We start from the raw sequence: 57,671 nt of genomic DNA, 5'->3' as shown, positions 1-57,671 counted from the left end.
TCAAGATTGGGGATTAGAATAATTCTTTACCATTCCCCAGTCTCCAATCCCTAGCAATTACTGTTCAGACAACATAATAAAAAATACATTTTCCAACTCCTTCTCAAACCGTAGAGTTTTCACCAAATCGGCTTCTTGAGAGAAGATAGAATCGATGATGATCATGTCAGGTTTGGCTGACAAGGCTTTATAAATGCATTCTTGCGGATCGGAGGCTTCAATCACGCTGTATCCTTGAGTTTGCAGTACATCTGATAGGGTTTTTAAGGCTGATGCATTTTTATCTACAACCAATACCTTTTTATTAGAAGTGCCTTGGTAAAGCAGTGAGCCAATTTCGCTGAGGAGTTTTTCTGTGTCAATCGGCTTGGTGAGATAGCGATCGATGCCAATATGATAGCCTCGTTCCTTGTTTTCAATAATTGACAGAATGATGATCGGAATGTCTGCGGTCTGGGGATCGTTTTTGAGAACTGCTGCCACATCGAAGCCGTTGATTTGGGGCATCATCACATCCAAAAGAATTAAATCGGGACGGGATATTTTGATTTGATGAATTGCATCCATGCCGTCTTTTCCTTCTCGAACGTTGTAGCCTTCGTTTTCCAATTGTTGACGCAGGAGTTCTCGAATGTTAGCGTCATCATCTACAACCAAAATGGTTTTACGGTTTTGGTTCAACACAGCGCTTTTAGTGATGACGTGTTCTTTGAGTTGTTTGACAAGCATATCCAAATTCAGATTAGCAGTGGTTTGTCGATCGCAGGCGTAGGTGGGAATGATGAATGAGAATATGCTGCCTTTACCTGGTTCACTCTCAACCCAGATTCTACCGCCGTGATGATCGACAATTTGTTTACAGATGGGCAGTCCTAACCCAGTCCCTTTGGGTTTGTCGGTGAGGGTGTCACCAACTTGGCGGAATTTCTCGAACACTTTCGGCTGGTCTTCAGGTGCAATCCCAATGCCTGTGTCGATGACGCTAATGCAAACACCGTCGTCTCCTTGCTTAACGCGGCAGGTGACACAACCAGATTCGGTAAATTTAACGGCATTAGAAATCAGATTGATTAAAACTTGCAGTAGACGATTGCGATCGCCTACTATCTGAGGCAGCCCAGGTTCAATTTCGCTGACCAATTGTAAGCCGTTGGTTTCAAACAACCCGGCAGTAGAATTGGTTGCCCAATCCAGTAATTCGCTGGGATCGATCGGCTGCATTTGCCATTCCACCTTACCTGCTTCCATCTTGGCAATGTCTAGGACATCGTTAATCAAAGACGTGAGCCGTTCTGCTTCCGACACAATAATGTTGAGATTGTCAGCCACCCGCTTAATCGTTTTCTGAAGCTTGCGGTCTTCGGTAGAAATCATTGGGAACACATCGGTTTCCAGCTTTTCTTGAATGATGGAGGCAAAACCGAGGACAGAAGTCAGTGGCGTCCGCAGCTCGTGGGAAACCGTTGAGATGAAATCGGTCTTCATCTGGTCGATTTCCTTTTCTGCCGTCACATCCCGAATTAGCAGCGCCGAACCGAAGCAGGCAGCGGGTTCTGAATTTACCGTCTTTTTGAAAATGGCGGTTGCCACTGCCTGACCAATGCGTTCTTTGGTCAGTGCAACTTCGGCAGATAACACCTCACCGGGATGCGATTGAGTTCGTGCAACCAGTTCTGCTAAACCAGATATGGGTAATTCTCGGTAGTGACCGTTGACGGCGTTAGCTGTCAATTCATACATAGCTAGAAAGGCAGGATTGAAGTGGGTGATTTGTCCGGTGGTGTCTGCCACTAACAAACCATCTGCTAAATTATCTAAAATGGCATTTAACCCCTGCGCTTCTGCTAGGGTATTTTGCAGGGCAGCTGTCCGCTCAACAACTCTAGCTTCCAGTTCTTGATTCAGTTGCCGCAGAGCGATTTCTGCTTGTTTGCGAACAGAAATATCGGTATTGATTTCTAGCATGGCGCAGGGTTGACCGGATAAATCTCGTTGCAAAGTCCAACGGCTTTGAACGGCGATGGGTTTGCCATCGTATGTGATGTGTTCCAGTTCTCCTTCCCAAGTGCCCTGCCGGAGAAACTCCGATCGAATTTCTTCTAAAAGTTTTGGAAAGGTTGATTTCAGAAATGCGTGAATGTATTGGTCTTTCACTTCCTCACGCGTCCAACCGTAGAGCCTTTCGGCACCCTGATTCCAGTAAGAGATTTTGTCGCTCATGTCGCGGACAATGATGGCATCGCTGGAATGATTCAACATATCCAATAAACGTTGATTTTCAGCTTCTGCCAGCTTGCGATCGTGAATATCGCTGCAAGCGCCAATCCATTCCCGAATGCTGCCGTCTTCTTCTAGTACGGGAGCACCACAGACAGAGAAGTAGCGGTATGTGCCATCTTTGCCACGCAGCCGATATTCAGTTTGGTAGATACCTCGGTTTGCCACAGCAGCATTCCAAACTTTTGTAGAACTGGCACGGTCATCTGGGTGAATCGGATCGAGCCAGCCCCAACCTTCAACTTCAGCTTCACTCTGCCCCGTATACTCAATCCAGGTGAGCATTTCCTTGCTGATTCCCAGTCCTTCTGGGGTAGCTCCCCAGACAATCTGTGAAGTAGCAGTTACTAAAGAGCGATATCGTTCTTGAAGACGCTGATTTTCGGCTTCTGCCTGTTTGCGATCGTGGATATCGGTGCAGGTGCCAATCCATTCTCGGACGCTGCCATCAGCTTCTAGGATGGGGGTGCCACAGACAAAGAAGTAGCGGTGTGTGCCATCCTTACCACGCAGCCGATATTCGGTTTGAAAGAGACTCTGATTTGCCACAGCAGCACTCCAGGCTAGGGCGGTGCAGGTACGGTCATCGGGGTAAATCGGATCGAGCCAGCCCAAACCCTGGATTTCATCTGCACTCTGACCTGTGTACGCTAACCAAGTAGACATTTCACTGCTCACCGCCTTTCCTTCAGGGGTAGTCACCCAGACAATTTGCGAACTGGCAGTCACCAAAGAGCGAAACCGTTCTTCGCTCTGTTGCAGAGTTTGTTCTGCTAGCCTGCGATCGTGAATATCAGTACAAGTACCTACCCACTCCCGGATGCTACCGTCTTCCTCTAAGAGAGGAACACCACAGACCCAAAAGTAGCGATAAGTGCCATCTTTGGCACGAACCCGATATTCAACTTCATATAGGCTGCGATTGTTCACAGCGGCACTCCAAACTTCGGCAGTGTGGAGGCGGTCATCTGGATGAACGGCATCAATCCAGCCCCAACCATCGGCTTCGGCTACACTCTGACCTGTATAGGCTCTCCAGTTCGACATATCTGCCTTTTGCATTCCTTCAGGAGTGGTAATCCAAACCATTTGGGAAGTAGCTGTCACCAGAGAGCGATAACGTTTTTCCAGATACTGATTTTCGGTTTCTGCTAGTTTGCGATCGTGAATATCGGTGCAGGTGCCAATCCACTCCCGGACGCTGCCATCTTCTTCTATAACGGGCGCACCCCAGACCCAAAAGTAGCGATAGTTGCCATCCTTGCCACGAATTCGGTATTCAATTTGATACATACTCAGGTTTGCCACGGCAGCACTCCAGACTTCTCCGGTATAGGCGCGATCGTCGGGATGAACGGCATCAATCCAGCCCCCATTTTCCGCTTCAGCTAGACTTTGGCCTGTATAGGCTATCCAGCTTGCCAGTTCAAAGCAAATTCCCTCTGGTGTGCTTATCCAGACAATTTGTGTATTAGCTGTTACCAAAGAACGGTATCGGGCTTCACTCTGTTTCAGTATTTGTTCGGTATCTTGGCGTTCCTGCTGAATGCGTCGAAGGTCGCTAATATTCTCTACACTACACCAGATCAGTTGCTCTCCATCTTTCTCAATCATCTGCCCAGAAATCCTCACCGGAACCAGATGCCCGTTTTTGTGGATGTACTCCTTCTCATAAGGTCCATAGCGACCAGTTCGTTCCAAATCTTCTAGGCAAGATTGCTCTGTAGCAGCATATTTTTCTGGGGTAATCTGCCAGTAGGTCAGATTCAGAGTTTCTGGAACAGTACGCCCCAAAATAGCAGCATAGGCAAAATTGATGCTAATTAACGTCCCATCTGTTCGGCATAGTGCTAGCCCAACAGGACATTGTTCAAATAGCTGACTATTGTATTCATCAACTTGGTTAAACATGATTGAGGTTTCTTTAGTGGCGTATTTGGGTAGGGTTAGAACAACAGAACCAAGACAACAAAGTGGCGTAAAGCTTTAACGAAATTGGGTGGTGTTGAAACATCTGATAAAGTTGATCGGGTGATGCACTTTCCACATCTGGACTGTGTTGTGAAAGTCGCTGGATCAGTTGAGTATGGCGGATCAGCAGATCCGTCGGTTTGAGGATTGGAGCTGTTGATGGAATGAAGCCGTCGGTATCGGGAGTAGGGGATGATTCCGTTGTGGGAGTTGGCAAGGCAGAGGTGCTATTTTGTTCTTCAATAGCGTCTGCCAATGCACAATTTATTGGAATCTGAATCCAGAATTCTGTGCCTTCACTTGGTTGAGAACGACACTTAAGCATTCCCCCATGTTTGTCTACAATAATTTGGTAGCTGATTGCCATGCCTAACCCCGTTCCCTTACCAATATCTTTCGTGGTGAAGAAGGGATCGTAAATGCGGCGAATTACCTCCTCCTTCATTCCTGGGCCGTTGTCGGCAATGCGAATTACAACCCACTGGTGGTCAATGGCTATGGTACGAATAGTAATTTGGAGATTGGGAGCTGGAGATTGAGGATTATTTTTGAGTCTCCAATTTTCCATGCTTTCTTCCAAAGCATCAATGGCATTTGCCAAGATGTTCATAAATACCTGATTCAACTGTCCGGGATAGCATTCAATTAGAGGAAGTGTTGCATAGTCTTTAACAATTTCAATTGCCGGACGATGAACATCTGCTTTCAGACGATGATGAAGAATCATTAGCGTTCCATCGATGCCATCGTGGATGTTCACGGCTTTCATTTCAGCTTCATCATGGCGGGAGAAGTTTTTCAGGGATTGGACAATTTCGACGATGCGACCTGTGCCCAGTTTCATCGAATCTAGCAGTTTGGGAAAATCCTGGATGATAAATTCCAGGTCTATATTGTCTAACTCTGATTCCAGTTCTGGAGGAGCAACAGGTAGAAATTTCTGATACTTTTCCAACAGGTGTAACAAGTCTTTAGTGTATTCGGCAACATACTTTAAATTGCCGCAAATAAAATTAACTGGGTTGTTGATTTCGTGGGCAACTCCAGCAATAAGTTGTCCGAGACTGGACATTTTTTCGCTTTGGATTAACTGAGTTTGGGCTAATTGCAACTCATGGAGAGCTTGCTGAAGCTTCTGTGTTTGGGCTTTTGCCTGAAGAGCTACTTGAGTGCTTTGCTCGTAAAGCACAGCTTTGTCAATAGCGATCGCTGTTTGAGAGGCAAAGATACTCACCAGTTTCAGGTGTTCAGCCTTGTATGAGTCAGTTTTGACCGTTCCGATGGCGATCGCTCCCAGTACCCGCTCTTTGGCTCGTAACGGTACACAAATCATTGCACTAACGTTTTTTTGCCCCTCTAATCGCGGATCGGCTTGCACATCATTAACGAGTTCGGCCCGGTTGGATTGCACAATGCTGCCGATAATTCCCTTACCAGGTTCTGGCTGACTGTGGTCAAAAAACACTCCAAATTCGGCAATGATTTCAAACGCAGTTGCATCTCGATTCAAAAGCAAAATCATCCCCGCAGATGATTCAATTAATTGACTCAATTCTTGAAGCACAAGTTGGGCAATCTGTCGCGTATCTAAACTTGTTGTCAGTTGAGTCGAGATATCGTCAAACAAATCAATTTCCTGATATCGCTCTAACAATTCTTTGGCGAGTACTTTCTTCTCAGCTTCCTCCTTTGCCAGAAATGAGAGCAAATTTGCAAGTATAGTTGCCTGTTCTTCTCCAACAACCCAACCGATGATTTCTCCTGAAACCTCGATTGGATAACGGTTTTCTACAGTTTGCTCTCCAATACTAATTAGTTTCGTGCCGTCTACTAGTTCAACATCAACTGCGATGTTGAACTGATAGACTAAGTTATGAATAAGAGATGGCAACTCTTTTTTGTTGAGCATCTTTCTAAGGCTAAGTGCGGGCATGAAACACCTCATCTAGAGCAGGTTGCAAATTTCTCACAATCAGTGTTGGTTCGTTGGCGTAGTTTCTCATCGAGAAAAATACAGTGTATTGCAACCTCCTGCCACCTTCAACGTCGCTATTCATACTCCTTTGCATAAGCAAGCTAGAGCTACCATCTCCCAAAAAGAGAGGAATTTTCATACAAATCTAGGGATATAACAGTTTAGTAATTAAGGCTAGTTTTCCCAAAAACCTTAGCGATATAACAGCGAAGTCGAACGGTAGCAAATACCTTTAAACTCTTTACCAAAGGCATTTTTCTGTTCTTATAACTCGCTTAATATTTGATAGGTTCTAAAATAACTATAAGTAAAAACTTATTAATTAGATAAAACCATAGATTTAAATCTATGGTAAATTCTCCTTATAAATTGGGAATCAGCTTTTTTGAGTATAAAAGTTAGCGTATTTATGAGAGTAGAATAATCGCCTTTAGTGTACCAAAAGAAGCTGCGATCGCAGCTTTTTTTGGTGATTTTAAAAAGTATTTAGGTAGGTGCTAGTTTTAGTTAGATCCGAGAGTAGCGAAAACGAAGTCTGAGTAGCCGTAGCCAGCGTAACCACATTTGTGCAGGTTGTTCAAAGAAAGTAAAAATATCACCGAAACCCAAATTAGTTTTGTGATGATGTAACCAGTGTCTTTCAGGAGTAGTAATAAATAGAATTTGGCATAAAATATTTACAGGCTTTGAAGTTTGCCAACCCAGTACACTTATATGTCTCCACCATACATGTAACTGACCAAGCAGTAATCCAGAAATCACGCCAATAGGAGAAAAAGACCACAGGACTACTGCTATAAGTACATAAGGCAAAGCTCCCAAGATACCATCTAAAAGAACCTGGGGATTAAAAGTCAAAATAGCGTAGTGGCGGAAGTCTTTCTTCCAGGAGTGGTGCGTTTTTAAATGAAGGCTACCAAAAACGTGCTCGGGTACGTGGTAAAAGAATGTAGATAGAAAATCGCCAACAAACAGTAACAACCAAGCAACAGCGATAGCCTCAAGCATTTGTACTCCTCAAGAATAATTAAGAAAACTCCACAGAAAATATGCAAATGTCATGCTGTAGGCGTAGACACCTGTTTTGCGCTATGCAAGTAGCACCTGTGTGTCTTATGAGTCTACCCTCCAGTTAATTTGGCTCAGAGTATATGTAATTGGATCAGTTGCAGTTTCATGAATCTCCGATCCTTAATGCAGTCAACAGCAACTTGTAAGAACCTCGAATTTGACTTCTAGCTCTGGGTTAATGGTATTAATACCTCTAAAACCCGATGTAAATACAGTACTTTACTATAGTTACTACACAATCTTCTTACTAAGGCATACAGCATAAGCAAAGGTTGAGTTAAGCTTGGTAAAAATTTAGGTTAAGGATTTCTGCAATATTGTTAATTCTAAATTTATTGCAATTAAGCTTGAACGATGACTCAATTTAGAACGATCTAAATAGATATTATGCCAATATCAATTGAGTTGTTGAAGTGAATCAAGTAGGTTTATAGTTTAACTGAATATCTGTAAAATTTGCAGCATCTAGAATTAATTAGATACCATAGATATTTTCTATAAATTGAGTAATAATATCGCTTTGAATTTACACTTTCAATGATCAATAAACATTAAAAAGATAGGGAAAATTTGATAATTTATCTTTATTTGCCAAGTGCGTTTGAATTTCCTTACTCTAGACCATTCGTTCACTCAAGTTGTAGACACTGGCAACTTTATGTGTCACCCTTGTTTTGTGGTTACTGCTGCGTATAGCTTGCTACGCACAGCGAACAGGGTATGCATTAGACTACAGCCTAAGCTAAGAGATATAAAAAATTAAATGATAGAGTACCAAAGATTGATTCTTCCTTTATCATTTATAGACAAGTTAGTAAATCAGTAAAGCACACCTGCAATATTTATTTACAATGTGTCCGATTAAAAGGGTGCCTCAATATATCCAAAATTTAGGTTACTTTCCAGTTGGAAGGTAAAATCAGGATTTGAAGTTATGATTACACGATTTATCTATTTCAGTATGAACAAAAAATGGGCGGTCAAGCGAATCACTATAAACCTGGCATCAAATGAAGCCAAAAACCTTGAAAAATATTGTGAACAGACGGGCAGACCAGCAACGGATGTCATCAGAGAACTTATTCGAGCCTTGCCACTAACAAAATAAAAGTAGATTTGCGAACTATTTCACCCTGGTTGATTTTCAAGATATAACTATTAAAATTTTGGTTGAATTGGAGGTCTTAAAGTAAGAGGTAGTAATTTTTTGTGATGATTGAGAAGAACGTAAAAATTTAATTTCTGGCACGCTGCGCTCGCAGTAATGAGCGCAGCGTGCCAAAAAGAAGATAACATGAGCGCTATTATTGAGTTGCACAATGAGGAGTGAGAGAATATTTTTTTTGGTTCAGTGACTATATTGTGTCGTCATCTTCGTCAGAAAATAATCTCTAACCCATATTGTTTAAAATTTTCGCCACAAACAATAGCATTGAGGTAGCAAATATACAGTTGTGAGGATCTAATATATGATTACTGCTCCTGCAATTACTCACATCAGAGTAAAATTGGAAACCTTTGTCCAAATCTGCACTTCTACTTTAGCTATAACTCTTCTGGAATACCGCTTTTCAGACTTGGCGTCAACGTTGGGCAGCTCAAGGCAAAGCTTGAATGAGTTCTCGAATCACGTCTATTGCTAGTTTGCCTGTCTGTTCACAATACTTTTCAAGGTTTTGAGCTTCATCGGATGTCAAATTGATAGTGATTCGCTTAAGCGCTCTTTTTTGACTGGAGGTGGTCAAACGGGGAAATTTAAGTGCAGCAGTTTTATTCATTGATTGATAAGCTAGATATATAGAAACTTTCCTTATCAAGATTGCCAATTTTGAGCTGTATTTACCAGTGAAAATCGGGATTTTGAGATTGAACTTAAGCTTTACTCCCAAAAATATTACTGAGAATATTAGGTATTAAATTACTAATACCATACGTAATAAATCTACCCTCACCAAATGTAAGAAGCTTTCGGCTAAAAAGATGATGTTAGCAATGTCCTACAGTCCAGATAGTCTGTTGAGCAAGCAGCGTTGAATTACCGAGATGAGTGGATGATAAAGGTAGCTTTTATTACTATTTATTTTGGTAATATGCCTATTTTAAATCTTCTGCAACATAAGATTATTCGTTTGTTATGGCTATTACCCTATATCTATAACAACCTAGTAGATAATTCCTTTTAATAAAAAGTGATTAAACGAACAGTGAGTTAATACATGACTTTACAGAATTGGAGACGTAAGCGTGGCGTTGCACTTACTACCAAGGGTTTACAAAAAATTAAAGAAGCAAAGCATCAGTTAGAAGCAAAAGAAAATTTTGGAAATCGGTATACTCTTGAAGAAATGAGTGTACGTTCTGGTTTATATTCCGCTACTATCTCGAAAGTATTGAATCGGGAGGGAGGAGTTGACAAACAGACTATTGAGAAGCTTTTTTCCGTTTTTAACTTAAAAATAGATAAAAGTGACTATTCAAGCTCAAATACTCGTCTAGATTGGGGAGAGGCTATCTTTAACTCCGCTTTTTATGGGCGTGTAGAAGAACTTATTACATTAGAGCAATGGATTCTTAATGAGAACTGCCAATTGGTTGCACTCTTGGGAATAGGAGGTATTGGAAAAACAGCACTGTCTGTCAAGTTTGCTCAAAAAATTCAGGACAACTTTGAGTATGTGATTTGGCGATCGCTACGAGAAGCACCACCTGTTAAAATTATTCTAGGTAACTTAATTCAATTTTTATCTGACGAACAGGAAACAGAAAGTAACTTACCAGAAAGTTTTAGCGATCGCGTATCGCGACTACTCTATTATTTACAAAATTATCGCTGTTTAGTATTCCTTGATAATGCAGAATCAATTCTCCGCAGTGGTAGCCGCGCCGGACTTTATCGAGAAGGATATGAGGAATATGGTGAGCTTTTAAGACGGGTGGGAGAAGCAAATCACCAAAGCTGCTTAGTGCTGACTAGTCGTGAAAAACCCAGAGAAATAGCATTTTTGGAAGGACAAGCACTACCTGTTCGCTCATTGCCACTGAGTGGATTGAAGGTAGCCGAAGGGCAAGAAATTTTAAAGCTCAAGGGGCTATCGGCAGCAGAGGATGAATGGAAATTAATGATTGAACGTTACGCAGGCAATCCATTAGCTTTAAAGATAGTTGCCACAACCATTCAAGATATCTTTGATGGTAATATGAGTGACTTTTTGCAACAAGACACGGCTGTTTTTGGAGACATTCGCGATATCTTAGAGCAGCAGTTTGAGCGCTTGTCAGATTTAGAAAAGGAAATAATGTATTGGCTAGCGATTAATCGTGAGCCAATGGCACTTCCAGAATTGCGAAATGATATTATATCACCAGTAGCACCAGCAAAATTACTAGAGGCTGTAGAATCTTTAGGAAGGCGATCGCTAATTGAGAAGGCTTCTCTACGAGACCCTGCGCGTAGCTTGCTTTCCCGTAGGGGTACGCTAATGCCAACGCCTACGTTGATTGAAAAAAGTAAAGCACTATTTACACTTCAGCCTGTAGTCATGGAGTATATGACTAGTAGATTGATAGAAGAAGTCTGTGAAGAAATTGTTACTCAGAATATTGATTTGTTTAGGCGTCATGCTTTGATAAAGGCGACTGGTAAAGACTATGTTAAAGATATTCAGGTTCGCCTTATCCTTAAACCAGTCATAGATGGCTTGCTTTACGACTTAAGAAGCAAAAAAAATATTGAAAGTCAGTTAACTCAAATTCTTGCAACACTGCGAGAAGAATCTCCGCTAGAACCAGGGTATACGGCTGGCAATATTCTCAATCTGCTTTGTTATTTAGAGACGGATCTAAGTGGCTATGATTTTTCTTATCTGACTGTTTGGCAAGCAGACCTACGCAACGTAAATTTACACAATGTAAATTTTGCTCATGCCAATCTAAGTAAATGTGTTTTTGCTGAAACCATAGGGGGGATTCACTCAGTGGCATTCAGCCCTGATGGAAAATTTTTAGCGACAGGAGATACTAATAATGAGATTCGCCTGTATCAGGTTGTGGATGGAAAACAACTGCTTACCTGCAAGGGGCACAAGGGTTGGATTTGGCCAGTTACCTTTAGTCCCGATGGTTGTGTTCTCGCTAGTGGCAGTGACGATCAAACAGTGAAGCTGTGGGATACTAGCAGTGGGCAATGCCTCGCAACCTTAGAAGGTCATAGCGGTGGAATATGGTCTGTTTCCTTCAGTTCGGATGGTAAAATGCTGGCAAGTGGCAGTGAAGACACAACGGTGAGGTTGTGGGATGTCGGCAGCGGTCAATGCATTAAGATTCTACAGGTATCCAGTCGGGTGTGGGCAGTCGCATTTAGTCCTGATAGTACAATACTTGCAAGTGGAAATGACGATCACACGGTGAAACTATGGGATATCAGCGTTGGTCAATGTATCAAAACCTTGCTGGGACACACCCATAGGGTGCAGTCTGTTGCCTTTAGCTTGGATGGTTCGCTAGCTAGTGGTTGTCATGACCAAACATTAAGGGTGTGGAATATCAGCAGTGGTCAATGTCTTCAAATTCTGCAAGGTCATACTGACTTAATAAATTCAGTTGCCTTTAGTTTAGATGGTCGTAAGTTGGCAAGTGGGAGTGATGACCAAACAGTTAAGCTATGGGATGTGAGTACAGGTGGATGCATCAAGACTTTGAAAGGACATGGTAGCAAGGTGTGGTCAGTTGCCTTTAATCCTAATGGTACAACGCTAGCGAGTGGTAGTGATGACCAAACGGTTAAGCTGTGGGATTTGAGTACAGGTGGATGCCTCAAGACCTTCCAAGGTTACTGTAATGGGATATGGTCAGTTACCTTCAATCCCCAAGGCACCATGCTGGCTAGTGGTAGTAGTGACCAAACGGTGAGGTTATGGGATGCCAGCACTGGTCAATGCCTTAAAACATTGCGGGGGCATAGTAATCGGGTTACATCAGTTTCTCTTAACCCAAACGGTAGCATCCTTGCTAGTGGTAGTGAGGATCTAACGGTGAAACTATGGGATATTAACACCAGTAAATGTCTTAAAACTTTGCACGGACATAGTAATAGAATATTATCAGTCGCTTTTAGTCCTAATGGCACGATGCTGGCCAGTGGTAGTGAAGACCAAACAATAAGACTGTGGGATGTTAGCACTGGGCAATGTTTGCGGATTCTGGAGGGACAAACTCATCGGGTATGGTCAGTTGCTTTCAGCCCAGACAGTCATACATTAGTCTGCGGTTGTCACGATCAAACAGTAAGGCTGTGGGATGTTATTACTGGGCAATGTTTGCGGATTCTGCAAGGTCATACTGACTGGATCTGGTCAGTTGCTTTTAGTCCTGATGGTACAACATTGGTAAGTAGCAGCGGTGACCAAACAGTAAAACTATGGAATGTTAGCACCGGATTGTGTCTTAAAACTTTGTATGGGCATACTAATTGCGTATATTCCGCTGCTTTTAGTATGGATGGTTGTACATTAGCAAGTGGTAGCGGTGACCAAACTGTGAAGCTGTGGGATGTCAGCACAAGCAACTGCGAGAAAACTTTATCAGCACACACTAAGTTAACCTGGTCAGTTGCTTTTAATCCTAAAGGTAATACTTTAGCTAGTAGTAGTGAAGATGGAACAATTAAGCTTTGGGATATATTGACAGGTGAATGCCTGAAAATTCTTTTTAGCTCTAGACCTTATGAAGCCATGAACGTTACTGCTATTACAGGTGTAACTTTGGCGACTATTACCACTCTAAAAGCTTTAGGAGCGGTTGAGCATCAAGATAGATAGTATTTTAGTACTACTACAGTGATTGTTCATTTGTTCTTCATTCAATATCTTGATTCAATCTCTTGAGATGCACTCAAATTATACACTTTTTGTTGATAAGATAGATGTTTCTGAAGCAAGTAAAATTGCGAACTTGCTACCTTGACCTTCATCTACCCTGCCTTACTGTGCAGTATATCCTCCATCAATCATCATATTATGACCCGTGATGAAGGAAGTCGCATCTGAGCACAACCAAACCACCGTTTTTGCAATCTCTTCAGGCTTGCCAATACGCCCTATTGGATGCGCTGTTGGAAGTTGAGCAATTAAATCTACGGGAAGACTAGCTAGCATATCAGTTTCCGTAGCACCTGGACTCACGACATTGACTCGGATACCAGATTTAGCATATTCTATTGCTGCGGTTCTAGTTAGGGTAATGACTGCGCCCTTTGTGGCTGAGTAGATGGCATAACCAGGTACACCAACGACAGCACCGACAGAAGCCACATTTACGATCGCCCCGCTGTTCTGTTTGAGCATCGCCCTGATTTCGTACTTGAGGCAGAGCCACGTTCCTTTAAGATTTACGTTAACCAGACGATCCCAGTCTTCTTCTGAGATATCATCAGTGATTAAGCCGGGATTGCCTCCAATCCCAGCATTATTGCAAGCGCAGTCTAGACGACCATAAGTTTTTACAGTTTTATCGACCAGTGCCTCCACTTCAGCAGCATTTGAAACGTCGGTCTTAACAAAAATAGCTTCACCTCCGATCTCTTTTATCAGGCGCACAGTCTCCTCACTTTCGACGAGCCGACGACTAGCAACCACAACTTTTGCTCCAGCACTGGCAAATGCGATCGCACTCGCCCGACCAATACCTGATGAGGCCCCTGTAACCAGCGCGACTTTCCCATCTAATAGACCTGTCATAGGTGTGTTCCTTCCCTTTTGATTGCTTTGTTTTGCACTAACTGAACTATTTGCGTTTCTGTAGCGATACTGCACCTACACCAATTAAGACTCCTAACACAGCAGAAGGTTCAGGGACAGGCACTGGCTCAAGGGCCGAAAACGCTAATTTTCCGATTAGCTGATGAGTGGCAGTCGTAGGATGGACTTCATCCCAGAACAAAAACTTGTCTGGGATACACATAACTGGCTGTGTGGTAATTTCAATAGGCACCACTGGTGAATCTCCGATGCACGAGTCAGTTCCATTTGTAAGATTGAATTCCTCCGGCTTTGCAATAATCCGATTAAAAAGAGAATTAACATCAAGAGAAATAATGTTGACATTAGGGTTTAGTTCCTGACTCAAAAGTTTGAGGTTTGTAGTCAAGCTGGAATTATGTTTACTGGTAAAAGTGCTAAGTAAGCTAGAAATTTGACTATTGCCACTTGTAACTGGAAACTTTCCTAAATCTGGCAGATTCAACACCATAATATCTCTAGCTCCAACAGCAGCAAGCGATTTTACCGCCGTTGATAAATTTGTCACACTCTGGGTAGGGTTGGGAGTGCCTTGGAAAAAGTAATCTAAATAATCATTAACACCCGCCCACAAAATGTAAAGGGAGTTTGGATCGGCAGACAGATTTGCTGTTGTAAAGCTGTTGATTTGTTGTTGTAATCCTGGTAGAGTGCTGATTCCGATATTCTTCAATCCTGTAGTTGCGCCACCAAAGGCAAAGTTGGTCTTCGGATTGAAAGTTATCCCTAGATCGGAGGCGAGATATTCCACCCAAACCGAACCATTGGAAAAACGTTCATTAAAGTAAAGTGGATTTGGGGGAACGATTCCGTTAGTTGCATTAAATACATTACCCGTATCGGAAAAGCTATCTCCAAAAACATAAATCTCGTCATAATCTTTTGCCGAGACTTTGAGCGGAAATATCAAAAATAACAGGTAAAAGCCCGCCGCCAAAATTTGTTTTTGCACGATCGACTACTGGATATGCTTTAAATCTTGATAGATAACTTTAACAAAAAGTGAAGCTACGATCTAAAGAACTTTTCAGTGCTGATTCAGATTCGCCCTGATTTGGAACAAGACCTAGCGCCACGTTACCCCAACGCATTACACTTGCAGAGGCGACTCCTGCTGCACCAAAGCCATAAATGAGAACCAAATCATTTTCACGAATTTTACCCATCTGTGCAGCGTGATAAAGATTGGCTACAGTAAGTACCGGCCCAATATTAGCGTACAGAGGGTAGAGATTAAGGGTGCGCTCTGAGTCAATACCAAGTACACGTACACAGAAGCTTGAAAACCAAGCTGTGGCTGTATTGAAAAGGAAAAAGTCAATTCGATCGAGAGTTAAATCGGCTGCCGAGATAGCACCTTCGCAACAGGTACGTAAAAGCTGAGTCGATTCTTCACTGAGCGCATTTTTTGCGTCCTTGTTCAACTGCATCCGAATTTGTGGATTGCCTTGCTTGTTTTCTCTAATATTTAAGGTTAATAAGTCACAGAAACAACTTGTATTCACAGTTTTTGTACTGAGTATTCCTTGGTTAGGTTTGACTGAACCGACAACGAAGGCTCCAGCACCATCACCGAGAAACCAGGAAACAGTATCTTCCTCATCGACAAAGCGAGAGTAAGTGCAGGAAATTACTACCAGTACATTGCGGTACTCACCTGCTTGTACTAGAGCACAAGCAGTTTGCAATGCTACCGGGGTAACACCACACGCTCCATCAAGATTCCATGCAGCGCCTTGCAGTCCCAGTTTTTGGGCAAGGAAGGCGGCATTACCAAATCCGATTTGTTCGGGCCAAATCGAGGCTACGAGCATGAGATCGACTTCTTCAGGATTAAGCTTCGCTGCTTTGAGAGCATCACGAGCTGCACGCTCTTCTAGCATCAGCGATGATTCACCTGGAGCAAGTACCCGCTGTTCGACAGTACCACGAAAAGGATCTGACAGATATGGCAACATCTCCAAATCAAACTCGTTGCTGGGGGTAGAGCCAGCAAGCGAAAACAACCTTCCCAAGCTTTTTTCCTCGACTTGAGCAACTATATCTGGGTATTTCTCTCTGTAATAATCTTTTGTACGTCTGATACTGGGAAAACTAACTGCGATCGCGCGAATACCTACTGAATGATGCACTATGAAAATCTCCTCTTAGTAATTCGTAGCACCTTGTGCAATCAGATTGTCAACATGACTCCTAATTGGTGCAAGCCGGGTTGGGTCAATTACTACGTCAACAACGTACGGACAGGTCGAGGCGATCGCTTTCTCCAAAGCTGCCTGGATTTCAGGTTCTGTTTCAACGCGGATGCCGTCAGCTCCCATTCCACAAGCTATCTTGACAAAATCCGCCTGCGGAATCTCTACATCTACACCTTGGAAGCCTAGCAAAGTCATCCCCTGGTCGCACATACTATAGCGCCCATCGTTTAGTACAATCCAAACGGCAGCGATCTGGTATCTTACAGCCGTGCTTATCTCATTGTTCATTAGCATGGCACCGTCTCCAACTATGGCGACGGTCTTACCATTGCGTGCCAGTGAAGCACCCACGACGCCTGTGACGAAATGACCCATAGATGCAAACCTGGTACTGACTCGGAAACGACCTGGTTTGGCAAATCGCAGTAAGTTAATTGCCCAAGCTAGCGAGTTTCCTCCTTCAGCCATGACAACCGCATCGCTTCCTTCAACTATTTGCCGTTGAATTGCATCCATGAGTACTTCCGGTCGCACTGGGCCCTCTGCGCGTGGATTAAGTATTACAGGCTTAGAACAAGGCAGCAACATTTCTGTTAACTGATTTGGGTGTTGTGGAAAGTTCTTTAGCAGTGCCTTTACAAACATTCCCACATCGGACTGAATGGCAAAGGTTTCGGCAGATGGATATGCAGTTCCTGGAACCTCTGGGTCGATATCGATATGCACGAACCCTCGTTTTGGAATCATTGCAAAATTCCAGAACGAAGTCCATTCACTGAGGCGCGTTCCTAGCACCAACACTCGTAAAGGTCGTTGTTCTTGCATATACGTTAAAACTGACGTATCTCCGGCAAAACCTGTAACACCAACAAATTGAGGATGGTTTTCGGGAAAAATGCCTTTGCCCCGAGGCGAACACATTACCGCCGCTCCCGTTGCTTCTGCAAGCTGACGAATTTCTGCTGCTGCACCCCGCGCACCAAAGCCGACCCAAATGGCAAATGGTCCTTCTGAAAGCAACCGCGTACATTCTGCAATAGTTTCCTCATTTACGGCTGCGGGAGCAAAAGAGAAAGCCACTTGTGGCAATGATGTCTTAACTGAACTAGTTTGGATATTAGTCGAGATATTTAAGTGTGCGACAAAACCATCTGGTCGGGCTATACCAAGTGCCAACCGTCGATGAACTTTTGACAGTTCATCGCTGCATTCGAGAGTCGTCGCATAATGAAACAGTGGTTCTGATGTGAACAGTCCCTCACTAGGCATGGTGTAAGTGCTGGTTTCTTGGAATGCCCACCTTCCACGCTGCGATGCCGATGTGGAAGGCGACAGAAGAATAACTTTAGCACCTTCCCAACGTGCAGCAAACAAGCCAGTTAATGCATTGGTAATCCCTGGACCAGTTGTAGTGAATACCACAACTGGGCGATCGCTAGCAAAATACGCCTCAATAGCTGCAAAAGCGGCTCCAGCTTCATGGCGAAAGTGCAGCACCTGGATAGAACTTTGATGTAGTGCAGCCCACACTGGCGCGATCGCACCTCCCGAAACACCAAAGGCATACTGCACCCCCATATCTTCCAGGATTTTTACCACTGCCTCCGCTACCGAAAAAGTTTCAGATGGCTTGCTATTAGATGGCTGTTTACTTGAATTTAATTGTTTAGTGGTATTTGCTTGTGTATCCTGAAATTTCACATCCATACAAATTATACTTAGGAATAATTTCCTTTTTGGAATAACTATTATCCCACACCTAAACTTAGTAATCTTGTATTATCAATGTAATATAAATTTGTTTGGATAACGCCCATACAACTTCGGTGAGTACTGCTTTTAACGCAGGTATAACAGTAAAACTACCTTGGCGGTTCACTTCGCCAATCTTTGAGCAACCTATAAGTTCCGCATTGCTCTGATATAGAAAAAATGTTTAGAGACTTCGAGAACAGTGGATGTGGCGATGCCTGCGGTGGCCACTGAGCTTCTTGCCTTGAGCGTCTCGCTAAAGCGAAAGCTCCGCTAACGCGTAGCGTCTCGTAGAGAAGCCGAAAGGTGTCGAAGTGCGGACTGCGCCAACGCGGACGACTTCATCCGTCTTTTGGTTTGTGAAAACTGAACGCTATCAATCAAGCTTTGGAGTATAAAAAAGTGATTGAATTAAATCAGTATAAGGCTTTAACTTTCGATTGTTACGGAACCCTAATTAATTGGGAAAATGGCATCTTAGGGGTGCTAAAGCCATTTCTGCTGGCACATAACACTAATTTGGATGACGAGCAAATTCTTGATATTTTTGCTGAATTTGAAGCAGAACTCGAAATTGGAGAATATATCAAATATCGAGAAGTTTTGCAAAGAGTAGTTCAGAAATTTGGTGAACGATTTGGCTTTGAGCCAACTGCTGACGAACTAAATTCACTTGCCGATTCGATTCAGCATTGGCTGCCTTTCCCCGATACAGTTGAGGCACTTAGAACTTTAAAGCAAAAGTTTAAGCTGGTAATTATCTCAAATGTAGATGACGATCTCTTTGCTTTCTCGGCAAAGCACTTGGAGGTGGAATTTGACGAGGTAATCACAGCAGAACAGGCAAAAAGCTACAAACCTGCCTTCAACAACTTCAGACTGGCTATTGAGAGAATTGATTTGCCGCTAGAGCAGATATTACACGTTGCTGCTAGTGTATATCATGATATCGTCACAGCCAAATCTCTAGGATTATCAACAGTCTGGGTAAATCGTCGAGCAGAACAAGGGGTTAGTGCGAGTTTACCAGCAGTCACTCAACCTGATTTAGAAGTGCCTGATTTGAAAACTCTCGCGGCTTTAAGTTTACAGTAATTTGCTGATTTGAATTTAACCACGAGAGGAACAAAAAGTAGATCGCATTTAGATAGACAGATGCCAAAGAAAGAATTTGTTGTTATAGCACAAGCTTTGGTGGTTAGGACATCAACAGACGATAAAACTTAGACACAAAAAGGCTTTTCACCCAGTCCCCAGTCCCCATTACCCCTTATCCCCAGTCCCTTGCTATAAAAAACTAAACAGGGATTGCAACATAGATTGATTCTGTCTTACTCTAGAAAAAATACTACGTCAGTTTAATGTTCTTAAACTTTGGGAACCAAAGCATATAACTGGCTTTTTTTTCCTGTGCGCCCTGCCGATCGCCTTGTTCAATAAAACACTTTGATAGCCTAAAACGATGAAAGCATCTGCTAATTTTGACTTTGAAGACGAAAAATTCAATGCACCGCCTTCGCAAGTCCTTCCCTGGTGTCAGATGATTAATCCTCGGTATGGCACAGATGGTATACAATCTCACGGTTTGGCGATTAAGCTGGATAATGCCAATGCTGTCGGCTTTGTACCAGATGATAATTGGCAGCAAGTTGAGCATGAATTTAGCTCTGGAGTAGAAACAGTCTTTATTAGCGCTACTCCACGCTTGGTCATAGTGCGCCGGGGGCCATTGTCTGTTAAAGACCGAGAAAGTGGTCTAAAACTGGGTACGCTCAAAGATAATTATGATGCTTTTTTAGCCGACAAACTTAAATTTAAAACCTTTACTCGCTATCTAATTTTTCTAGTGGGTGAGAATAAAAAGTTTTTACATGAATCACCACTACAACTAACTCTCAATGGTGCAGCCGGAGCGAGTTTCAGCAAAACCTACTGCGAATATCAACAAGGCAGAGTAGTAGGTGGATTCGTGGCTGAACTAGAAAAAGCTTATGCTATCTACCGCAAGCAACCTTTGACACCAAAAGGGCCTTTGTTCCACGCTCACGGGATTTTTTGTCCGATCGTTGAGTGTGAAGAAAGAGGAATTGAACCAAATACAGTTTTGGTAGCTTCAACTGTGGACTATAAACATCCCACCGTAGGGACTTTAACGCAATATTTAATTGCTTCCGATGCTCTGGAGTCTGCAATGATTTGTAAGACTTTTGAAGAATACAAAGATTTTGGCAAGGAACCTGTAAAATCAGAAACCCCTAAATTGGCAATGGCAGGAGTTTCCAACTCTTACGTTTATGCTGATGAAGATGATTTTGCTTATCCGCCGTATTAAGGAAAGTGAAAAGTTAGGAGTGATGAGTGATGAGTTTTGAATTAATAACTCCTAACTTCTAACTCCTAACTTCTAACTTCTAACTTTATTCTTTGAGCAGCAAATAATATAATGAACCATTACCGCCTGTGACACCAGCGCGATCGCCCGCTAGTTTACCAGACCCCATGAAATAATCCACCCGGCCCGGCCCTTTGATGGCGCTTCCTGTATCCTGGTCAAGCACAAAGCGGCTGACAGTACGCCTCTGGAGTTTGCCACCACTGGCAGGATAGGGAAATGAGTTGTAAATCAGGGCTAACGCTCCCGGTGGCATGAGAGACTTATCTGTAGCAATGGAACGTTCTGCTGTTACTGGCACATGAATACTACCAGTAGCACCTCTACCGCTTGTTTCTTGGAAGAAAATAAATCGTTCCCAGCGCGGTAGATAATTGTTCAATTCTTGGGGCTTTTGTCGGAAATAAGCAATCAAACGTGGCATTGTTAATCCTTCCAGGGGAAGTTTGCCATCTTTGGCTAATTCTTTGCCGATACTAGTCCAAGGGTAATCAGTGCCGCCGGCATAGCCAATTGATGTTGTCTTGCCATTAGTTAATTTAATTTGGGCAGAACCTTGGATATGTACCATGTATGCATCTAGGCGATCGCGAAACCAAAGCAATTCTAAACCGCGTAATTTGCTCTTATTCCCTTTTAAACCATCTTTCCCTTCCAAATCAATTCGTTTTGGGTGGGGTTTGGGCCATTGGCTGAAATCAGGTGGTAGCCGATAAAGAGGATACTTATAGATTGCAGTTCTGACACGGCTAGCGGTGTAAACAGGTTCGTAGTAAGCAGTGAACTTAACAGTACCCTTGCCATCATTGCCCACGGACTGGTAGAAGACAAATTCACGACTGACAGCAGCTTGTAGTTGGGCTGCTGACTTAGAACTGACAACCAGTTGGCGGAAACGCAGCAAACTCCGGCGGACGCGATCGAGAGTGATTTCCTTGATCGGATAGTTTTGATATGCTGCGATCGCATCACCCTTTGTTAGATAAAGCAAACTGTTATCAATGGAAGCTAATAACGCTTTGCGATCGCCTATTTTACCTCTTTGACCCCAAATTTGCTCATCCCAACCCAAGCAAGTCGGCCGGAGTGTACAATCGCTTTCGATAGTGATTGGTTTTAGCGGCGGCGCGATCTCAGGAGCGATTGGTATTGGTATAGGTGGAAGATCGGGAGTCGTCGGTAGTGGCAAAGGCAGTAAGTTAGGAACCTGAGCAACAGCCGACCAGAGCGGGTTTACGAGGGCAATTCCTAGACTCAAGGAAAGCAAAGCAAGGGTTTTTCTCATCATTTAGTTGAATCTTTCAACACTAGAACTAAAAATAGGTTCTACCCGGATTGCCACAATCCGAGAAGGGCGTACTACCATATATTCCCCTTGAATATTTTTGATCGGTACGCTAATAAAGTCATTAGAAGCAGATTTTGGCACAAGTTCGCCGCTATACCATTTCTGAAACTCTTGAATAGTAGGAAAACGTACTTCTTCTCGGTGGCCGCTTTCCAGTAGGAGGTATACGGCATATTCATTTGCGGTTCTAGCCATAAAGTTGAATCATTTAAAAAACATTCAACCCATTGTTAACCACGTAACCCCCGAATGAAAAGGGTAAGCATACGGGAGGTTGGGAGCAGGGGAGCAGGGGGCAGGGGAGCAGGGGAGCAGGGGAGCAGGGGAGCAGGGGAGACAAGGGGACAAGGGGGAATTATTGAACAAGTCTTTTCCTTTTTTCTTGTCTACCTTGTCTCTTCCCCATGCCCCATGCCCCATGCCCAATGCCCAATGCCCAATGCCCAATGCCCAATGCCCAATGACTCTTCACTCTAGACGCCTAATCCTTTAAGCAGTTCCTTAAAAAAGTGTAAGTCTACCTTAGCTCTTGCATAACTCTCTAATCAACATCTGATAAGTCATTGACATTGTTGAAAAACAGTTATTCAGGAGGCGAAAATTATGAAACTTTACTATCGTGGTCTAAGCTACGAATATAACCAAAACAAAGTTGGCAGCAAAAAAACAGAACAGCCGTTTCAACCAGTTCCTCAAATTGGGCCAGTTTATAATTTGATGTACCGTGGTGTTAACTATTGTGTCGATCCAAATTCTAAATTGGCAGAAGTTTCTCTAGCACCAGTAGCCTATAAATTGAGCTTTCGGGGAATAACCTATTTTGTCAATAAAACTCAATTAGGAAAAGTTAGCGTAGTCTCTCAACCAACAACTACTTCAAAAGCTGAGGCACTGGCGATTTCTGAGGAATTATTAAAGCTTCAACAATAATATGCCTGCAAGCCGATCTGGAGTTTAGTTAGTCATAAACTTATAATGCAATCCTTAAAAAACAAAAAACCTTGCTCGAAATTTTGCCACTACCTACTTTCTGTCTGAACAAACCTTACCAAAGCTGGTAGTTGTGTCAAGATTAATTTGAGGAATTAAGGCTTGTAACACAATGTTAGGACAATTATTAGACGGACGTTACCAAGTCCTCCAGATATTAGGTGGAGGTGGATTCGGTCAAACCTACATAGCCCAAGATACCCATCGGCCAGGTTTCCCAAAATGCGTTGTCAAACACCTTAAGCCCGTCACTCGTAGTCCTGAATTTCTCAAAACTGCCAGACGGCTATTTACTAGTGAGGCAGAAACACTAGAACAACTGGGCTACCATGACCAAATTCCTCGGCTTTTAGCCTATTTTGAAGAAAACCAACAGTTCTTCTTGGTGCAAGAGTTCATTGAAGGACATACCCTGAAAGCGGAACTATTCCCCAATCAACGTTGGCCAGAAGATCGAGTCATTCAACTACTGCAACAAATTTTGGGTATTCTACAATTTATTCACAGCCACAACGTTATTCATCGAGATATCAAACCGGACAATATAATTAGGCGGCAACAAGACGGTAAGTTAGTGCTGATTGACTTTGGCGCTGTTAAACAAGTCCAAACTCAACTGCTCACAATTACAGGGCACACGGGAGCTACTATTATTATTGGTACTCCCGGATATATGTCTACAGAACAGGGACAAGGTAAGCCCCGCCTCAACAGTGATATTTATTCCTTGGGCATTATTGGTATACAATCGCTGACAGGATTACATCCGATAAACTTTGAAGAAGACCCAGATACAGGAGAAATTTCTTGGCAGCATCAAGCTAATGTCAGTTCTGAGTTGGCATCTGTGCTATCTAAAATGGTGCTACATCATTTTAAACAGCGCTATCAGTCTGCGGCTGAAGTTTTACACGTGCTTAAGGATCTCGATATTACAAAAGAAGCGCGATCGCTTCAACTACCATCTTCGACACCCAAACAGCAAGAATACAATCGTCAAGATTACCAGGTAGAAGCGCGATCGCTTCAAGTACCAGATTTTACACAACCACCTCAAACTTCGCTTTCTCAACAAAACTCAATTGGGTATCCGACTGCTTCTATTCTGTCTGGGGAAAGTTACAACCGCTTAGAAACAATTCTTTTAGAATTTGTCGGCCCCATCGCCTCAAGATTACTACGACAAGTTGCAGCATCAGCGTCCAATTTGGAAGAATTAATTAGTCAATTAGCCCTTCATCTTCGAGAAAATCAACAAATTGATTTTAAGAAGAAAACAACATTTCTACTAGAACAATCTACTCTCTTACAAGAACTTACTGTAAAAGCTGACCAATCTGGTATTAACTCAAATAATTTACCAAACCAAGAATCTCAAGTCATCAGTGAAAAATTTCTGGAAGAGTGCGAACGTGAGTTGGCTGATTTAATTGGCCCGATAGCTAAGTTTCTAGTGCAAAAAGCTATTAAATCTGCTGGACAAATCTCTCGTGCAGAATTTGTGAAAATTTTAGGATCGCAAATCCCTGAACCTCAAAAAGCTTTGCAATTTGAGCAACGCTTACTTTCTTGATGTTCTCGAAATTGCGTTTTTATCTCTCGTGAATTACGGATTATTAGCCTTAATTGTTCAGCATTTCCAGAGCTATTTTCAAGCTAGCTTTCATCCGATTAAATGCTTCTGCTAACCCGCCAATTTCATCATGAGAACTTTCTTCAAAATCAGCGCTCATATCACCAATACTAACTTTTTGAGCTATTTTCTCTATTCTTCTGATGCGCTGAATCACATATTTTGTAATTAAGAAGTTAATTAAGAAAACTACGAGCGCAAAGATCGCAATTAAAAGTCCCATTATCAATATCCAAGTCCGTGTGGCATTGGCAAAAATATCTTGAGAAGGAACAGAGATAATTTGAGCAGAAACAATCTGATTGAGTTGCCAGCCAAAACCATTTTCCGAGCCATAATTTAGCAACTGACTTTTAGGAGCTTGATCTGGTGTAGAATGGCATCGCAAACATTTCGCTTGTGTAATTTTTAGTGGTTGTGCAATGTAAAAGACTTCGCCTTCTGACAATTTACGAAAGCCTGTAATTTCTAAAGTATTAGGTTCGTTGCGAAAACGCTCCACAAGTTGAGTTTCAAAATTATCAGCTTTATCCGCTAAATTGGTTGGATTAAGTGTTGCGTCCTTATGAAAAAAGTTTTGAAATTCAGGCTTTTTACGAAAATTTTCAAAAACCTCTTTAGAGGAAAAAGTTGGTACTACTTCAGGTATGAATGTTGGGTTAGTATCTAATCTAGGTTCTAATAAGGGATCAATACGATTTTGTGTATAATCTCTAACTGCATTCACCATTTGGATGAGAATCTGCGCTTGAGAACTTACTTCATTTTGCGCTCTCCCTTGAAGTACACTGGATAAGGCAATGCCACTTCCCAAAATACTGATGATGAAAACTAATATTAAAAGCAAGTTAAATTTAGCACCTATTTTTAAGTTTTTTAACGTAATATTGTTTAACATAACCTAAGCAACGAAGGCGATCTGTGAGTTTGTCTAATATTTATTTATACCTGTTAGAAAGCATCTTAACAATATCTAAATAAATATTAATTTTTTACTGCAATAGAACCCCTTTAAGCAGCAGTAAAATTTATCTAAATTAGTCCTGAAAGCCAAATTATTTCCTTAACCATAATTAGTGATGTTTGTGCGATTTCCCCGTCGTTTATTTCTGTTTCATCTACTAGGTTTTACATTTGCTGCCTGCAAACCACAAAATGGAAATGGGGTTGAGGGCACGTTAACTATTGGTGTAATCAACTATGGTGGAGGCGAACAGATAATTAATCAATATGCTAAATTTAATAGTTACTTAGGTGAAAAAACAAACTCATATATTCAATTAGAGCCTGTTTTTAATGAAAATAGAGCGGTTGAGCGCCTTGATGCTCGTGCTTGGTCATTGGTATTTGCTCCACCAGGTTTAGCGGCTATTGCGATCGCACGTCACCAATATGTTCCTCTATTTCCTTTAATAGGTATTAGTAATTTACGTTCAATCTTCGTTGTTCGCAAAGATAATCCGATAACTGACTTGAAACAATTGCAAGGCAAAACAATAGCTTTAGGACAGTTGGGTTCAGCAACAGGATATTATTTTCCTCTTTACAATCTTTATGGTACAACACTAGCTGAGATATTGTTTGCGCCCACACCTCAAGCAGCACTGGAATTGGTCGCTCAAGGAAAAGCGATCGCCTGTGCCGTCTCTGAGGCGGAATTAAGTCTCTATAGTTCGCAGTTGGCGCCAACCGAATTCCGCATACTATTTAAAGACCCTCACTATGTACCATTAGGTGTGGTCTTGATTGGGCCGAATGTAGAACGTAACCGTCAAGAATTTATCCGCAAAGTCATGAGTGAATCGTCTTCAGATTTAGCTCAAGAAGTGGGGTATGTACCCAATGGACAAGTACCAGATTACAAATACATGATTTCTGTGGTCGATCGGGTAAGTTCAATTAGTTCTAAGCTGCAAAGTAAACCTGTTCGTTTATTTTAATTAAAGCAATAACAATACTTTCAGCCTTTGTTTTCTCAAAAATCTTCTTCTAATGCTCAAATACCTTAGTTTCACTCAGTCGGCGAGCGGGTGTTCCGGGTTTGCACCCAAGTTGATGAGCTCCGGCGGCTCGACGGACAGTACGCTGACGCACTGGTCGCAAACCACCAGGAACTCCCGCAGACCGGTGAAGCACAACGGGGAGTTGAAGTCCTGGCGGTGCGACTCCAACTCCTGCCAGCCGCCCTCGTGAACCTCGTACAACCACCCGTTGCCCGCGTGGTAGCTGTCCCAGAATTCGCACAGGTCACGCTCGTCCAGCACTCGGAACCCGGCCGGCCGCCGGAACACCACACGGGCGAGCACGAACCCCGGCCCCTGCACCTCGACGGTTAGTCCATCGGCGTCGTACCACAGCGACCGCACGACGACCCGCTTGTATCGGGCGGCAGGCGGATACGGGGTACACCTCGGAGGCTTCATCGGTCGAATGCTCTCTTTCGCCAAACTAACTAAGACTTGGTTAATATAAGTTTTAAATGCGTTTTTATCATTTCCACCTTTAAAACTCATTGCACCAACAATCTCACGGGTTGCGATCGCCCCAATAATAGTTATATTTTTACCACGTTTGTCTGGACGAGCACCGTGTGCTCTTTTTCCCTTTAACGCCCTAGCATAGAGCCTAGTCATGTTTTAGGAGTGCTATAGTTTTATTTTTAGTAAGTAAGTATTATCTTGTATATCTTACTCAAAAAAATAATTTGAATCGTGCTAGCTGGTTTTTAATCGTCTCTGTCAGGATTTTATTCAGTTCTGTAGTGTCTTGGAATTGCAAAATTTGCTGTGTCGGTAAGTCGAAGGGAAATTCACCTTCAAAATCTGGGCGTTGCATTTGCGCTAGTAGAATCTGTTCAGACCGCTTACTTTGGATAGCATAGCCAATCTCAATACAGACATTCGGACTGGGAATTAATTGGGGCGTTTCCTTACCATCAATACTAGCAATGGCGGTGGTGTCAGCTATAAATAACAAACTCTTACGGATTTTCCGCATGATTGTGCGGTTAATTCGGAAAGTAGCACCGCTAGGACGAGAGGATTCTATTAATGTTAGGGGAAGACGCGATCGCAAGTTTAAATTGTTTAAACTTTTTCGCAGTTCTTCTTTGAGAATATTCGTCGCTGCGCCATACTCAGTTTGATAGGATAAAAAAATTGTTGGTTCTAACTGAGCCAAGACCGCCTGTTTAGTGAAATAAATTTCATGACTAATTAAGTCAATGTTAGAGACGCAATAGCCGCCGCTACCTTCAATATAAAATTCAATATTTTCCCCTTCCAAATAGCGCCCAAACCAAGTTGATTTTTTCACTTCGTCGCTGTCTTCCAAAAAGTCTGCTCGCAATGCTGATTTCAGCAGGCTTTTTTTGCTTAAGCGAATGTCTGGCTGACGTTTTTCCAGTTCTGGAATCGGCTCATAATCCTGTAGATACCACGCTCTGAGCGCAATTATTGACATAAGGCGCTATTTTAACTGTTTCTCACTATTCAACATCGTATAATCTTACACCCAGAGGAGTCCCTATTTCAGACTTCTCTTTAAACACAACAACACCCAAGCCTCTACTCCCTGAACTATCTCCTCTCTTTGTCGATCGTAGTTAGGGATGTACTAACTTCCATTGCTTTTGTAAACAAGTAATGAAAATCAGTTACAGTGCCCCCTAATCTTCTAGATTTGAGGAAACAGCAGTTTTCGCGTTGGGTGTTGCTGTATTTTGACGAGACAGATGTAAGTTAAACAGCGTCTTATACCTCTTACTAACATTTCAAACGCAGCTGTTATATCTGCCACGGGAAGCTTGTTTCTTAGCTTTAACTATTAGATTATCACTTGTAGCTGGGAGGGATTTATTTTGCAACTAAACTTTACTTTTAAATGATTTTTAATCAAATTCAATATATTGCACGCTCTGGATCGCTGACAGCTATTTTTTAGCTTATATGTTAAGAAAATTATCATCTATCTTGTGGATGAATTTAAAAATTCTCGGTCAATTTTTAAGTTTTGAAACTAACAATTGAGCATTGGTCAATCACCAAAAGTAATTCTTCGCCTGCGTCCTCATTCCCCACTTCCTATTGCTAGTTAACGATTTTGGCTGGAGGCTTGATGGGAATCTCAATCCAGAACTCTGTACCTTTGCCAGGTTCTGAAATGCACTCCATTATTCCCCCATGTTTTTCGACAATAATCTGATAGCTGATTGCTAATCCCAATCCTGTACCTTTGCCCACAGGCTTGGTAGTGTAAAATGGGTCAAAAATTCGCTTTTTCACCTCTTCATTCATTCCGGGCCCGTTGTCAGTAATCCGAATTAACAGACGATAGTTGTCTGCTGAGACTTTAGTGGAAATCTGGATAGTTGGAATTGGGCATGAGTTATTCTCCTTGTCACCCTGCTTTTGCCACTCCCGACGCCCTACTTCCAGAGCATCTATGGCATTGCTGAAAATATTCATAAATACTTGATTCATTTGACCGGCATAGCATTCCACCCGTGGGATATTGCCATAATCTTTAATTATCTGAATGCGTGGAAATTCAGCATTTCCTTTCAGCCGATGTTGCAAAATTAATAAGGTGTTGTCAATGCCTTCATGCAGGTCAACGCGCTTGTTTTCAGACTCATCTAAGCGAGAAAAATTGCGTAACGACAACACTATTGAGCGAATGCGCTCGGTTCCTACTTGCATTGAGATCATGATTTTTGGCAGGTCTTCTACCAAAAATTCAAAATCGATCGCTTCGATCGCGGCTTGAATTTCACTATGGGGATGGGGATAGTATAGCTGGTAGAGACGTAAAATTTCTAGGAGTTGTTCGGTGTAATCACTGGCGTGGCACAGATTACCGTAAATAAAGTTAACGGGGTTGTTGATTTCGTGGGCGACACCCGCCACCAACTGTCCTAGACTGGACATTTTTTCGGTCTGAATCAATCTTGTCTGTGTTTCTTGGAGTTCATATAGGGTCTGCTCTAACTGAGTGGCTTGATTTCTGGCTTCAGTTTCGGCTAGTGAAGTTTGTTGGTAGAGTTGTGCTTGTTGAATTGCGATCGCAGCCTGATCTGCCACCTGCTGCAATAAATCAATTTCTGTATCCTGCCAATTTCTGGGAGCCTCACACTCATGGGCAATTAATAAGCCCCATAGTTCCATACCCATATTAATTGGAACTATTAAGTTTGCTTGCACTTGCAGACTCTCTAAAAACTCTCGATGACAATCACTTAAAGAAGCCGTTGAAAGGTTGTTAATTGCCCGTATCCTACCCTGACAGTATAAACGGGTATAATCATCAGGAAAGCATTCTGGTGGTGCATTCACTCCTAAAACTGACTGCCAATTACCATTAATCTCTTCCACAATCACTGATTGAGTCTTCAGGTGGAAAATCAGCATTCGGTCTGAATTTAGCAGGGGACGGACTTCTTGAACTATGGATTGCAGAGTTGCTTGCAAGTCCAATGTGCGGCGAATATGCTCTGTGACTTGCTTGATGACTTTGGTAAACATTAATGATTTTTCGAGTTCAGAGGTTTGCTCTTGCACCCGCAGTTCTAAGTTGGCATTCAGGGATTGTACCTGTTTATACATCTGCTGCTGCTGAATTGCCATTGAGAAATGATCGTATAAAGCTTGTGCCAAAAAGATGTCTTCCAACTTCCACTCAGGTGATTGCCCTTTTTTTTGCTCTCGCCAAACCTCAAAGGAAAGCTGGGGTAAAAGTTGTCGCCGATTATGTTCGCATCGTCCCGCCCACAAGATTTCCGTTTCCAATTCAGAGCGAAAAATACTTAAGACACCAATAAATTTTTCGCGGTAATGTAGCGGAATCACCATGAGTCCGCGAATTTCACTAGAACGGAATGCTAAAGCCAAAACTCGCAAACGTGGTTCTTTATAGAGGTCAGTAGTTGCCCAAATATTACCTTGTTGAAACTCAGCCATCCAGTTTTGCCAGATGGGATGCTGTTCGATAATAGTGTTATCTAACTCGTAGGGGAGTGTCGGTTGGTCGCCCCAAGTGTATAGTTCTCGGTTCTCTGCAATGTAAAGCCTGCCACCGACTCCACAGAGGGCAGTAATAACTTCTTCTAGTGCTCCTTGTAATTGGATTGTCGGCAGTTTATGCAATAATGTGGTGACTCGATTAATAGTAGCTTCTCGCTTTTGCTTGGCGTGGGCTTCAGTGAGTAGATTACTTTGAGCGATCGCGATCGCTACCTGGTCAGCAACTTGCTGCAATACTTTTAGTTCCCCCTTCAAAATCTTTTGCGGTTCACTGTGGTGAGCTACCAACAATCCCCACAATTTAGGCTTTGCCGATAGTTCTTGTGGGTCGCAATCTAAAATTGGTACTACCAACGAAGACTGCACGCCCATTGCTTTGAGGTATTGAATATGGCACTGATCTACTTGCCGATAGTAGATATTAGTTTCTAGACGTTTGCCAGTTTCTTTTGAGTGTAGAGGCGATAGCCCGATCTTCTCATTTGCCACATCGACAATCGAACGTTGCCCCACTAACAAAAACATCTCTCTAGCAGCTTCTGGAATATCATCAACTGGGAAGCGTTGACCCAATAAGGATGGCAGACGTTGTTTATGAATAGATTCTGCAATCACTTCACCACTACCATCAGCATCAAAGCGATAAATTTTCACCCGATCTGCACCCAAAAATAAGCGCACTTCGCTAACAGTTGTTGTTAATATCTCTTGAAGGTCGAGCGATCGCCTAATCTGTTTTGTCATCCGGTGCAGTAAACTTTCTCGATCGAAGTTTTGCTGTAACTCGTTTGGTTTATCCCTACGTGTCATTGTTTGTATACACCAAGACTGAAGTATAATTTTTTTTATATTTGTCCCCGATCGAAATTTTCAACTTACAATGCTTTGATTTTCATCCTATTTCAAGAAATTCTTGCTATTAATGCATCGCTAAGGGCATACATGTATTACAAATCTTTTTGAAAATAGATTAGAGGATGTTTGAAAAGTAACAGATATTTTGCTTGTTCCCTATAGCCCTTGTGAAGTGGATTTAGGGGAGATATAAAACCGTTGTATCATTAAATACTTTTCAGCTATCATCTCAAGTTTAAAGTTAAGAAATTTTTAATCATTGACATTTACTAATTTTATATTCTCAATCATTAAACTATTCCAGTAATTTTACTTAATTTAGAATTGGAATAATTTCTTTAAATTAAAAAAATATTTTTAATATTTTTGCCCATTAATCAATTAGTTAAAATTTATTCAAAGCCATAACTAAATTATTAGTAATTTTTTTTTAATGTTTTTGGCTGGGGAATTTGACTATTCCCCGTTTAATTGCTTGACTTGATGTTGGATGTAACTATTTTGATTAAATTATTCGTAAATTACCGTTAAAGATAGTAAATTACGAATTTCTTCACGCACACTCATGAGAGTTTTACCGAGATGGTTTTGACCGCTTTTATTAGCACCACAGCCCCAAAAAGAATCAGTTGGGGAGTTTTCAACCAACATCTCATTACCTGTCTTCAGGAGAACTTCTCTGATATCAGCATGAGTGAGAAACTTTTTGAGTACAGCTTCTCGCATAATTTGAGTTTTAACCAAATCCCAGTCTCGACGGAGTTGGCGAGTGCTACATCTTCCCAAAGTCGCAGCTTCTTCTGGGGTGGCGGCAGCATGGATGAGAGGTATAATTGCGGCATCTGTGCTGCCTACAAACTTTTGCGCTTGATAATAATGCTCAACCGTCGGCCAGTAAGCACCCTCGATGTGGATTCCGTGGAGAGAAAAGTTAGAAAAACAGCCATAAGGCTGCCAAACCTTATAAAAGTAAATGGTCATTTGAAAATTGCTCTTTTATATATATATCAATTTCAGGGTAACTGAAAGTTTAGGTTTCAAAACCCTTGATTTATATGAAGGGTTAGTAACATCACTCTGGGGGAGTAATTTTACACAACTTTTGGAACAGTAGGTTTACTACTTTACTCATCAGCTTTCCTTGTCCCCAAGTCCTCTCTCCCAATGCCCCATAATATAAGAAAGCGCTTCACACTTCTTAAATAATCAGCTTTATTAGAACAATGGCGAGAGACTTGCGGGGATTCATTAAAATTTTGGAAGAAAGAGGACAATTACGGCGAATTTCAGCTTTAGTTGACCCAGACTTGGAAATTGCTGAGATTTCCAACCGAATGCTACAAAAAGGTGGCCCAGGGTTGTTGTTTGAAAACGTCAAAGGCGCTTCCTTTCCGGTGGCGGTGAATTTGATGGGAACTGTGGAAAGGATTTGCTGGGCGATGAATATGCAGCATCCAGAGGAGTTGGAAACTTTGGGGAAAAAATTGAGTATGCTGCAACAGCCAAAACCACCAAAGAAGATTTCCCAGGCGATAGATTTTGGAAAAGTGCTGTTTGATGTGGTGAAGGCAAAACCAGGACGAGACTTTTTCCCCGCTTGTCAGCAAGTTGTGCTTCAAGGTAATGATTTAGATTTAAATAGGTTGCCTTTGATACGTCCTTATATTAATGATGCTGGCAAGATTATCACGTTGGGACTGGTAATTACCAAGGATTGTGAAACTGGTACTCCAAATGTAGGTGTGTATCGCTTACAACTACAATCTAAAAATACGATGACGGTTCACTGGTTATCGGTGCGGGGTGGGGCGAGGCATTTGCGAAAAGCAGCCGAACGTGGGAAAAAATTAGAAGTTGCGATCGCACTTGGTGTAGATCCTCTAATTATTATGGCAGCAGCTACACCTATACCTGTAGATTTATCAGAATGGCTGTTTGCAGGACTTTATGGCGGTTCCGGCGTGCAGTTGGCGAAGTGTAAAACTGTAGATTTGGAAGTTCCCGCAGATTCCGAATTTGTCTTGGAAGGAACGATTACACCAGGAGAAGTTTTACCAGATGGGCCTTTTGGCGACCACATGGGTTATTACGGCGGTGTTGAAGATTCGCCGTTAATTCGCTTCGAGTGTATGACGCACCGGAAAAATCCGATTTACTTAACAACATTTAGCGGTCGTCCACCTAAAGAAGAAGCGATGATGGCGATCGCGCTAAATCGCATTTATACGCCCATACTGCGGCAACAAGTATCAGAAATTGTCGATTTCTTCTTACCAATGGAAGCTTTGAGTTACAAAGCGGCGATTATTTCCATAGATAAAGCATATCCGGGACAAGCGCGACGGGCGGCTTTAGCGTTTTGGAGTGCTTTACCACAATTTACATACACCAAATTTGTAATTGTTGTGGATAAAGACATAAATATTCGCGATCCGCGTCAAGTTGTCTGGGCAATTAGTTCCAAAGTTGACCCAGTGCGAGATGTATTTATATTGCCGAATACACCTTTTGATACCTTAGATTTTGCTAGTGAAAAGATTGGCTTAGGTGGACGGATGGGAATTGATGCAACTACAAAGATGCCGCCGGAAACAAACCATGAATGGGGTTTGCCTTTGGAATCCGACCCAGATGTGGCGGCGATGGTAGAGAGACGATGGGCGGAGTATGGTTTAGCAGAGTTGCAGTTAGGAGAAGTAGACCCAAATTTGTTTGGCTATGATATGAAGTAACCTGTTATAGATCAATACAGTTCAAATAGAGCAACAAAACCCTAATGTAGAGACGCGATTTATCGCGTCTTTAAAGACCAATTATCTACACCAATAAGCATTAACTAAAACGGATTGTGTGATAGATAATGCAGTAATAGCACAGCAAAGCTATCTCTTATGACAGATATTATTTAAATAAATGAAACCTGGTGTAATCAAATATCAAAATGAAAAAGCTGGAGAACACAGCCTGATATAAATATCTCTTTGATCGTCAGCAAAAGACCTTCTTCCATGAAGTATTCTTGTATTATCAATCATTAAAATATCGCCTTTTTCCCACGAAATTTCCGTAGTTATTTTTTCAGCAATTTCATTAAGTTCAGAGACAACCTCTTCAGGAATTTCTGAATCATCTTCAAAATTAATAATCTTTGGGTTTAACTGCTTTGTAGGCAATAGACTATTAATAAATACCTGATATTTTCCACATCTGCTAGGGATAATAGCTGGAGAAATGTATTCAAGCAGAATCGATTTATCCTCATTTACTGTCAAATGTGTATTATTTTTGCGACACATTTCTTCTAGCTGATTCAAATCATCTGTTTGATATTTTTTCTGCCAGTCATCTTGAGATATCCGAACGTTAAATTTTAACTTCTTTTTGTTGAATAACTCTTTAGTTGAACTACTAATTTCATTAAAAAATTGTCTACCATCACATACCGTAGTTTCACCATCTTCTAATGGTGGATTAGCACAGAAAAACCACAGCAGAAGTGGGATATTTTGCTGATAATACATTTCGCCGTGCAACTTAATCTCAGATTTAAAATCATTAACGCTTAAAAGAGTCTCATCCCCATTAATTACTCTTCTACTGAATGCACCACCGGCATAATTTATAAAATCGATACTCAAGAGATTGGTAAATTCTTTAAAAATATCAACATCAACATCAAATCCTCTAAAAAGTAAGATTCCATGAAACTTAAATAAGCTAATAATTTCTTCTTTGTCTAATTCTAAAATACTCACATTGTCGAGATTATTAATTTCTTGAACTATGCTACTTGATATAGAATGTATTTTTTTACTCATATAACTTAATGAATATTTGTCGAAATTTGAACTTCTTGTTGGCGTTAACTACACTATCTATTGACATCTTAATACTTAATGATATCGTTGTGTTGCATTTATCCGTGTAGGCGTAGCCCGCACTTCGACAAGCTCAGTGACCATCGTAGACATCGCAAGACTAAATTTTGTAAAATAAAAGTGTTATTACAGTACTAAAATCTCTTTGATAGAACTACGTTACAAAGTTAACCATAATTTGTTTATGTAGATTAGGAGATATCAATAAGACTCTAGCCTTGGGTACTGATGCCAAAAACTTGAAGAAATGATGACAAAAAAAGTGAAAAATCCAGCATCAAAGTTAGCGATCGGATTGGCATTCAGTTGTATTAGTGTGATACTCAATACTAGTATAACTAGTGAAATAAGTTTAGCGAAATCAAGTAATTCTCAAAAGTGCGATATTTTTGCCTACGTCACCGATACAGATTCGCAAGGGTTAAATGTACGGAGTGGTGCAAGTACAAATAACGTAATTATAGGACAAATACCCATTAGCGAAACAGTTCATGTTATTGGTGCTGCTGGAAATTGGGTGCAGATTACTAATGCTAGCAATGGTTTTCAAGGAACTGGATGGGTATTCGTGCCAAAGTTAGGCTTAACAACGCGAGGCTACGGTACTAACGGCGTAGATTTCTATGCTAGTAGCAGTCAAAAAAGCCAAAAACTAAGAAGAATTCCTGCTAATACGGCTGTCAAATTGTTAGGCTGTCAGAGAGATTGGGCGCAGGTGGAATATCAAGGTGTTAAGGGTTGGTTGACAAGGGAAGAACAATGTGGTGCAGCCCTTACTAGTTGTTCTTAGAACCCCACCCTCAAGACGCAAGCGAGGATGAGGCTATGAGAATTACTTTTAAAATTTTGGTTTTGAGATATTTGTTATGGCTTATCCATTTCCAGGAAAGATGACTCTGATTCATCAGTCTCATCAAAAGATTCGCAGAAATAGAAATGGACTGGATTATACTACTGCGATCGCAACACAGTTAATGAAGTCAGTAGTGGGGTAGCAAGGCTAAAATTTAGAAATTTGTCAAACTTATGTAAAATTATACGATCGCACACACCCCTAAAACCCACATAATTAGCCCCTTCCTCGCTTGCGGGGAGGGGGTTGGGGGTGGGGTTCTATCTCTGCAACCAACCAGCAATATCCTGCAACACCTCCTCCATCCTCACCAGAACATTCTCATTTCTAAATCGCACAACCTGCAACCCCAAACTCTCCAAAAATTCTTGACGTATCGCATCTTCCTCTTGAGTATAGTCGTGAATTTCGCCATCCACTTCCACCACTAACCGCGCTTCATTACAGTAAAAATCGACGATAAAACGGTCAATTGTTTGCTGACGGCGAAACTTGAAACCCAAAAGTTGCTTGTGTCTCAACTTTTCCCAAAGTAGCTTTTCTGCTGGAGTTAGTTCGCACCGCATTTGTCGCGCCAATGGCTTAAGTTTTTTCCAAAGTTCGTGTGGGGTTTGCCAAGGGTATCCCGGAACCCCACCCCCTAACCCCCTCCCCGCAAGCGAGGAGGGGGGACTGGAGTTGGTGAGAAAGTTTGGCTTGGGGTTTTGATTTTGGGCCATTTGGGCGATTGGTGGTTAGCTAATATTTCATGTATTATTAAGAGCGATCGCACTCTCCCAACTCTTCAAAACTCTGGCATAATCAGATATGGCTGCACCTTCAAAACTGATGTAAATCCTCTAAGCTAATTAAAAGGTTTACGCCAACTAGATATTTTAATAGAATAATCTCATCAAAAGATTCGCAGAAATATAAATGGACTGGATTACACTACTGCGATCGCTACAGTCTGATTTTATTAAAAGGTTAACATCTGGTTCTCTGCTTCATTGTGAAACAGAAGGTCAATATAGTGAATTAACTATAATTTCTGGAGAGAGGTTAAAAGCACTACGGGAATTTTGCTGGCAGATGGCTGAGAAATATAAGCGTGTTTTACCAGTGCGTGATGTTTTTCTTAGCTATCTCAAAGGTAAGTTGGGTGAGGAAGTTGTCAAAGAACGTTTAGCTGATTTTATTACCGAAGTCGATTATGAAAAGCGATTTGGCGGTGATGGTAATATAGATTTTACCTTGACTTCTGACCCATCTATTGGTATCGAGGTTAAATCTCGTCATGGTCGCATTGACAGAGTTAGATGGTCAATTAGTTCTGAAGAAGTTGAAAAAAATGCAGTTGTAGTTTGCATTTTAATTCAAGAAGATGTCAGTGAAGCACAATCTGAGTATCACCTTTTTTTGGCTGGTTTTCTCCCAACCCAAATGATTAAGTTGAAGACTGGTAAAATTTCTTTTGGAATAGAACAATTACTATATGGTGGTGGTTTATGGTGTTATCTAGAACAGTTACAATCTTCTATAAATAATTCTTCTCGGCAACAACCACCTATTTATAAATATCTTCCAAAACAGGAAATTCTATCTAAGTCAATTAATCAGCAGGTACTCAAATCTTCTTTTCAGCCTGAATATTATAATGAAGATTTAAAAAGATTTTATGTAAACCTGGGCGATGAATGCTTTCAAAAAGGAGAATATACAAATGCAATTACTAACTATAATCAAGCCTTACAAGTTAATCAAGGCGATGTTGATATTTTATATTATAAACGAGGTTTAGCTCACTATCAAATAGGAAATTATGAAGCGGCGATCGCAGATTATTCCCAGGCAATCCAGATGAATATTCATGATGCTAAATTTTACAATAAACGAGGTTTAGCTCTCTATCAACTGGGGCGATTAGAAGAAGCGATTAATGATTATACTCAAGCTATTAGAATTAATCCTAATGTTGCCGTAACCTATAAAAATCGGGCTGAAGCTCGTTCTCATGTTGGAGATAATCAAGGAGCAATTGAAGATTATACCCAAGCTATTAAAATTAATCCTCATTATGCTGATGCTTATAAAAACCGTGGAATTACTCGTTATTTATTAGGCTCTCAGCCAGGATTTCCTCAAGCAATCAAGATTAATCCTCAAGATGCTATAGCTTATAAAAAACGTGGTAATGCTCGTTCAGATTTAGGAGATTTTGAGGGCGCAATTGAAGATTATACTCAAGCAATCCAAATTAATCCTAGTTATGCTGATGCTTATTACAACCGTGGGAATGCTCGTTCAGATTTAGGAGATTTTGAGGGCGCAATTGAAGATTATACTCAGGCAATCCAGATTAATCCTAGTTATGCTGATGCTTATTATAACCGTGGCAATATTCGTTTAGAAATTGCAGATAAACAGGGAGCAATTGAAGATTTTCAAAAAGCGGCAGATATCTATCGTAAAGAAGGGAAGCTAGAAGCACTCAAAGATACACGAGAAATGATATTAGATTTAGAAATAGAAGAATCATTAGATATTTTAAACTTCTAGATAAATACTATTATAGGAAACGGGAAACAGAGAATAGGAAAGAAGCCTCTTGAAGTTGTGCTGAGTTTTTTCACGCAATCAAATACTAGCCTTATATTCAATTAACTTGTAAAAAGCTGAAGTTGTGTAATTACTTAGCTGAAAAATCAAGGGACTAATTAGCAGTCAGTAGTTTTACTATTGCCGATGAATTCACAGTATCCGACATATTCATGCCACACATCCACCTTTTCTGCTTGTTTGGGTGCAGTATTCATACCTGGAGAATACACGAATGCGATCGCCTCATTTCAGAAAACTGTATGATTAACGAATATCTGCTTAAAGACCATATCACCCAGTTTTTATTCTGCAAGGAGTCCACTGCTATGAATGCAAACATCTGAAAATGAAACTTATCTCTGTCAACGTCGGACTTCCACGTGAAGTTACCTGGAAAGGGAAAACAGTTAGCACTGGAATTTTCAAAGAGCCAGTTAGCGATCGCGTTACTGTGCGATCGCTTAATTTGGATGGGGATGGACAGGCTGATTTAACCGTTCATGGAGGAGCAGATAAAGCAGTTTATCTATACCCATTCGAGCATTATGAGTATTGGCGGGGTGAATTGCCTGATACAGAACTGCCGTTAGGTATCTTTGGTGAAAATTTTACGACTACTGGATTGAGAGAAGAAGAAGTGAACATTGGCGATCGCTTTGGGATTGGCAATGTCAGGTTAATGGTGACACAACCTCGCTTACCCTGCTACAAACTGGGGATTCGCTTTAGACGACCTGATATAGTTAAGCAATTTCTCGCAAGTCGTCGAACCGGATTTTACTTCCGTGTTTTGCAAGAGGGCGAAGTTGGAGCCGGAGACAATTTAGAGTTAGTGAGCCGGGATAATAATAACATCACGGTTGCCGACATCACTCAACTTTATGTGCGCGAGCAGGATAATCCAGAGTTACTTCACCGTGCTACTCAACTTGAAGCCTTACCCGAAAGTTGGCGCGACTATTTCCAGAGAAAATTAGGTAATTGACACTCTCACCGCCACAGCGTAGCTTTGGCGGGGTGGAGTTATTCAGGTTTAATAAGTAATCTAGCGGACATGATATTAGATATCTTTTATCGAGAAGCTAGCTCCCGCGAAAATCCAACGATTCTTTTGTTGCAGAGAAAATAGGCGTTGGCTTTGATTCGTTGTGTCATGTCTTTACTTGCGGCTGCGATAAGATAAGCGTTACTTCATTACAGTTCAAAAACACGCAAAATCCCGTGAAAATAAAGTAATAATATACACTTTTATTTAAAATAATTCATGTAACATCTCGTAAAAATATGCTTATTTTTGTCTCACATGTTACAAAGCTAAACTTGCATGGGCATATTAAGAATGCTTATATTGCAAGAGAAAACAATGACAGCTACTTTATCTGGTTATCAACTTCTCGAAACCCTTCACTCCGGTAGTAAAACCGTCATTTATCGTGGACGGCGAGAAACCGATAATGTCTCTGTGGCGATCAAAACTCTTCTGTGCGAACATCCACCACTGGAAGATATTGCTCGACTGCGCCACGAATATCAAATCATTGAGTCACTGCGAATTCCTGGCATTGTTAAAGCCTACGAGTTAAAGAATTATCAGCATGGTCTAGCTTTGGTTTTGGAAGATATTCCGGGTTGCTTGCTCAAAGAAATAATTGCGACTCAAAAAACTACCTTGATTACTTTTCTCAAGGTGGCGATTAATTTGGCACAGACTTTAGGAGAGCTACACGCCCAAAAAATTATACATAAAGATATTAAGCCGCACAATATTTTAATTAATCCCGAATCAGGGGAAGTCAAACTGATTGACTTCAGTATCTCCTCGCGCCTCGATCGAGAAAATCCTACTTTGAGCAATCCTAATTTGCTTGAAGGTACACTTGCCTATATGTCGCCTGAACAAACAGGCAGAATGAACCGGGTGTGTGACTATCGCACCGACTTCTACTCGTTGGGTGTCACCTTGTATGAAATGCTAACTGGTACGCTGCCGTTTTATGCTAGTGACCCGATGGAGTTGATCCACTGTCACATCGCCAAAATGCCAGTCGCACCCTGTAGCGAAACCGTGTGTCGTGTTCTGGAAGATGTACCAGAGGCGATTAGTGCAATTATTTTGAAACTGTTAGCGAAAACAGCAGAGGAGCGCTATCAAAGCGCTTGGGGACTGAAAGCCGATTTAGAGGAATGCTTGTTTCAACTTCAAGTGATTGGCAAGATTGAAAACTTCGTACCAGGAAGACGAGACAAATCTGGGCATTTTTTGATTGGACAACAACTCTACGGACGCGAAGCAGAAGTAGCAACATTAATGACTGCATTTGAGCGTGTGGCAGGAGGTAGCAGCGAACTTATGCTCGTCTCCGGTTATTCGGGCATTGGCAAGACGAGTGTCGTCAATGAAGTTCATAAACCGATTGTCGGGGCCAGAGGTTATTTCATTGCAGGCAAGTTTGACCAGTTCAAACGCAATATTCCATACACGTCGTTGATTCAGGCGTTCCAATCTTTGAGTCAGCAATTACTCACCGAAAGCGTTGCCCAAATCCAAGGGTGGAAAGAGAAACTGTTAACTGCGTTGGGAGAAAATGGGCAAGTCATTATTGATGTGATTCCCGAAATCGAACTCATTATTGGAACTCAGCCACCTGTAACACAATTAGGAGCGACAGAATCTCAAAACCGTTTCAATCGCGTTTTTGGGCAATTCATTGGGGTATTCACGAACCAAGACCATCCCTTAGTTGTCTTTCTGGATGACTTGCAGTGGGCAGATTCGGCATCACTGAACTTAATTGAGCTATTGATGACCGATACTGAGCGCAAATATTTATTGCTAATCGGGGCATACCGTGATAATGAAGTGTCGCCCACCCATCCATTGATGATGAGTTTGTCCAAAATTCAATCTTCTGGTGCGCTGGTGAATAACATCGTCTTGTCATCATTGCAGTTAACGGATGTGGAAGCGTTAATTAGCGATACATTGAATCACATAGAACACAGTCAGCCACTAGCAGAATTACTATTCCACAAAACCGGGGGGAACCCTTTCTTCTTAACACAACTGCTGAAAACCCTACACCAAGAAGACTTACTAACATACGACTTCCATTCAGGAGTATGGCAATGGAATATCCAACATATTCAAGCAATCGGCATTACTGACCTGAATGTTGTTGAATTGACAGCGAGAAATATTCGCAAACTGTCATTAGAAACACAACAAGTTCTTAAACTGGCTGCTTGTATTGGTAATACTTTTAACTTAGATGTATTAGCGATCGTTAATGAAGCATCTTCTTTAACCACTGCGGCGCAATTGTGGTCAGCCCTGCAAGCTGGGTTAATTCTGCCGTTAAATCAGGATTACAAAATTCCCTTAGTCTTTAGTCAGGAAGATTCTGACGGAATTAATTTAACTGATGTCAAAGTTGATTACAAGTTTTTACATGACCGCGTACAGCAAGCGGCGTATTCTCTGATTCCCGACGATCGCAAGCAAGCGACGCATCTGAAAATTGGTCAATTACTACTACAAAATACAACGCCAGAAGAACGCAAAGAAAATATATTTGCTTTAGTTAATCAACTCAATTACGGTACTGATTTACTGATATATGAAACAGAAAAATATCAACTTGCAGAACTAAATCTGATCGCCGGTCAAAGAGCAAAAGCAGCCACAGCGCACGATTCCGCTATCAAATATTTGCAAGTTGCTTTGGGATTGTTAGCAGAAGAAAGCTGGAAGTGTGAATATGAACTGACATTAACACTGCACTTAGAAGCGGCAGAGGCAGCTTTTTTGAGCGGGGATTTTGCAGAAATGCAGAGATTGTTTGAGATCGTCCAAAACCGTGCTGTGACGCTACTGGACAAAATTAAAGTGTATGAAGTCCTTCTTCAAGCTTATATGGCGCAGAACAGGCTGCTAGAAGCGGTTAACACAGCGCTACAAATTTTAAAGCAGTTAGGGGTAGAGTTTCCCCAAGAACCGAACGCGTCAGATATTGGGCAAGGATTGGCGGACACTGCGGCAATTTTGAGTGGAAGGCGAATTGAGGATTTAATTGAGCTACCTCAAATGAGCGATCGCTATAAATTAGCAGCCATTAGACTTTTGTCAAGTATCTTTGCTCCTGCATATATTGTTGCTCCTACACTGTTGCCCTTGACGGTGTGCAAACAAGTACAATTATCCGTCGAATATGGTAATGCTACCGTTTCTCCTTTTGCTTATGCCAATTATGGTTTTCTTCTGTGTGCGATTGTGGGAGATATTGATTCAGGTTATAAATTTGGTCAGTTGGCTTTAAATCTAGTGTCAAAGTTAAATGCTCAAGAAATCAAAGCCAAGACAGTTTTCATCGTAAATCTATTTATCCGACATTGGAAAGAGCATCTGAAAGAAAGCTTAGAGCCTTTGCTGTCAGGTCACTCTAGCGGAATGGAGACAGGAGATTTAGAATATGCAGGCTATAGTCTACTCCAGTACTCCTGTTTAGCTTACTTTAGCGGTAAAGAACTGACTGTCCTTGAAAGAGAAATAGCAAGAAACAGAGATGCTATTTATAAAACCAAGCAAGAAACAGCGCTTAATTATATAGAAATCTATTGGCAGGCTACCTTAAATCTACTGGGAAAAAGTGAAAATCCCTGCCTGCTCAAGGGTGAAGCCTGCGATGAACATATAAGGTTGCCACTGCACCAGCAAGCAAACGACAACGGGGGAGTTGGCTACATATATTTGAACAAATTTTTGCTTTGTTATTGGTTTGAAAATTACTCGGAAGCGATTGAGAATCTCGCTATAGCCCAGAAGTATTTAGATGCAATGGTAGGAATGCCCCTTGTTCCTGTATTCAATTTTTATGATTCTTTAGTACGGCTAGCAGTATATGCCGATCGCTCAGAGTCAGAGCAAAAGGCCATCCTCGATCGCGTCCAAGCTAATCAAGAAAAAATCCAAAGATGGGCGGATTATGCCCCAATGAATCATTTACACAAATTCTATTTGGTAGAGGCAGAACGGCATCGAGTTTTAGGCGAAAAAATCGAAGCGATCGAGATGTATGAAAAAGCGATCGCACTTGCTAAAGAAAACGAGTATATCAATGAAGAAGCGATCGCTCACGAACTCGCCGCCAAATTTTATCTGTCATGGGGTAAAGAAACTATTGCCCAAATATACATGACAAATGCTTACTACGCCTACAGCCATTGGGGTGCTGTTGCTAAAGTCAAAGATTTAGAAACACGCTATCCGCAATTAATTTTGCGGTCAAACACAGAAAAAATCGAAACGAATTACCTACACACAATTCAAACAAGCTCTACGACTACTGGAGGCGCTCACATTCTCGACTTCATGACAGTGATGAAAGCTGCACAGGTGCTGTCAGAAGAAATGGTGCTAAATCACCTGCTCGAAAAATTGATGAGGATTGTCGTCGAAAATGCTGGCGCTCAACAAGGTTACTTTATTACCAAGCACGAGAATCAATGGATATTAGAAGCAACGGGAATAGTTATAGATAAGGAGGTTAGCGTTGTTGTTAACGCAGACAATAAAACTAATTCACCCTTACTCCCGGTTGCCTTATGCAACTATGTGGAAAGAACTAGAAACAATCTGGTTTTAGACAATGCTGTTAAAGACTCTCGTTTTGTGGCTGATGCTTATATCACCACTTACCAATCCAAGTCAATTTTGTGTTTGCCGCTGATTCACTCTGGCAAGTTTACTGGGATTATTTACCTGGAAAATAATCTCATTTCTGGTGCTTTTACCCCAGAACGGGTGAATGTGCTGAGTCTGTTGATAGCACAAATTTCGATTGCGATCGACAACGCCCGTCTTTACACCAACTTGCAAGCTTACTCAGAACAACTCGAAGCTAAATCACAAGAACTCGAAACTAAAAATGAAGCTTTGCAAGCATCCGAAACGCGAGAGCGAGAAAAAGCCGAACAAATCGAAAAATCTCTGTATAAACTACAACAAACTCAGGCTCAACTTGTGCAGACCGAGAAAATGTCGAGCTTGGGGCAACTGGTAGCTGGGGTTGCTCACGAAATCAACAATCCAGTCAATTTTATCTTTGGCAATCTGACCCATGCCAACAGTTACACCCAAGAGGTGCTAAGACTGCTGGAACTTTATCAGAAGCATTACCCATCTCCCCATTCAGAGATTCAGTCAGAAGCAGAGGCGATCGATCTAGAATTCGTGCTAGAAGACCTACCGAAGCTACTATCTTCTATGTGGGTTGGGGCAGACCGAATTCGGCAAATTGTCGCTTCTCTGCGAACTTTCTCACGTATGGACGAAGCCGAAATTAAAGCTGTTAATATTCATGAGGGCATTGACAGTACCATAATGATTCTCCAACATCGCCTCAAAGCCAAGTCAGATCGTCCCGGTATTGAGCTTGTTAAACATTACGGCAATTTGCCCCAAGTGGAATGCTATGCAGGGCAGCTAAATCAAGTATTTATGAATGTGTTGAGTAATGCGATCGATGCTTTGGAAGAGTCATTAACGGACAATCAAAGACAAATTACAACTCCAACCATTACTATTCACACTGAACAAATTGATGCTCATCAAATTGAAATTCGGATTGCAGACAATGGGATGAGTATACCAGAGCCTGTTCGCCGTCGCCTGTTCGATCCTTTCTTTACCACAAAACCTGTGGGCAAAGGAACAGGTATGGGCTTGTCGATTAGCTACCAAATCGTTACCGAAAAACATGGTGGTTCACTCTCTTGCACTTCAGAACCCGGCGAGGGAGCGGAGTTTCAAATCCGTATTCCAGTTTGTCAGTAAGTTAGTAATAACATTGCTGGGTAGTGGTAAATATCGGTTTTACCCCACCCTAACCCTCCCCTTGCAAAGGGGAGGGAACTGGATTTTCCGGTTTCCCCCCAATGCATCGGGGGGATTAAGGGGGGTAATTCAACTTGTGTATACACGGTAGCTCCGCTTGCGGGGAGGGGTGCAATGATTGTGGGAATCATAACTAATTATGCGGACATGATATCACTCATTAGTTTATAACAAATAAAAAAATAGAATTAGCGATTTTCATCAACCCATCTTAGTTGATAGTTTGAAACCCGATAGGGCAGCTAAACTTATCTTGCTTGAAAACAGGTTTGGGAGGTTCATCTAAAGTCTGTTTCTCGGAACGGCAGATTATTGAAACAGTAGTTTTATTTTTTTTATCGTAAGCAACTGCACCTACAAGGCTGTTAAAACCCTTTTTTGTCAGACCTAATTTCAATAAATCAGTTGGTAGCTCTTTTGTCGGCGTTGCATATATAAATGACTTATTCTTACCCATTTCTACAGAATATCGATAGTGGGTTGTAGCTGCTGGTGCATCTCCATTTCGAAGCTCTAACAAGCTATACGATTGAGCAAAAACTGATTTTTCAGAAAAATATGCTTGTTGTGCCCTAATAAAACTTCCAATTGTAATCTTACTGCTATTATTACAGCCACAGCTTGGTGGAACTTGAATAAAAATAGTTAAAATCCCAAGCGGTAATCCTCCAAGTCCAACAAGTAACAAGATTCTTTTAAAGTTAATTTTGGTAGGGTCATTTTGTTTAGTCATATCTGACATATACGACTTGAGAAGGAATTGATACTTCAACTTAGCATTATCAAGCAAGGCGATCGCTGCTTTTTTCTGCCTAGTTTCAGTTCGTAGCCGAGCTTGCAACTTATTAATAGTGTCACTCTGAATTTTGAGTAGTTGCGATCGCTCCCTCGCCATCTCACAACCCCAAATTTAAAATTAGTTTTTGAAAAGGATGTCATAAAGTGACAGCAGAATCTCTACCACAATCAGAATCACCACATACCACTCTACTCGCTGACTACTGCTATGCTGCATGAACTCTAGCACCGTTTGAGCGGTTTGGGCAATTAGCTCTAGTTTACGTTCCAGAGCATGGTGACGCTCACGAATTTCGTATTCATCCTCCAAGCGCAGATATAAGTTTTCTAGCTGTGGAGATTCCCAGAGCAACTCTGGTTTATCGATAATCTCTACTTGACCTACAATCTTATGTTGAACTAATAGAGTAGTCCCAAGTTGACGCAGTAATTCCCGGCTTTGTTGTCTACTTCTGTTTTCACGCTGGAGACTAGCTGCAAACGGTTCAATTTGATCGAATACAGTCGCTAGGCTGGTTTCATAGTGAGACAACACAACACTCTTGGCGAGAATATCAGCCACTATCTGCAAGCGTTCTATACTCAATTCATGCAGTAAAATTTTTCCTTCTTTGGCTCGTTCACTCTCACTAATACTGAGATGAACTTCTACCTCTTCTGTTTCTGGGTCGGCAAAAGGGCCGCTGATTTGAGAGGATAGTTTGGTCAAAAAGGCTACCTTTTCTCCAGGCTCAAGGTTAAACAGGACAACTGCACCATAAGCCAACAATACTGCGTAGCCTTCTTCACCGGCTCTAATCATTAGTGGCATACTCGCCAAGGAAACGTAATTATCCAGCGTCTGTAAGTTAATACCTTTACCAAGGAATAGGGCCTGCGCTCTAAATCTATCTTTGTCATTAAAAAGGAGTTTTTGCATTATTGCCCGGAAGCTATATTTTGCCTGCTTTACTGCTCTGGTAACGATACTAATTGATGCCTTTGTCGGAGATAACTACAATTTCAGCTTACCATTTCGTCTTTCCCCTACAGCCTACACCGTGTTTTTGATATTTTTGCGCTCTAAATAAATTACAGCGCTTTTCAAGTAATTGAACTACACTGCTCGCCACTCCCCAAAATTGTTAGAGTAAATAAAGTTATGAGGACGCAAATATGACTGACAAAAATCGTTCTCAATGGGACTTAGGCAGGTTTATCGAAACCCTGACTTACTTTGAGGTAATTCCTTTCCTTAACTGGGTACAGCAATTAATCCAAGGTCGTCCTAAGGATAATCAATATAGACCCAATGGGGGAAGAAACGTGGGTGTAATATTAGTAGCAGGTGCAACAGGTGGTGTCGGTAAACGAGTAGTGCAGCGATCGCGTAAACTAGGTTATAAAGTTCGCGCTCTAGTTCGAGATATTGACAAAGCGCGGTCAATTCTTGGTAATGATATCGATTTAGTAGTTGCGGATATCACGCAACCAGAAACTTTAACTCCTTTAGTTCTTTCTGATATCCAAGCTGTAATTTGTTGCACAGCAGTACGCGTACAACCAGTTGAGGGAGACACAGCAGATAGAGCTAAATATTATCAAGGTGTTAAATTTTACCAACCAGAAATTGTTGGCGACACTCCCGAAAATGTAGAATATCAAGGAGTCAAAAACTTAGTCCAAGCGGCTGCAAAATACTTACCCCAAGCAAACGAAAAACTAATATTTGATTTCACCAAGCCATCAGCAGAATTAAAAGATAACTGGGGAGCGTTGGATGATGTTGTCATGGGTGGCGTGAGTGCCAGTAATATCCAATTAGTAGAAAATACAGCTTTATTTGCGGGTAATGTCTCCACTGCTAACTCTGGCGGATTTGCTTCTGTCAGAACTAAGAATTTTGATCCACCCTTCAACTTATCTAGTTATGAAGGTGTAAAATTGCGTGTCAAAGGTGACGGTCAACGCTATAAAATCTTTCTGCGGACAGATACAACATGGGATGGTGTTGGCTACAGCTATTCTTTCGATACCGTAGCTAATACTTGGATAGATATTCAGGTTCCCTTTGCAGATTTGATTCCTGTATTTCGGGCAAAAGTTGTCAAAGATGCGCCGCCAATTGAGCAAAGTAGAATTTGTTCATTCCAACTGATGTTGAGCAAATTTGAACATGATGGCGCTTTAAATCCCAAATTTTATCCAGGTGGTTTTGCTTTGCAGTTGGAATCAATTAAAGCTTATGGCGGGACAAGTTTACCACAATTTATCCTCGTCAGTTCATCAGGTGTCACTCGTCCCGGACGCCCTGGCATTAATTTAGATGAAGAACCCCCAGCAGTGAAATTAAATGACCAATTGGGAGGAATTTTAACTTGGAAGTTGAAGGGAGAAGATAGTTTAAGAGAAAGCGGAATTCCTTATACAATTATTAGACCTTGTGCTTTAACTGAAGACATAGGTGGGAAGGAATTAATATTTGAGCAAGGTGACAATATTAGAGGCAAAATCAGCCGTGAGGATGTGGCAGAACTTTGTGTGCAAGCGCTAAAAATAGAAAAAGCTTCTAACGTCACATTTGAGGTTAAACAGGGAGAAAATACTGTCAATATCGATTGGCAGAGTTTATTTTCTAACTTACAACCAGATAAGAGATGAAATATCTACAGACTTTTAGTCTGTAAATTATCTCAACAAAGTTTGTTTAGATAGGCTGCGATCGCAAGTCAGCTATTGATATGAAAAAAATCAAGGTGTTAGTAATCGCCGGGATTTTAGTAACAATTCTTTGGGGCAGTTTTTTTTCTAAAACTGCCTCATCGCAGCAAGTAGAGTCCCGCATCTACAATCTGGAAGCGGACTTGAATCGTGTTGAGTCGCGGTTAAATCAGCTAGAGTCTCAGCTAGGTAGAACTCGGCAGTCTCCATCTTCAAGAACAACACTTACCCCACGACAGTCAACTGGTTCTAGAAGGAACTTATCACAGCAAGATCCAATGTTCGATCGGCTTGCAACTTTGGTGATTGAATTGAAGCAACAAGTTAATAAATTAGAGGAACGAGTTGCTAAATTAGAATCACGCTAAATATTTAATCAAATTTTAAAAGGCTAGTACTGCAAGGCGGAATTAAAAATTAAAAACGAACACTGTTGTACTATTTAAGGCAAGAGACGCGATGAATCGCCGTCTCTACAATAATCAGTCTTTCGTCTTGACGGCGATTTTCAACTTCAATTCTTGTAAAAGTTCAATGCTAATAGGTGATTTTGCCAGAATTGGATGTTTAATACCTCCCCAGACACTTCCAGTACGCATACGATGCGAAACTAATATTTCAGGAATTTGACTAGAAATTAAAACTAGTGGTGGTGCAAGTTGACCGAGCGATCGCGCTCTCTTGTAATGATACGATTCTGATAAAGCCAGATCCATCTGTTCGGCAATAATTTCTGGGGTTTGTGTTGCCGAATCTAGTAATAGAATATAGTGTGGAGGATCGGCAATAGGTATCAAGCTTTTAAAATTAGTTTCTTGCAAGTTCAGCAGAGTCAGAGCATTATTTACAAAGGTTTCTTGCAACTTTTCTCCCACCAAATCGCTAACGGCTTGATGTCGTCCGAGAAACTCTAAACAGGGAGTGTGGCGATAGTAATGAGTTACCCGAATGCGATCGCCAATTCGATAACGATACAATCCTCCTTTTTGGGATAAAATAACCGTGTATTCGTTACCAGTGCTGAGTTCGTGTAAACCATGTAGGCAACCAGTCTCATCCTCAAACTCGAAAAAAACTTCATCGAGAACCGGCACACATCCCCCAGCTACAATCAAGGGAATCGTTATTGGGGCTTCCGTTGCGAGTAGTCCTTTACCTTGAATCAATACACCTGGAAATTTTAATCTTAATCCTTGCGCTTGATCTGCTGCATTGGCGCTATCCCAGCAGGAAATCAGCTTCAAATTTGGCCAGAGTTGCATCCAGGGAATATTACTTTCGCACAGGTGTTGCAAGCGATGATGCGAAATCCGGTTGTGTAATTCTCCTCGCAATAAATCTTGATTCTCTTGAATATATTTTAAATGTACTTGTAGAAAACTAGGACTCCAAATAGAGATAATTTCTAGTTTTTCCGCTTCTAATAATGCCAAAGCTAGTTGATGTTTAAACAAGTTCGCATCATGTAGCCGATTAAGTTTATTTGGCATCACCAACCAAGGACGCAAAAACCAACGCAACCAGCCGTCTAAGTAATCTAAATCATCTTGTAAAGTTTGGCTATCAGCTACATTTAATTGCGGCGAGATACAAGCATAAAGTTTGCCTGTGGAAAATTTCGGCCCATGTACAATCAAATCATGTGCCCATACACAGAACATTTGATTAAACGATCGCCGCAAGGATTGAGTATAAGGAATCCATTTTACTGCTCCACTACTACCAGAGGTTTTTTCGTAGAACAAAATGGGTTCTGGTGTCAGGGAAATTTGCTGCTGTTTTTGATTTAAGTAAGGTTCGAGTGTATCATAATCTACAATTGGTACACGCTGCCAATCGTTTACAGAATGAATCCCCAAAGTTTTACCATACTCACTTTTGATTAGGCGATCGCAAATTTCCTTTTGTACAAATGTCTGCGTTAACTCTGGATTATCCAAAGCTTGATGAAATCGCCTCGCCGTTGGTACGAGAGTTTGCCCAAAAAGCTGAATAATCGGACGCATTATTGCACCTTTTGATTAGGGTAAAGGTTACTGACTGCTGGTACATAAGAGCCATCAGCAATGACGACACCAGGAGCAAGATGAGATCCGGCTCCCACAAAAACATTGCTGCCAATCTTAACTTTTTTGACATACAACATTAAATTTTGCTTACGGGGTTTAATGACATGAGAATAGATACTGACACGATGCCCGATAACGACGCGATCGCCAATTTCTAATAAACTGCGATCGGCAATTTCTAAACTTGGTGTCCAATATACATCTCGCCCCACTTTAGCACCCCACAATCGCAACCAACAGGAAAACACCCCTGGAATCAACCGCAACACTGCTTCCAACACTGGAATTGCAATAAAAATTACTTGGATTTGATGACTACCCCACCAGGAATTATATTCTTTATTTTGTAGATAACTAATACCTTCCCGCACAGGATAAACCCATTCATGCAAGCGGTAAACTAGCACTGGTAGCCCATAAATAGACAGGAATACCCCCAGAATGCTGAAGATGTTGGGTGAATAGGCGAGATAGACTATTGCTGCCCCAGTTAGCAATAATACAAAGCCGGGAAAAAACAAAAGAATTTTACTTAGAACAGTCATTAAAATGGGAATAAAAGTTTTTGAAACAAGTTTAATGAGCTAGGAATTCCGATTATAGATGGCATTTTTTGGCTTTCATAATATGTCCCATGTAACTTATCCCAAATTTTGAGATTAGCCCCATAGTTATAATTGTGGATTTCACGGCAATGATGCCAAGCATGATCCTGTGGCAAGATTAACCAAGAAGATAAAAATTGATAAAACCAGCTATTTTCAGGAATTATCAAGCGGCTATGTCGCCATAAATCTAAGGCAGAAGTTAGACTTACTCCAAGTACATAACCTGTAGGATCGGCTAAAAGATATAAAAATAAAGTGTGTATCCATAAATAAATAATTAACAAACTTGTCCAAAGTGTGTTGCGAGATGTTCCTAATACATCCATCTGAGTAACAGTATGATGAACTTGATGAACCTTCCAGAAAAATTTTGTATGTAATAAGCGATGATTCCAATAATATAAATAATCAATCACAACAAACCCGATCAGAAAACTCGGAATTAATGATAATTTTAAATTTCCTTGCTGAGTTGGTAATAAATGTTGATAAAGCCAATAAACTAAAGTAGCTTGTAGTAAAGGAATCAAAATTCCTTGAATCATTAGCCCTGTACCATCTAGCAACCAATCTTCATGACATTTAACTTGAAGTTGAGTTCTGCCAATTTGATTGCTAATAGTCCAACCAACTAATCCGATAAAAGAGCCAAAAATTAGTAGTTGGGAAAAAGTTTGTATTTCCACTTTTGATTACTCACACTGATATTGAACTTAGGTAAGAATTCAGTAGCCAGAATTCAGTAGTCAGAATAGTTAAAGAATCAGAAAAATACTTGATACATCAATTTAGCGATCGTAACTGCATTTCTGTGAAATTCTGATTTCTGACTCCTGGGTGCTGAATTATTACGAATTTAGCAACTAATTGCCCTGTCTGGTTTACTTGCTGCTGACGGTTTAATAAATCCGGTAGCTGCTGGAGTAATTGTTCGGGATTTTCCACACATTTCTTATAATAAAATGCGTTCATTCGGCGATCGCCCTAAAATTTGGTGTGTTACTCATGCTCAGACGCTTACGCAGCCTAACAATTTCCTCAGTAGCGATACTTGTGCTTGTTATATGCTTTACTCTGGTAGGTGTGCGTTCATTTGGGCAAACAATTATGACATCAGTACCCCAACTGCTCACCGACCCATTTTTGCAATTGCCAACTGCAACTTCAGTGCAAGTAGTTTGGTTTACTGAATTTGCTGGTGTTAATCACACAGTAACCTACGGGGAAAATCTCAAACAAACTGCTAGGGCAAGTACTACCAAACTCAGTCGCACGCGTGAAGACCAACAATCAAGAGTTGCAAACCAAACCCAAGACGGACAAGTTTATCAAAAACCCGTCCAGCGCGACATTTGGCGACATGAGGCTGAGGTAACTGGGTTAACTCCTGATGTACGAGTAAACTACCGGATTACGAGTATACGAGAAGACGACGAGAGTGTTAGCAGTGATATTTTTAGCCTTGCAGCTACTCCCAAATCAGATACAGCACTAAAAATTCTACTTACCTCAGATCATCAATTAAAGCCGATGACAGCCGCAAATCTACAAAAGGTGGTAGAAACAGTGGGGCGAGTTGATGGCGTGTGGTTTGCCGGCGATTTGGTCAATGTTAGCGATCGCGCCTCAGAATGGTTTGATGATAATATTGGTGGTGCCTTGTTTCCCGGTTTACAAGGTCATGCTAAATATGAAATGACGCACGACGGTGTTAAGACAACCTACACTGGTGGACAAATAATTCAACATACACCCATGTTTACTTGCATTGGCAATCATGAGGTGATGGGGCGCTTTGCTAGGACGGGAAGTTTAAATGATGAATTTGATGATACAATCCCCCGTGTCGTTGCTCAAAAAATCTACCCAGATAAATCTTTAATCGATAATTCTTTTAATACTAATACCTACGAAGAGATTTTCACTTTACCAAAAAGTAAAGAGGGTGGAAAAAGGTATTATGCAGTTAGTTTTGGTGATACGCGTTTGGTAGTACTGTACGCTACGAATATGTGGCGGACTCCTAAATTAGATGGAAAGTTTAAGGGTAGATATCGAGAAGCTGAAAAGGATTTAAATAATCCTGAAGGTTGGGGTTATGGACAGGTGATTTATGAGCCAATTGCTAAAGGCAGCAAGCAATATAATTGGCTAGAGTCGGAACTTAACAGCCCTGAGTTTCAACAAGCAAAATACAAAGTTGTGATGTTTCATCACCCACCCCATACTTTGGGTGATAATATAGTTCCTGCTTATACAGAGCCAGTTCAAATAATTGAACGGGATGGCGACAAAATCAAAGCAGTGCGTTACGAGTACCCCAAAGACGCAGATTATATTATTCGCGATATTGTCCCAATACTTGAAGCGGCTAATGTGCAATTGGTATTCTATGGGCATTCCCATTTGTGGAACCGCTTTGTTACTCCCAGTGGAATGCACTTTCTGGAGACATCTAATGTGGGTAATACTTACGGTGCTGCTTGGGGTGATAGAAAACGACAAGTACCAATTGGATATCAAGAGGATTATGTTAAGCTTGGCGATCCCAATGGGTTAGAACCGATAGTGCCGACAATTGCCCCTTTACTGGGTGAAGATGGCAAGCCGATGCCTTATATTGCGAGTAATGATATTACGGTTTTTAGTATCTTTGATACAGGGGCAGGTACGATAAGTAGTTATCGCTTTGATACTCGCAAGCCTGATTCGGAAGTTTTGAAGTTTGATGAATTTAAGTTGAAATAGTCATCCTTACCCTTACCGCCTGGGAATTTATGCCCAGGCTAATAGCTAAAGTCCTCTCAAGAGGACTAAATGATTTCATGTATGAAAATGATTTTGCATGATATTAAAATTCTTGTAGAGACTAGCAATTGCAACGTCTCTACATCTGGATTCATACCGCAATTAGGCAAAGCCAAATTTTTAGCCAGCCATATAGATGGCTATCATATCTAAAATAGAGAATTTCAGTCCACTTGAGTGGACTTTAGCTATCAGCCCAGAACTGAAGTTCTGGGCGGGATATGGGGTGAGCGCAATACTTTGACTGTTACAAAAATATGGCTAACGACAAGTAAAAAATGGGGTATCTCTTCTGGGTAAATCCTAAAATCATAGACTAGCGATCGCTTCGGCAACTAGTTTAGAAACAAAGGGTAAAATATCCCGATTCTGAGCCTGGGCTTTCCCTTCAGTAAATACCACTAAGAGGTAAGGACGCTGTTCTGGTAACTCAATATACGCGGCATCATGGCGAACTTGACTTGTCCAACCTGCTTTTGACCAAATTTGAGCATTTTCAGTCAGTCCACCACCTAAAAAACCTGTCACCTGATTTTCCTCACTGTCAGGGGACAAATCGTTGAGAGGACGTTTCAGTAAAGCCATCATGGCTTGCGATCGCCCACTTGAAACCGCCACTCCACCTACAATACTATGCAGTAACCTAGCGATCGCATTTGTGGTCAACATATTACGATTTTCTAGCAACTCTCCCACAAATGCCCGTTCCCGTCCATAAGGGCCATCACCCCAAGTTTTTTGACAGACGTTAATTGTCTCCAATTCTTCCCAACCCAAAGATTGGTAATAGCGGTTAATAATATTACGCTGATATTTCCAGGTTTCAAAGGGGCCGATTGGTAATTCTGGGCCTGATGTAGTGCCACTCAAAATATCGACAATCAAGCTGGTAGCATCGTTACTAGAATCGACAATCATATCCCGCAAAGCTCGCTCCAGCTCCTTGGAGGTTTGACTCATGCCTTTTTCTAGCCATTCGTTTACCGCCACCAGGTAAAATAGCTTGACTACACTGGCAGGATAAATCCGCTCAACACCGCGGTAAGTGAAACCACGAACAGGGTGATCCCAAAAAGCGTCGGGAGTCAACGCCCCACCAGTATTTACTCGCACTGGTGGATCGTAAACAACCCAAGTCAGCGCAATTTGGTTACGTGCTAAACTCCCAAATGCTGCCCAAGTTGCATCTAAAATGCCTAACCCAAGATTTTCGAGTTGTTCGTCTTTATTAAAAAAAATCATTCTCTGATAATGTCCTTTAATCTAAAATCCAAAATCCAAAATCCAAAATCAGGGGAGTATCAGTGTTTAGCTGACCTGAATTTATATGATTCTCCTGAATGTACGCGTTTAGCAACTCAAGCTGCATCTGGAAGACATTTGTGGGTAACATCAAATCATCAAAATTCGGCGGTTGAGGTGTATTTATGTGAAGATGACTATCCGGGATGGGTATCTGTTTCAGATTTTGATTCATTACAATCTGCTACTGTACCTTATCAGGCTGCAACATTTTCTGAATTGGAGATTAAAAAACTTCTAGCAGAGATTATCGCCTTTACCCAAAAAGCGATGCAACAATCAAATTATTACCTTTGGGGTGGTACGGTTGGGCCAGATTATGACTGTTCTGGGTTAATGCAGGCGGCGTTTGCTTCGGTGGGTATTTGGCTACCTAGAGATGCCTATCAACAGGAAGGATTCACTCAACCAATTACAATTGCAGAATTAGCAGCCGGGGATCTAGTATTTTTTGGAACTAGCGAAAAAGCCACCCATGTCGGGCTTTATTTGGCGGATGGTTATTATATCCATAGTTCTGGGAAAGAGCAGGGACGGAATGGGATCGGAATTGATATTCTCTCGGAACACGGAGATGCGGTTAGTCAGTCGTACTATCAGCAGCTGCGAGGTGCTGGTAGAGTTTTTAAGAGTTACGAACCACAGAGACGCTGAGGATGCTGAGGCTTATGAGGAGTGGGTTGATCGATCAAGGGGTAATGGGGGAAAATGGGGCGATTTCAGCAAATGTCCCAGATGTTTCGGTGGTAGTACCAATACATGACGAGGTGGAGAGTTTGCCGCTTTTACTAGAAGCGATCGCCTCTACTTTATCTTCTAGTCAGGTAAATTATGAAATCATTTGTGTAGATGATGGTTCTACAGATGGTTCTGGGGATTTTCTCAAAGAACAAGCGCAAATCCGCACTGATTTAAAAGCGGTGATTTTGCGTCGCAACTACGGACAAACTGCGGCGATGGCTGCTGGATTTTATTATGCAGTCGGTAAAGCGATCGTTACTTTAGATGCCGATCTCCAGAACGATCCGGCTGATATCCCGATGTTATTAGCAAAGCTGGACGAAGGTTACGATTTGGTGAGTGGTTGGCGACAAAAACGCCAAGATGGGGCTGTAAATCGGTTACTTCCTTCCAAAATTGCCAATTGGCTAATTCGCCGCACCACTAGCGTGAATATTCATGACTATGGCTGTTCGCTGAAAGCCTATCGTGCAGAACTGTTGGCAGATATGAATCTCTACGGAGAACTACACCGATTTTTACCTGCTTTGGCGTACATCGAAGGAGCTAGAATTACCGAAATACCTGTACATCATCACGCCCGCCGCTTTGGTCGTAGTAAATATGGAATTTGGCGGACATTCCGGGTATTGATGGATTTGTTAACCATTCTGTTTATGAAAAAATTCCTCACCCGTCCGATGCACGTTTTTGGGCTATTGGGCTTGATTTCAATGTTTTCGGGCACTGCGATCGGAATTTACTTGACTTTCGTCAAATTAGCTTTAGGTGAGATGATTGGCAATCGCCCTCTGCTGATTTTAGCAGTTCTGTTGTTACTAACAGGAGTGCAGTTGTTTTGCTTCGGTCTCTTGGCAGAATTACTCATGCGTACATATCACGAATCCCAAGGACGGCCTATCTATCGCGTGCGAGAGGTGGTAGCAAAAAATGTTAAGTAAGGTAACAATAGTAGTCATTGGTCATTGGGCATTGGGCATTGGGCATTGGACATTGGGCATTGGGCACTTGCTACTGAGCGAAGTCGTTCGCGTAGCGTCTCGCAGAGAAGTATTGGTCATTGGTCATTAGCAAATAATTAACAGTAAATATTGGTTGACTCTAGACAAAGGACAAATGACAAATGACAAATGACAAATGACAAATGACAAATGACAAATGACAAA

44 protein-coding genes and 1 pseudogene are annotated in these 57,671 nt (G+C 41.5%); 19 read left to right on the top strand and 26 right to left on the bottom strand.

Annotated elements, in window-relative coordinates:
• Positions 1-57 precede the first annotated feature (57 nt).
• The 4 genes from RMX89_RS18720 to RMX89_RS18705 all read right to left on the bottom strand — a co-directional run bounded on the left by RMX89_RS18720 (position 58) and on the right by RMX89_RS18705 (position 7,231).
• Positions 58-4,188 carry a PAS domain S-box protein gene (locus RMX89_RS18720; RefSeq protein WP_322689987.1) on the bottom strand — a complete coding sequence of 1,377 codons (4,131 nt, stop codon included), beginning with the start codon at positions 4,186-4,188 and terminating at the stop codon, positions 58-60.
• A 13-nt stretch (positions 4,189-4,201) separates the two neighbouring features.
• Positions 4,202-6,181 (bottom strand): ATP-binding protein, encoded by a 1,980-nt coding sequence (locus RMX89_RS18715; protein WP_322689986.1) that lies wholly within the window; start codon positions 6,179-6,181, stop codon positions 4,202-4,204.
• Positions 6,168-6,305 carry a hypothetical protein gene (locus RMX89_RS18710; protein ID WP_322689985.1) on the bottom strand — a complete coding sequence of 46 codons (138 nt, stop codon included), beginning with the start codon at positions 6,303-6,305 and terminating at the stop codon, positions 6,168-6,170. Before RMX89_RS18710 ends, RMX89_RS18715 begins: the two co-directional genes overlap by 14 nt.
• A 425-nt stretch (positions 6,306-6,730) precedes the next feature.
• Positions 6,731-7,231 carry a fatty acid hydroxylase gene (locus RMX89_RS18705; protein ID WP_322674359.1) on the bottom strand — a complete coding sequence of 167 codons (501 nt, stop codon included), beginning with the start codon at positions 7,229-7,231 and terminating at the stop codon, positions 6,731-6,733.
• Between the two features lie 1,024 nt (positions 7,232-8,255).
• On the opposite strand from RMX89_RS18705, the gene RMX89_RS18700 reads away from it, so the two are divergent.
• Positions 8,256-8,402, top strand: a complete 147-nt coding sequence (locus RMX89_RS18700; protein WP_094348756.1) for a ribbon-helix-helix protein, CopG family — start codon at positions 8,256-8,258, stop codon at positions 8,400-8,402.
• 490 nt (positions 8,403-8,892) lie between these two features.
• Here RMX89_RS18700 and RMX89_RS18695 read toward each other — a convergent pair whose 3' ends face one another.
• A complete protein-coding gene (locus RMX89_RS18695) occupies positions 8,893-9,072 on the bottom strand; it encodes a CopG family transcriptional regulator (protein ID WP_094348394.1) in 180 nt (59 codons plus the stop codon).
• A gap of 438 nt (positions 9,073-9,510) precedes the next feature.
• Here RMX89_RS18695 and RMX89_RS18690 point away from each other — a divergent pair, with 438 nt between their 5' ends.
• Positions 9,511-13,110, top strand: coding sequence for an NB-ARC domain-containing protein (locus tag RMX89_RS18690; RefSeq protein WP_322689984.1), 3,600 nt, complete (start codon positions 9,511-9,513; stop codon positions 13,108-13,110).
• A 162-nt stretch (positions 13,111-13,272) separates the two neighbouring features.
• On the opposite strand, the gene RMX89_RS18685 is transcribed toward RMX89_RS18690, so the two are convergent.
• Genes RMX89_RS18685 through RMX89_RS18670 form a run of 4 tightly spaced genes read right to left on the bottom strand, consistent with a single transcriptional unit; the run spans position 13,273 to position 17,993 of the window.
• A complete protein-coding gene (locus RMX89_RS18685; RefSeq protein ID WP_322689983.1) occupies positions 13,273-14,028 on the bottom strand; it encodes an SDR family oxidoreductase in 756 nt (251 codons plus the stop codon).
• 46 nt (positions 14,029-14,074) lie between these two features.
• Positions 14,075-15,040, bottom strand: coding sequence for an SGNH/GDSL hydrolase family protein (locus RMX89_RS18680; RefSeq protein WP_322689982.1), 966 nt, complete (start codon positions 15,038-15,040; stop codon positions 14,075-14,077).
• A gap of 40 nt (positions 15,041-15,080) precedes the next feature.
• Positions 15,081-16,223, bottom strand: a complete 1,143-nt coding sequence (locus tag RMX89_RS18675) for a 3-oxoacyl-ACP synthase III family protein (RefSeq protein ID WP_322690008.1) — start codon at positions 16,221-16,223, stop codon at positions 15,081-15,083.
• Between the two features lie 12 nt (positions 16,224-16,235).
• Positions 16,236-17,993, bottom strand: coding sequence for a ScyA-related TPP-binding enzyme (locus RMX89_RS18670; protein ID WP_322689981.1), 1,758 nt, complete (start codon positions 17,991-17,993; stop codon positions 16,236-16,238).
• Positions 17,994-18,440: 447 nt separating this feature from the next.
• Between RMX89_RS18670 and RMX89_RS18665 the strand changes: the two genes are divergently transcribed.
• Together RMX89_RS18665 and RMX89_RS18660 are read left to right on the top strand one after the other, a co-directional pair.
• Positions 18,441-19,133: a haloacid dehalogenase type II gene (locus tag RMX89_RS18665; protein WP_322689980.1), complete on the top strand. Its 693-nt coding sequence runs from the start codon at positions 18,441-18,443 to the stop codon at positions 19,131-19,133.
• Positions 19,134-19,500: 367 nt separating this feature from the next.
• Positions 19,501-20,370, top strand: coding sequence for a DUF5895 domain-containing protein (locus tag RMX89_RS18660; RefSeq protein ID WP_322674367.1), 870 nt, complete (start codon positions 19,501-19,503; stop codon positions 20,368-20,370).
• A gap of 85 nt (positions 20,371-20,455) precedes the next feature.
• On the opposite strand, the gene RMX89_RS18655 is transcribed toward RMX89_RS18660, so the two are convergent.
• Positions 20,456-21,715, bottom strand: coding sequence for a murein transglycosylase A (locus RMX89_RS18655; protein ID WP_322690007.1), 1,260 nt, complete (start codon positions 21,713-21,715; stop codon positions 20,456-20,458).
• Between the two features lie 3 nt (positions 21,716-21,718).
• The gene (locus RMX89_RS18650) at positions 21,719-21,973 is read right to left on the bottom strand and encodes a hypothetical protein (protein WP_190728057.1); all 255 of its coding nucleotides are present in this window, start codon (positions 21,971-21,973) and stop codon (positions 21,719-21,721) included.
• A 408-nt stretch (positions 21,974-22,381) separates the two neighbouring features.
• Here RMX89_RS18650 and RMX89_RS18645 point away from each other — a divergent pair, with 408 nt between their 5' ends.
• Together RMX89_RS18645 and RMX89_RS18640 are read left to right on the top strand one after the other, a co-directional pair.
• Positions 22,382-22,708 (top strand): DUF4278 domain-containing protein, encoded by a 327-nt coding sequence (locus RMX89_RS18645; protein WP_322674368.1) that lies wholly within the window; start codon positions 22,382-22,384, stop codon positions 22,706-22,708.
• Positions 22,709-22,880: 172 nt separating this feature from the next.
• Positions 22,881-24,341 (top strand): serine/threonine-protein kinase, encoded by a 1,461-nt coding sequence (locus tag RMX89_RS18640; protein WP_322689979.1) that lies wholly within the window; start codon positions 22,881-22,883, stop codon positions 24,339-24,341.
• Positions 24,342-24,390: 49 nt separating this feature from the next.
• On the opposite strand, the gene RMX89_RS18635 is transcribed toward RMX89_RS18640, so the two are convergent.
• Entirely contained in the window at positions 24,391-25,299 is a 909-nt protein-coding gene (locus RMX89_RS18635) for a Tll0287-like domain-containing protein (protein WP_322689978.1), read from the bottom strand.
• A 181-nt stretch (positions 25,300-25,480) separates the two neighbouring features.
• Between RMX89_RS18635 and RMX89_RS18630 the strand changes: the two genes are divergently transcribed.
• Positions 25,481-26,341: a phosphate/phosphite/phosphonate ABC transporter substrate-binding protein gene (locus tag RMX89_RS18630; RefSeq protein WP_322686121.1), complete on the top strand. Its 861-nt coding sequence runs from the start codon at positions 25,481-25,483 to the stop codon at positions 26,339-26,341.
• Between the two features lie 49 nt (positions 26,342-26,390).
• Here RMX89_RS18630 and RMX89_RS18625 read toward each other — a convergent pair whose 3' ends face one another.
• From RMX89_RS18625 to RMX89_RS18610, 5 genes and pseudogenes are all read right to left on the bottom strand, one after another.
• Positions 26,391-26,645 (bottom strand): hypothetical protein, encoded by a 255-nt coding sequence (locus tag RMX89_RS18625; RefSeq protein WP_322686122.1) that lies wholly within the window; start codon positions 26,643-26,645, stop codon positions 26,391-26,393.
• Between the two features lie 292 nt (positions 26,646-26,937).
• Positions 26,938-27,034: pseudogene (locus tag RMX89_RS34540) on the bottom strand (IS630 family transposase); the annotation flags it as partial.
• 58 nt (positions 27,035-27,092) lie between these two features.
• Positions 27,093-27,863: a hypothetical protein gene (locus RMX89_RS18620; RefSeq protein WP_322689977.1), complete on the bottom strand. Its 771-nt coding sequence runs from the start codon at positions 27,861-27,863 to the stop codon at positions 27,093-27,095.
• Between the two features lie 626 nt (positions 27,864-28,489).
• Positions 28,490-31,231, bottom strand: a complete 2,742-nt coding sequence (locus tag RMX89_RS18615) for a GAF domain-containing protein (RefSeq protein ID WP_322689976.1) — start codon at positions 31,229-31,231, stop codon at positions 28,490-28,492.
• 555 nt (positions 31,232-31,786) lie between these two features.
• Positions 31,787-32,257: an N-glycosidase gene (locus tag RMX89_RS18610; protein WP_322686124.1), complete on the bottom strand. Its 471-nt coding sequence runs from the start codon at positions 32,255-32,257 to the stop codon at positions 31,787-31,789.
• Positions 32,258-32,499: 242 nt separating this feature from the next.
• Between RMX89_RS18610 and RMX89_RS18605 the strand changes: the two genes are divergently transcribed.
• Positions 32,500-34,008 (top strand): UbiD family decarboxylase, encoded by a 1,509-nt coding sequence (locus RMX89_RS18605; protein ID WP_322689975.1) that lies wholly within the window; start codon positions 32,500-32,502, stop codon positions 34,006-34,008.
• Positions 34,009-34,212: 204 nt separating this feature from the next.
• Here RMX89_RS18605 and RMX89_RS18600 read toward each other — a convergent pair whose 3' ends face one another.
• A complete protein-coding gene (locus RMX89_RS18600; protein WP_322689974.1) occupies positions 34,213-35,031 on the bottom strand; it encodes a TauD/TfdA family dioxygenase in 819 nt (272 codons plus the stop codon).
• A 373-nt stretch (positions 35,032-35,404) separates the two neighbouring features.
• Here RMX89_RS18600 and RMX89_RS18595 point away from each other — a divergent pair, with 373 nt between their 5' ends.
• On the top strand, positions 35,405-35,944 hold the full coding sequence (locus RMX89_RS18595) for an SH3 domain-containing protein (protein ID WP_322690006.1): 540 nt from the start codon (positions 35,405-35,407) through the stop codon (positions 35,942-35,944).
• Positions 35,945-36,020: 76 nt separating this feature from the next.
• Positions 36,021-36,149, top strand: coding sequence for a hypothetical protein (locus RMX89_RS18590; protein ID WP_322689973.1), 129 nt, complete (start codon positions 36,021-36,023; stop codon positions 36,147-36,149).
• A gap of 118 nt (positions 36,150-36,267) precedes the next feature.
• On the opposite strand, the gene RMX89_RS18585 is transcribed toward RMX89_RS18590, so the two are convergent.
• Complete coding sequence (locus RMX89_RS18585) at positions 36,268-36,726, bottom strand: endonuclease domain-containing protein (protein WP_322686128.1); 459 nt, start codon at positions 36,724-36,726, stop codon at positions 36,268-36,270.
• 196 nt (positions 36,727-36,922) lie between these two features.
• Here RMX89_RS18585 and RMX89_RS18580 point away from each other — a divergent pair, with 196 nt between their 5' ends.
• The 3 genes from RMX89_RS18580 to RMX89_RS18570 all read left to right on the top strand — a co-directional run bounded on the left by RMX89_RS18580 (position 36,923) and on the right by RMX89_RS18570 (position 45,419).
• Positions 36,923-38,545, top strand: coding sequence for a tetratricopeptide repeat protein (locus tag RMX89_RS18580; RefSeq protein ID WP_322689972.1), 1,623 nt, complete (start codon positions 36,923-36,925; stop codon positions 38,543-38,545).
• A 388-nt stretch (positions 38,546-38,933) separates the two neighbouring features.
• Entirely contained in the window at positions 38,934-39,572 is a 639-nt protein-coding gene (locus tag RMX89_RS18575) for an MOSC domain-containing protein (RefSeq protein WP_322689971.1), read from the top strand.
• Between the two features lie 378 nt (positions 39,573-39,950).
• Positions 39,951-45,419 (top strand): AAA family ATPase, encoded by a 5,469-nt coding sequence (locus RMX89_RS18570; RefSeq protein WP_322689970.1) that lies wholly within the window; start codon positions 39,951-39,953, stop codon positions 45,417-45,419.
• A gap of 271 nt (positions 45,420-45,690) precedes the next feature.
• On the opposite strand, the gene RMX89_RS18565 is transcribed toward RMX89_RS18570, so the two are convergent.
• Both RMX89_RS18565 and RMX89_RS18560 read right to left on the bottom strand, forming a co-directional pair.
• Positions 45,691-46,212, bottom strand: coding sequence for a type IV pilin-like G/H family protein (locus tag RMX89_RS18565; protein ID WP_322689969.1), 522 nt, complete (start codon positions 46,210-46,212; stop codon positions 45,691-45,693).
• Between the two features lie 183 nt (positions 46,213-46,395).
• Entirely contained in the window at positions 46,396-47,196 is an 801-nt protein-coding gene (locus tag RMX89_RS18560) for an RMD1 family protein (RefSeq protein WP_322671700.1), read from the bottom strand.
• Positions 47,197-47,432: 236 nt separating this feature from the next.
• Between RMX89_RS18560 and RMX89_RS18555 the strand changes: the two genes are divergently transcribed.
• Both RMX89_RS18555 and RMX89_RS18550 read left to right on the top strand, forming a co-directional pair.
• Positions 47,433-48,917: a CIA30 family protein gene (locus RMX89_RS18555; protein ID WP_322689968.1), complete on the top strand. Its 1,485-nt coding sequence runs from the start codon at positions 47,433-47,435 to the stop codon at positions 48,915-48,917.
• 80 nt (positions 48,918-48,997) lie between these two features.
• The gene (locus tag RMX89_RS18550; protein ID WP_322689967.1) at positions 48,998-49,345 is read left to right on the top strand and encodes a hypothetical protein; all 348 of its coding nucleotides are present in this window, start codon (positions 48,998-49,000) and stop codon (positions 49,343-49,345) included.
• Positions 49,346-49,459: 114 nt separating this feature from the next.
• Here the strand turns inward: RMX89_RS18550 and RMX89_RS18545 are convergent, their stop codons facing one another.
• The 4 genes from RMX89_RS18545 to RMX89_RS18530 form a co-directional block, all read right to left on the bottom strand.
• Positions 49,460-50,983 carry a GH3 family domain-containing protein gene (locus tag RMX89_RS18545; protein WP_322689966.1) on the bottom strand — a complete coding sequence of 508 codons (1,524 nt, stop codon included), beginning with the start codon at positions 50,981-50,983 and terminating at the stop codon, positions 49,460-49,462.
• Positions 50,983-51,591, bottom strand: a complete 609-nt coding sequence (locus RMX89_RS18540; RefSeq protein WP_322689965.1) for a DapH/DapD/GlmU-related protein — start codon at positions 51,589-51,591, stop codon at positions 50,983-50,985. The genes RMX89_RS18545 and RMX89_RS18540 overlap by 1 nt, the downstream gene beginning before the upstream one ends.
• The gene (locus tag RMX89_RS18535) at positions 51,591-52,340 is read right to left on the bottom strand and encodes a sterol desaturase family protein (RefSeq protein WP_322689964.1); all 750 of its coding nucleotides are present in this window, start codon (positions 52,338-52,340) and stop codon (positions 51,591-51,593) included. The genes RMX89_RS18540 and RMX89_RS18535 overlap by 1 nt, the downstream gene beginning before the upstream one ends.
• Before the next feature lie 97 nt (positions 52,341-52,437).
• Positions 52,438-52,626, bottom strand: a complete 189-nt coding sequence (locus RMX89_RS18530; RefSeq protein WP_322689963.1) for a hypothetical protein — start codon at positions 52,624-52,626, stop codon at positions 52,438-52,440.
• Positions 52,627-52,761: 135 nt separating this feature from the next.
• Between RMX89_RS18530 and RMX89_RS18525 the strand changes: the two genes are divergently transcribed.
• Positions 52,762-54,402 (top strand): metallophosphoesterase family protein, encoded by a 1,641-nt coding sequence (locus tag RMX89_RS18525; protein ID WP_322689962.1) that lies wholly within the window; start codon positions 52,762-52,764, stop codon positions 54,400-54,402.
• A gap of 369 nt (positions 54,403-54,771) precedes the next feature.
• Here the strand turns inward: RMX89_RS18525 and RMX89_RS18520 are convergent, their stop codons facing one another.
• The gene (locus RMX89_RS18520) at positions 54,772-55,704 is read right to left on the bottom strand and encodes a serine hydrolase (RefSeq protein WP_322689961.1); all 933 of its coding nucleotides are present in this window, start codon (positions 55,702-55,704) and stop codon (positions 54,772-54,774) included.
• Between the two features lie 9 nt (positions 55,705-55,713).
• Here RMX89_RS18520 and RMX89_RS18515 point away from each other — a divergent pair, with 9 nt between their 5' ends.
• Genes RMX89_RS18515 through RMX89_RS18505 form a run of 3 tightly spaced genes read left to right on the top strand, consistent with a single transcriptional unit; the run spans position 55,714 to position 57,576 of the window.
• Positions 55,714-56,418 (top strand): C40 family peptidase, encoded by a 705-nt coding sequence (locus tag RMX89_RS18515; RefSeq protein ID WP_322689960.1) that lies wholly within the window; start codon positions 55,714-55,716, stop codon positions 56,416-56,418.
• A 14-nt stretch (positions 56,419-56,432) separates the two neighbouring features.
• On the top strand, positions 56,433-57,446 hold the full coding sequence (locus tag RMX89_RS18510) for a glycosyltransferase family 2 protein (protein ID WP_322689959.1): 1,014 nt from the start codon (positions 56,433-56,435) through the stop codon (positions 57,444-57,446).
• On the top strand, positions 57,436-57,576 hold the full coding sequence (locus RMX89_RS18505) for a hypothetical protein (protein WP_322689958.1): 141 nt from the start codon (positions 57,436-57,438) through the stop codon (positions 57,574-57,576). Before RMX89_RS18510 ends, RMX89_RS18505 begins: the two co-directional genes overlap by 11 nt.
• The last annotated feature ends 95 nt before the right edge of the window (positions 57,577-57,671 follow it).

Origin of the sequence: Nostoc sp. DedSLP04, from assembly GCF_034530775.1 — a bacterium.
Taxonomy (GTDB): domain Bacteria; phylum Cyanobacteriota; class Cyanobacteriia; order Cyanobacteriales; family Nostocaceae; genus Nostoc.
The sequence above is the reverse complement of the archived record's forward strand: the minus strand, read 5'-3'. Positions and strand labels throughout refer to the sequence as shown.

Bases quoted from the DNA above. Each gene is read 5' to 3' on its own strand.
- RMX89_RS18720 (WP_322689987.1), bottom strand. From the start codon at position 4,188: ATGTTTAACCAAGTTGATGAATACAATAGTCAGCTATTTGAACAATGT.
- RMX89_RS18715 (WP_322689986.1), bottom strand. From the start codon at position 6,181: ATGCCCGCACTTAGCCTTAGAAAGATGCTCAACAAAAAAGAGTTGCCA.
- RMX89_RS18710 (WP_322689985.1), bottom strand. From the start codon at position 6,305: ATGAATAGCGACGTTGAAGGTGGCAGGAGGTTGCAATACACTGTATTT.
- RMX89_RS18705 (WP_322674359.1), bottom strand. From the start codon at position 7,231: ATGCTTGAGGCTATCGCTGTTGCTTGGTTGTTACTGTTTGTTGGCGAT.
- RMX89_RS18700 (WP_094348756.1), top strand. From the start codon at position 8,256: ATGAACAAAAAATGGGCGGTCAAGCGAATCACTATAAACCTGGCATCA.
- RMX89_RS18695 (WP_094348394.1), bottom strand. From the start codon at position 9,072: ATGAATAAAACTGCTGCACTTAAATTTCCCCGTTTGACCACCTCCAGT.
- RMX89_RS18690 (WP_322689984.1), top strand. From the start codon at position 9,511: ATGACTTTACAGAATTGGAGACGTAAGCGTGGCGTTGCACTTACTACC.
- RMX89_RS18685 (WP_322689983.1), bottom strand. From the start codon at position 14,028: ATGACAGGTCTATTAGATGGGAAAGTCGCGCTGGTTACAGGGGCCTCA.
- RMX89_RS18670 (WP_322689981.1), bottom strand. From the start codon at position 17,993: ATGGATGTGAAATTTCAGGATACACAAGCAAATACCACTAAACAATTA.
- RMX89_RS18660 (WP_322674367.1), top strand. From the start codon at position 19,501: ATGAAAGCATCTGCTAATTTTGACTTTGAAGACGAAAAATTCAATGCA.
- RMX89_RS18655 (WP_322690007.1), bottom strand. From the start codon at position 21,715: ATGAGAAAAACCCTTGCTTTGCTTTCCTTGAGTCTAGGAATTGCCCTC.
- RMX89_RS18650 (WP_190728057.1), bottom strand. From the start codon at position 21,973: ATGGCTAGAACCGCAAATGAATATGCCGTATACCTCCTACTGGAAAGC.
- RMX89_RS18645 (WP_322674368.1), top strand. From the start codon at position 22,382: ATGAAACTTTACTATCGTGGTCTAAGCTACGAATATAACCAAAACAAA.
- RMX89_RS18640 (WP_322689979.1), top strand. From the start codon at position 22,881: ATGTTAGGACAATTATTAGACGGACGTTACCAAGTCCTCCAGATATTA.
- RMX89_RS18635 (WP_322689978.1), bottom strand. From the start codon at position 25,299: ATGTTAAACAATATTACGTTAAAAAACTTAAAAATAGGTGCTAAATTT.
- RMX89_RS18630 (WP_322686121.1), top strand. From the start codon at position 25,481: ATGTTTGTGCGATTTCCCCGTCGTTTATTTCTGTTTCATCTACTAGGT.
- RMX89_RS18620 (WP_322689977.1), bottom strand. From the start codon at position 27,863: ATGTCAATAATTGCGCTCAGAGCGTGGTATCTACAGGATTATGAGCCG.
- RMX89_RS18615 (WP_322689976.1), bottom strand. From the start codon at position 31,231: ATGACACGTAGGGATAAACCAAACGAGTTACAGCAAAACTTCGATCGA.
- RMX89_RS18610 (WP_322686124.1), bottom strand. From the start codon at position 32,257: ATGACCATTTACTTTTATAAGGTTTGGCAGCCTTATGGCTGTTTTTCT.
- RMX89_RS18605 (WP_322689975.1), top strand. From the start codon at position 32,500: ATGGCGAGAGACTTGCGGGGATTCATTAAAATTTTGGAAGAAAGAGGA.
- RMX89_RS18595 (WP_322690006.1), top strand. From the start codon at position 35,405: ATGACAAAAAAAGTGAAAAATCCAGCATCAAAGTTAGCGATCGGATTG.
- RMX89_RS18590 (WP_322689973.1), top strand. From the start codon at position 36,021: ATGGCTTATCCATTTCCAGGAAAGATGACTCTGATTCATCAGTCTCAT.
- RMX89_RS18585 (WP_322686128.1), bottom strand. From the start codon at position 36,726: ATGGCCCAAAATCAAAACCCCAAGCCAAACTTTCTCACCAACTCCAGT.
- RMX89_RS18580 (WP_322689972.1), top strand. From the start codon at position 36,923: ATGGACTGGATTACACTACTGCGATCGCTACAGTCTGATTTTATTAAA.
- RMX89_RS18575 (WP_322689971.1), top strand. From the start codon at position 38,934: ATGAAACTTATCTCTGTCAACGTCGGACTTCCACGTGAAGTTACCTGG.
- RMX89_RS18570 (WP_322689970.1), top strand. From the start codon at position 39,951: ATGACAGCTACTTTATCTGGTTATCAACTTCTCGAAACCCTTCACTCC.
- RMX89_RS18565 (WP_322689969.1), bottom strand. From the start codon at position 46,212: ATGACTAAACAAAATGACCCTACCAAAATTAACTTTAAAAGAATCTTG.
- RMX89_RS18560 (WP_322671700.1), bottom strand. From the start codon at position 47,196: ATGCAAAAACTCCTTTTTAATGACAAAGATAGATTTAGAGCGCAGGCC.
- RMX89_RS18555 (WP_322689968.1), top strand. From the start codon at position 47,433: ATGACTGACAAAAATCGTTCTCAATGGGACTTAGGCAGGTTTATCGAA.
- RMX89_RS18550 (WP_322689967.1), top strand. From the start codon at position 48,998: ATGAAAAAAATCAAGGTGTTAGTAATCGCCGGGATTTTAGTAACAATT.
- RMX89_RS18545 (WP_322689966.1), bottom strand. From the start codon at position 50,983: ATGCGTCCGATTATTCAGCTTTTTGGGCAAACTCTCGTACCAACGGCG.
- RMX89_RS18540 (WP_322689965.1), bottom strand. From the start codon at position 51,591: ATGACTGTTCTAAGTAAAATTCTTTTGTTTTTTCCCGGCTTTGTATTA.
- RMX89_RS18530 (WP_322689963.1), bottom strand. From the start codon at position 52,626: ATGAACGCATTTTATTATAAGAAATGTGTGGAAAATCCCGAACAATTA.
- RMX89_RS18525 (WP_322689962.1), top strand. From the start codon at position 52,762: ATGACATCAGTACCCCAACTGCTCACCGACCCATTTTTGCAATTGCCA.
- RMX89_RS18520 (WP_322689961.1), bottom strand. From the start codon at position 55,704: ATGATTTTTTTTAATAAAGACGAACAACTCGAAAATCTTGGGTTAGGC.
- RMX89_RS18515 (WP_322689960.1), top strand. From the start codon at position 55,714: ATGTCCTTTAATCTAAAATCCAAAATCCAAAATCCAAAATCAGGGGAG.
- RMX89_RS18510 (WP_322689959.1), top strand. From the start codon at position 56,433: ATGAGGAGTGGGTTGATCGATCAAGGGGTAATGGGGGAAAATGGGGCG.
- RMX89_RS18505 (WP_322689958.1), top strand. From the start codon at position 57,436: ATGTTAAGTAAGGTAACAATAGTAGTCATTGGTCATTGGGCATTGGGC.